At 57.9% G+C, this 55,426-nt stretch carries 59 protein-coding genes and 1 pseudogene (2 of these 60 cut by a window edge); 35 read left to right on the forward strand and 25 right to left on the reverse strand.

What is annotated here, in order from left to right:
• Positions 1 to 608, forward strand: the 3' portion of a protein-coding gene (locus IM294_RS01405) for an MFS transporter (RefSeq protein WP_126818004.1). Its footprint begins 598 nt before the window's first position; 608 of the gene's 1,206 nt are visible here — the last part of the coding sequence; its start codon lies beyond the left edge, outside the window; the stop codon is at positions 606 to 608.
• A gap of 18 nt (positions 609 to 626) precedes the next feature.
• On the opposite strand, the gene IM294_RS01410 is transcribed toward IM294_RS01405, so the two are convergent.
• On the reverse strand, positions 627 to 1,616 hold the full coding sequence (locus IM294_RS01410) for a 2-hydroxyacid dehydrogenase (protein ID WP_028013015.1): 990 nt from the start codon (positions 1,614 to 1,616) through the stop codon (positions 627 to 629).
• Positions 1,617 to 1,826: 210 nt separating this feature from the next.
• Between IM294_RS01410 and IM294_RS01415 the strand changes: the two genes are divergently transcribed.
• Genes IM294_RS01415 through IM294_RS01425 form a run of 3 tightly spaced genes read left to right on the forward strand, consistent with a single transcriptional unit; the run spans position 1,827 to position 4,973 of the window.
• Positions 1,827 to 4,466: a YdbH family protein gene (locus tag IM294_RS01415; protein ID WP_126818005.1), complete on the forward strand. Its 2,640-nt coding sequence runs from the start codon at positions 1,827 to 1,829 to the stop codon at positions 4,464 to 4,466.
• On the forward strand, positions 4,463 to 4,648 hold the full coding sequence (locus tag IM294_RS01420) for a YnbE family lipoprotein (protein ID WP_028013019.1): 186 nt from the start codon (positions 4,463 to 4,465) through the stop codon (positions 4,646 to 4,648). The genes IM294_RS01415 and IM294_RS01420 overlap by 4 nt, the downstream gene beginning before the upstream one ends.
• 7 nt (positions 4,649 to 4,655) lie before the next feature.
• Complete coding sequence (locus tag IM294_RS01425) at positions 4,656 to 4,973, forward strand: YdbL family protein (protein WP_028013020.1); 318 nt, start codon at positions 4,656 to 4,658, stop codon at positions 4,971 to 4,973.
• Here IM294_RS01425 and feaR read toward each other — a convergent pair whose 3' ends face one another.
• Positions 4,974 to 5,882 carry a transcriptional regulator FeaR gene (gene feaR / locus IM294_RS01430; RefSeq protein ID WP_028013021.1) on the reverse strand — a complete coding sequence of 303 codons (909 nt, stop codon included), beginning with the start codon at positions 5,880 to 5,882 and terminating at the stop codon, positions 4,974 to 4,976.
• 241 nt (positions 5,883 to 6,123) lie between these two features.
• Between feaR and IM294_RS01435 the strand changes: the two genes are divergently transcribed.
• Entirely contained in the window at positions 6,124 to 7,623 is a 1,500-nt protein-coding gene (locus IM294_RS01435) for an aldehyde dehydrogenase family protein (protein ID WP_126818006.1), read from the forward strand.
• A gap of 49 nt (positions 7,624 to 7,672) precedes the next feature.
• Here the strand turns inward: IM294_RS01435 and IM294_RS01440 are convergent, their stop codons facing one another.
• Positions 7,673 to 8,287 carry an FMN-dependent NADH-azoreductase gene (locus tag IM294_RS01440; protein ID WP_126818007.1) on the reverse strand — a complete coding sequence of 205 codons (615 nt, stop codon included), beginning with the start codon at positions 8,285 to 8,287 and terminating at the stop codon, positions 7,673 to 7,675.
• Positions 8,284 to 9,048, reverse strand: a complete 765-nt coding sequence (locus IM294_RS01445) for an alpha/beta fold hydrolase (protein WP_063942534.1) — start codon at positions 9,046 to 9,048, stop codon at positions 8,284 to 8,286. Before IM294_RS01445 ends, IM294_RS01440 begins: the two co-directional genes overlap by 4 nt.
• Positions 9,049 to 9,169: 121 nt before the next feature.
• Between IM294_RS01445 and IM294_RS01450 the strand changes: the two genes are divergently transcribed.
• On the forward strand, positions 9,170 to 10,156 hold the full coding sequence (locus IM294_RS01450; protein WP_126818008.1) for a GlxA family transcriptional regulator: 987 nt from the start codon (positions 9,170 to 9,172) through the stop codon (positions 10,154 to 10,156).
• Between the two features lie 9 nt (positions 10,157 to 10,165).
• Here the strand turns inward: IM294_RS01450 and IM294_RS01455 are convergent, their stop codons facing one another.
• From IM294_RS01455 to paaZ, 4 genes are all read right to left on the reverse strand, one after another.
• Positions 10,166 to 11,272 carry a GGDEF domain-containing protein gene (locus IM294_RS01455; protein ID WP_126818009.1) on the reverse strand — a complete coding sequence of 369 codons (1,107 nt, stop codon included), beginning with the start codon at positions 11,270 to 11,272 and terminating at the stop codon, positions 10,166 to 10,168.
• Between the two features lie 73 nt (positions 11,273 to 11,345).
• Positions 11,346 to 13,316, reverse strand: a complete 1,971-nt coding sequence (locus tag IM294_RS01460) for an alkyl/aryl-sulfatase (protein ID WP_028013024.1) — start codon at positions 13,314 to 13,316, stop codon at positions 11,346 to 11,348.
• A 163-nt stretch (positions 13,317 to 13,479) separates the two neighbouring features.
• On the reverse strand, positions 13,480 to 15,756 hold the full coding sequence (gene tynA / locus IM294_RS01465; RefSeq protein WP_126818010.1) for a primary-amine oxidase: 2,277 nt from the start codon (positions 15,754 to 15,756) through the stop codon (positions 13,480 to 13,482).
• 203 nt (positions 15,757 to 15,959) lie between these two features.
• Positions 15,960 to 18,002 carry a phenylacetic acid degradation bifunctional protein PaaZ gene (gene paaZ / locus IM294_RS01470; RefSeq protein ID WP_041910195.1) on the reverse strand — a complete coding sequence of 681 codons (2,043 nt, stop codon included), beginning with the start codon at positions 18,000 to 18,002 and terminating at the stop codon, positions 15,960 to 15,962.
• A 285-nt stretch (positions 18,003 to 18,287) separates the two neighbouring features.
• On the opposite strand from paaZ, the gene paaA reads away from it, so the two are divergent.
• The 13 genes from paaA (at position 18,288) to paaY (ending at position 29,424) form a co-directional block, all read left to right on the forward strand.
• Positions 18,288 to 19,217, forward strand: coding sequence for a 1,2-phenylacetyl-CoA epoxidase subunit PaaA (paaA, locus tag IM294_RS01475; RefSeq protein WP_028013027.1), 930 nt, complete (start codon positions 18,288 to 18,290; stop codon positions 19,215 to 19,217).
• A gap of 12 nt (positions 19,218 to 19,229) precedes the next feature.
• Positions 19,230 to 19,517: a 1,2-phenylacetyl-CoA epoxidase subunit PaaB gene (gene paaB / locus IM294_RS01480; RefSeq protein ID WP_003857353.1), complete on the forward strand. Its 288-nt coding sequence runs from the start codon at positions 19,230 to 19,232 to the stop codon at positions 19,515 to 19,517.
• Positions 19,518 to 19,525: 8 nt separating this feature from the next.
• Positions 19,526 to 20,272: a 1,2-phenylacetyl-CoA epoxidase subunit PaaC gene (paaC, locus tag IM294_RS01485; protein ID WP_126818012.1), complete on the forward strand. Its 747-nt coding sequence runs from the start codon at positions 19,526 to 19,528 to the stop codon at positions 20,270 to 20,272.
• A gap of 11 nt (positions 20,273 to 20,283) precedes the next feature.
• A complete protein-coding gene (paaD, locus tag IM294_RS01490; RefSeq protein ID WP_028013029.1) occupies positions 20,284 to 20,781 on the forward strand; it encodes a 1,2-phenylacetyl-CoA epoxidase subunit PaaD in 498 nt (165 codons plus the stop codon).
• Between the two features lie 7 nt (positions 20,782 to 20,788).
• Positions 20,789 to 21,859: a 1,2-phenylacetyl-CoA epoxidase subunit PaaE gene (gene paaE / locus IM294_RS01495; protein ID WP_126818013.1), complete on the forward strand. Its 1,071-nt coding sequence runs from the start codon at positions 20,789 to 20,791 to the stop codon at positions 21,857 to 21,859.
• Complete coding sequence (paaF, locus tag IM294_RS01500) at positions 21,856 to 22,623, forward strand: 2,3-dehydroadipyl-CoA hydratase PaaF (RefSeq protein WP_047368477.1); 768 nt, start codon at positions 21,856 to 21,858, stop codon at positions 22,621 to 22,623. Before paaE ends, paaF begins: the two co-directional genes overlap by 4 nt.
• Entirely contained in the window at positions 22,623 to 23,411 is a 789-nt protein-coding gene (gene paaG, locus IM294_RS01505; RefSeq protein ID WP_041910183.1) for a 2-(1,2-epoxy-1,2-dihydrophenyl)acetyl-CoA isomerase PaaG, read from the forward strand. The genes paaF and paaG overlap by 1 nt, the downstream gene beginning before the upstream one ends.
• Before the next feature lies 1 nt (position 23,412).
• Positions 23,413 to 24,837: a 3-hydroxyacyl-CoA dehydrogenase PaaH gene (gene paaH / locus IM294_RS01510; RefSeq protein ID WP_047368478.1), complete on the forward strand. Its 1,425-nt coding sequence runs from the start codon at positions 23,413 to 23,415 to the stop codon at positions 24,835 to 24,837.
• On the forward strand, positions 24,827 to 25,249 hold the full coding sequence (gene paaI, locus IM294_RS01515; RefSeq protein ID WP_028013034.1) for a hydroxyphenylacetyl-CoA thioesterase PaaI: 423 nt from the start codon (positions 24,827 to 24,829) through the stop codon (positions 25,247 to 25,249). Before paaH ends, paaI begins: the two co-directional genes overlap by 11 nt.
• On the forward strand, positions 25,249 to 26,454 hold the full coding sequence (gene pcaF / locus IM294_RS01520) for a 3-oxoadipyl-CoA thiolase (protein ID WP_047368479.1): 1,206 nt from the start codon (positions 25,249 to 25,251) through the stop codon (positions 26,452 to 26,454). The genes paaI and pcaF overlap by 1 nt, the downstream gene beginning before the upstream one ends.
• Positions 26,455 to 26,481: 27 nt before the next feature.
• Positions 26,482 to 27,798 carry a phenylacetate--CoA ligase PaaK gene (gene paaK / locus IM294_RS01525; RefSeq protein ID WP_041910177.1) on the forward strand — a complete coding sequence of 439 codons (1,317 nt, stop codon included), beginning with the start codon at positions 26,482 to 26,484 and terminating at the stop codon, positions 27,796 to 27,798.
• An 84-nt stretch (positions 27,799 to 27,882) separates the two neighbouring features.
• Positions 27,883 to 28,818 carry a phenylacetic acid degradation operon negative regulatory protein PaaX gene (paaX, locus tag IM294_RS01530; RefSeq protein ID WP_021241337.1) on the forward strand — a complete coding sequence of 312 codons (936 nt, stop codon included), beginning with the start codon at positions 27,883 to 27,885 and terminating at the stop codon, positions 28,816 to 28,818.
• Positions 28,819 to 28,827: 9 nt separating this feature from the next.
• Positions 28,828 to 29,424, forward strand: a complete 597-nt coding sequence (paaY, locus tag IM294_RS01535; protein WP_028013037.1) for a phenylacetic acid degradation protein PaaY — start codon at positions 28,828 to 28,830, stop codon at positions 29,422 to 29,424.
• Here the strand turns inward: paaY and IM294_RS01540 are convergent.
• A complete protein-coding gene (locus tag IM294_RS01540; RefSeq protein WP_063437324.1) occupies positions 29,333 to 30,604 on the reverse strand; it encodes a serine hydrolase in 1,272 nt (423 codons plus the stop codon). The two genes, paaY and IM294_RS01540, sit on opposite strands and share 92 nt — an antisense overlap.
• 136 nt (positions 30,605 to 30,740) lie before the next feature.
• On the opposite strand from IM294_RS01540, the gene IM294_RS01545 reads away from it, so the two are divergent.
• Positions 30,741 to 31,223, forward strand: coding sequence for a glutathione peroxidase (locus IM294_RS01545; RefSeq protein ID WP_126818014.1), 483 nt, complete (start codon positions 30,741 to 30,743; stop codon positions 31,221 to 31,223).
• A gap of 116 nt (positions 31,224 to 31,339) precedes the next feature.
• Here the strand turns inward: IM294_RS01545 and IM294_RS01550 are convergent, their stop codons facing one another.
• A complete protein-coding gene (locus IM294_RS01550; RefSeq protein WP_126818015.1) occupies positions 31,340 to 32,131 on the reverse strand; it encodes a sulfite exporter TauE/SafE family protein in 792 nt (263 codons plus the stop codon).
• Between the two features lie 109 nt (positions 32,132 to 32,240).
• Here IM294_RS01550 and IM294_RS01555 point away from each other — a divergent pair, with 109 nt between their 5' ends.
• On the forward strand, positions 32,241 to 33,035 hold the full coding sequence (locus IM294_RS01555) for a helix-turn-helix domain-containing protein (protein ID WP_028013041.1): 795 nt from the start codon (positions 32,241 to 32,243) through the stop codon (positions 33,033 to 33,035).
• A gap of 53 nt (positions 33,036 to 33,088) precedes the next feature.
• Here IM294_RS01555 and IM294_RS01560 read toward each other — a convergent pair whose 3' ends face one another.
• Together IM294_RS01560 and IM294_RS01565 are read right to left on the reverse strand one after the other, a co-directional pair.
• Positions 33,089 to 33,709, reverse strand: coding sequence for a LysE family translocator (locus tag IM294_RS01560; protein ID WP_045261416.1), 621 nt, complete (start codon positions 33,707 to 33,709; stop codon positions 33,089 to 33,091).
• A gap of 127 nt (positions 33,710 to 33,836) precedes the next feature.
• On the reverse strand, positions 33,837 to 34,439 hold the full coding sequence (locus tag IM294_RS01565) for an XRE family transcriptional regulator (protein WP_126818016.1): 603 nt from the start codon (positions 34,437 to 34,439) through the stop codon (positions 33,837 to 33,839).
• A 43-nt stretch (positions 34,440 to 34,482) separates the two neighbouring features.
• Between IM294_RS01565 and IM294_RS01570 the strand changes: the two genes are divergently transcribed.
• On the forward strand, positions 34,483 to 35,178 hold the full coding sequence (locus IM294_RS01570) for a B3/4 domain-containing protein (protein WP_126818017.1): 696 nt from the start codon (positions 34,483 to 34,485) through the stop codon (positions 35,176 to 35,178).
• Positions 35,179 to 35,199: 21 nt separating this feature from the next.
• Positions 35,200 to 36,093 carry a dihydrodipicolinate synthase family protein gene (locus IM294_RS01575; protein WP_126818018.1) on the forward strand — a complete coding sequence of 298 codons (894 nt, stop codon included), beginning with the start codon at positions 35,200 to 35,202 and terminating at the stop codon, positions 36,091 to 36,093.
• A gap of 45 nt (positions 36,094 to 36,138) precedes the next feature.
• Here IM294_RS01575 and IM294_RS01580 read toward each other — a convergent pair whose 3' ends face one another.
• Positions 36,139 to 36,576, reverse strand: coding sequence for a VOC family protein (locus IM294_RS01580; RefSeq protein WP_126818019.1), 438 nt, complete (start codon positions 36,574 to 36,576; stop codon positions 36,139 to 36,141).
• 186 nt (positions 36,577 to 36,762) lie between these two features.
• On the opposite strand from IM294_RS01580, the gene IM294_RS01585 reads away from it, so the two are divergent.
• Positions 36,763 to 37,689 (forward strand): LysR substrate-binding domain-containing protein, encoded by a 927-nt coding sequence (locus IM294_RS01585; RefSeq protein ID WP_126818020.1) that lies wholly within the window; start codon positions 36,763 to 36,765, stop codon positions 37,687 to 37,689.
• A 42-nt stretch (positions 37,690 to 37,731) separates the two neighbouring features.
• Here the strand turns inward: IM294_RS01585 and IM294_RS01590 are convergent, their stop codons facing one another.
• A complete protein-coding gene (locus IM294_RS01590) occupies positions 37,732 to 38,202 on the reverse strand; it encodes a hypothetical protein (RefSeq protein ID WP_126818021.1) in 471 nt (156 codons plus the stop codon).
• A 293-nt stretch (positions 38,203 to 38,495) separates the two neighbouring features.
• Here IM294_RS01590 and IM294_RS01595 point away from each other — a divergent pair, with 293 nt between their 5' ends.
• Entirely contained in the window at positions 38,496 to 38,972 is a 477-nt protein-coding gene (locus IM294_RS01595) for a WbuC family cupin fold metalloprotein (RefSeq protein ID WP_126818022.1), read from the forward strand.
• Between the two features lie 51 nt (positions 38,973 to 39,023).
• On the opposite strand, the gene IM294_RS01600 is transcribed toward IM294_RS01595, so the two are convergent.
• From IM294_RS01600 to IM294_RS01625, 7 genes and pseudogenes are all read right to left on the reverse strand, one after another.
• On the reverse strand, positions 39,024 to 39,623 hold the full coding sequence (locus IM294_RS01600) for an NAD(P)H-dependent oxidoreductase (RefSeq protein WP_126818023.1): 600 nt from the start codon (positions 39,621 to 39,623) through the stop codon (positions 39,024 to 39,026).
• A 74-nt stretch (positions 39,624 to 39,697) separates the two neighbouring features.
• Positions 39,698 to 40,291, reverse strand: a complete 594-nt coding sequence (locus IM294_RS01605; RefSeq protein ID WP_028013051.1) for a TetR/AcrR family transcriptional regulator — start codon at positions 40,289 to 40,291, stop codon at positions 39,698 to 39,700.
• A gap of 34 nt (positions 40,292 to 40,325) precedes the next feature.
• Complete coding sequence (locus IM294_RS01610) at positions 40,326 to 43,415, reverse strand: efflux RND transporter permease subunit (protein WP_126818024.1); 3,090 nt, start codon at positions 43,413 to 43,415, stop codon at positions 40,326 to 40,328.
• A complete protein-coding gene (locus IM294_RS01615) occupies positions 43,412 to 44,521 on the reverse strand; it encodes an efflux RND transporter periplasmic adaptor subunit (RefSeq protein ID WP_126818025.1) in 1,110 nt (369 codons plus the stop codon). Before IM294_RS01615 ends, IM294_RS01610 begins: the two co-directional genes overlap by 4 nt.
• Before the next feature lie 74 nt (positions 44,522 to 44,595).
• Positions 44,596 to 45,210 carry a TetR/AcrR family transcriptional regulator gene (locus tag IM294_RS01620; RefSeq protein ID WP_047368492.1) on the reverse strand — a complete coding sequence of 205 codons (615 nt, stop codon included), beginning with the start codon at positions 45,208 to 45,210 and terminating at the stop codon, positions 44,596 to 44,598.
• Positions 45,211 to 45,406: 196 nt separating this feature from the next.
• A pseudogene (locus tag IM294_RS22005) lies at positions 45,407 to 45,720 on the reverse strand (PTS sugar transporter subunit IIB).
• 84 nt (positions 45,721 to 45,804) lie between these two features.
• Positions 45,805 to 46,272 (reverse strand): nuclear transport factor 2 family protein, encoded by a 468-nt coding sequence (locus IM294_RS01625; RefSeq protein ID WP_126818026.1) that lies wholly within the window; start codon positions 46,270 to 46,272, stop codon positions 45,805 to 45,807.
• A gap of 101 nt (positions 46,273 to 46,373) precedes the next feature.
• On the opposite strand from IM294_RS01625, the gene IM294_RS01630 reads away from it, so the two are divergent.
• Both IM294_RS01630 and IM294_RS01635 read left to right on the forward strand, forming a co-directional pair.
• The gene (locus IM294_RS01630; RefSeq protein WP_126818027.1) at positions 46,374 to 46,955 is read left to right on the forward strand and encodes a TetR/AcrR family transcriptional regulator; all 582 of its coding nucleotides are present in this window, start codon (positions 46,374 to 46,376) and stop codon (positions 46,953 to 46,955) included.
• Positions 46,956 to 47,040: 85 nt separating this feature from the next.
• On the forward strand, positions 47,041 to 47,442 hold the full coding sequence (locus tag IM294_RS01635) for a VOC family protein (RefSeq protein ID WP_028013054.1): 402 nt from the start codon (positions 47,041 to 47,043) through the stop codon (positions 47,440 to 47,442).
• Positions 47,443 to 47,509: 67 nt separating this feature from the next.
• On the opposite strand, the gene IM294_RS01640 is transcribed toward IM294_RS01635, so the two are convergent.
• Complete coding sequence (locus IM294_RS01640) at positions 47,510 to 48,286, reverse strand: hypothetical protein (protein ID WP_045261405.1); 777 nt, start codon at positions 48,284 to 48,286, stop codon at positions 47,510 to 47,512.
• A gap of 1 nt (position 48,287) precedes the next feature.
• Positions 48,288 to 48,485, reverse strand: coding sequence for a hypothetical protein (locus IM294_RS01645; RefSeq protein WP_008502331.1), 198 nt, complete (start codon positions 48,483 to 48,485; stop codon positions 48,288 to 48,290).
• Between the two features lie 257 nt (positions 48,486 to 48,742).
• Between IM294_RS01645 and IM294_RS01650 the strand changes: the two genes are divergently transcribed.
• From IM294_RS01650 to IM294_RS01685, 8 genes are read left to right on the forward strand one after another with little or no spacing between them, the layout of a single operon-like run.
• The gene (locus tag IM294_RS01650; RefSeq protein ID WP_041910128.1) at positions 48,743 to 49,177 is read left to right on the forward strand and encodes a nuclear transport factor 2 family protein; all 435 of its coding nucleotides are present in this window, start codon (positions 48,743 to 48,745) and stop codon (positions 49,175 to 49,177) included.
• Positions 49,174 to 49,893, forward strand: a complete 720-nt coding sequence (locus IM294_RS01655) for an SDR family NAD(P)-dependent oxidoreductase (protein ID WP_126818028.1) — start codon at positions 49,174 to 49,176, stop codon at positions 49,891 to 49,893. Before IM294_RS01650 ends, IM294_RS01655 begins: the two co-directional genes overlap by 4 nt.
• Positions 49,890 to 51,149: an NAD(P)/FAD-dependent oxidoreductase gene (locus IM294_RS01660; protein WP_126818029.1), complete on the forward strand. Its 1,260-nt coding sequence runs from the start codon at positions 49,890 to 49,892 to the stop codon at positions 51,147 to 51,149. The genes IM294_RS01655 and IM294_RS01660 overlap by 4 nt, the downstream gene beginning before the upstream one ends.
• A gap of 1 nt (position 51,150) precedes the next feature.
• The gene (locus tag IM294_RS01665) at positions 51,151 to 51,873 is read left to right on the forward strand and encodes a DUF1365 domain-containing protein (RefSeq protein WP_045630379.1); all 723 of its coding nucleotides are present in this window, start codon (positions 51,151 to 51,153) and stop codon (positions 51,871 to 51,873) included.
• A complete protein-coding gene (locus IM294_RS01670) occupies positions 51,870 to 53,090 on the forward strand; it encodes a cyclopropane-fatty-acyl-phospholipid synthase family protein (RefSeq protein ID WP_041910119.1) in 1,221 nt (406 codons plus the stop codon). The genes IM294_RS01665 and IM294_RS01670 overlap by 4 nt, the downstream gene beginning before the upstream one ends.
• Positions 53,087 to 53,572, forward strand: a complete 486-nt coding sequence (locus tag IM294_RS01675; RefSeq protein WP_126818030.1) for a DUF2878 domain-containing protein — start codon at positions 53,087 to 53,089, stop codon at positions 53,570 to 53,572. Before IM294_RS01670 ends, IM294_RS01675 begins: the two co-directional genes overlap by 4 nt.
• Positions 53,569 to 54,093, forward strand: coding sequence for a hypothetical protein (locus IM294_RS01680; RefSeq protein WP_193360293.1), 525 nt, complete (start codon positions 53,569 to 53,571; stop codon positions 54,091 to 54,093). Before IM294_RS01675 ends, IM294_RS01680 begins: the two co-directional genes overlap by 4 nt.
• Positions 54,090 to 54,623, forward strand: coding sequence for a DUF3833 domain-containing protein (locus IM294_RS01685; protein WP_100170340.1), 534 nt, complete (start codon positions 54,090 to 54,092; stop codon positions 54,621 to 54,623). The genes IM294_RS01680 and IM294_RS01685 overlap by 4 nt, the downstream gene beginning before the upstream one ends.
• Here IM294_RS01685 and IM294_RS01690 read toward each other — a convergent pair.
• Positions 54,620 to 55,078: a DMT family transporter gene (locus tag IM294_RS01690; protein WP_028013064.1), complete on the reverse strand. Its 459-nt coding sequence runs from the start codon at positions 55,076 to 55,078 to the stop codon at positions 54,620 to 54,622. The genes IM294_RS01685 and IM294_RS01690 overlap by 4 nt on opposite strands.
• Before the next feature lie 4 nt (positions 55,079 to 55,082).
• Positions 55,083 to 55,426 carry the 3' portion of a DMT family transporter gene (locus IM294_RS01695; RefSeq protein ID WP_028013065.1) on the reverse strand. Its footprint extends 91 nt past the window's final position, so 344 of the gene's 435 nt are visible here — the last part of the coding sequence; its start codon lies beyond the right edge, outside the window; the stop codon is at positions 55,083 to 55,085.

The following is a 55,426-nucleotide window of genomic DNA, read 5'->3' on the forward strand; positions in this document are numbered from 1 at the left end:
TCCCCGGCTTCGCGGTGCTGATTAAAAACCGGGCGCTGTTTGTGACCGGACTGACGCTACTGCTGTTCCACCTGGCGAATGCCGCACTGCTGCCGATGCTGAGCATGAGGGTGGCCGCGGCACCCGCCTCGATCAACCCTGGCCTGTACGCGGCAGGCACCGTCATCATCTCGCAGGCGGTGATGATCCCCGTTGCCATCTGGGTTGCAGGCCGAATAGAACGCTACGGCTACTGGCGCTTGATTATGCTGGCACTGCTGGTTATGCCGGTGCGCGCGGCGCTGGCGGCATCGACCGACGCGCCGTTAATGATGATCCCGGTACAAATTCTCGACGGTCTCGCCGCCGGGATCCTGGGTGTCGTCGTACCGTCGTTTATTGTGGTGCTGCTGCGCGGAAGCGGGCACGTTAATGCCGGGCAGAGTGTGGTGATGCTGATGCAGGGAGTGGGGGCAGCCATGAGCCCTGCGTTAACCGGGGCGATCGCCGGTCATTACTCGTTTGCGACGGCATTCAGTGTCCTGAGCGCGATTGCGCTGGCCGCCGTCCTGCTCTGGTGGCGCGTTGCTCACCGAAGCTGGGAAACAAACGCGCCGGATGAAGCTTAGCCCCACCCGGCGTAGCATTTAAGCCAGTTCGTTAGGGCACGGTTCACCCTTTTCTAACTGCTGAAGATTCCCCAGCGTGGTTTCCGAAATGCTGATCAGCGCTTCGGCAGTCAGAAACGCCTGGTGGCCGGTAAACAGGACGTTATGGCAGGCAGACAGACGGCGGAACACGTCGTCCTGGATCACATCGTTGGACTTGTCTTCAAAGAACAGATCGCGCTCGTTCTCATACACGTCCATCCCCAGCGCGCCAATTTTCTGGGTTTTCAGCGCTTCAATAGCAGCCTGAGAGTCAACCAAACCGCCGCGGCTGGTGTTGATGATCATCACGCCGTCTTTCATCTGGTCAAACGCCGCCTGGTTAAGCAGGTGGTAGTTTTCCGGCGTCAGCGGGCAGTGCAGGGAGATCACGTCGGACTGCGAGAACAGCGTCGGCAGGTCGACGTACTCCACGCCCAGATCCAACGCTGCGGCGCTCGGGTACGGATCGAATGCCAGCAGACGCATGCCGAAGCCTTTCAGAATGCGCAGGGCAGCCACGCCAATTTTACCGGTGCCGATCACGCCCGCGGTTTTGCCGTACATGGTAAAGCCGGTCAGCCCTTCCAGCGAGAAGTTGGCGTCACGCGTACGCTGATAAGCGCGGTGAATACGACGGTTGAGCGACATCATCATGCCAATCGCATGTTCTGCTACCGCTTCCGGGGAGTACGCCGGGACGCGAACCACCTTCAGACCCAGCTCTTTTGCCGCGTCGAGATCCACGTTGTTAAAGCCGGCGCAGCGCAGGGCGATATACTTCACTCCCTGCTTTTTCAACTCTTCCAGCACCGGACGACTGCCGTCATCGTTAACAAAAATGCAGACGCCTTCACAGCCGTGCGCCGTTTTGGCGGTTTTTTCGGACAGCAGAAAGTCGAAAAATTCAAGCTCAAACCCGTAAGCTTCGTTAACATGTTGCAGATACTTTTTGTCGTACTGCTTTGTGCTATATACCGCGAGTTTCATAAGACTTTCTCCAGTGATTTTGCATTCACGTTAGCATGATTAAAATTATCTTACAATTTCTAAAATATTATTGAATTCAATAAGTTCTATCAATTATTCTAGAGCATCTATCCTTAAAAATGGCATTCTCTACAACTGACTGGCTAAACATGCGACAATATTCGGCATTGCCGGCTTAATTTTTTCGAAAAATCAGGACATTAACTGCCCATGAAGGGTAAATACAAAGCCGCCATTGCGGTTTTACTGCTGTTGATTTTGGTGCCGCTGACGCTGCTGATGACGCTCGCCCAGTGGGTGCCGACGCTCGCCGGGATCTGGCTCCCCGTCGGGACGCGCATTGCTTTCGAAGAAAGCCCAAAACTGACTCGCCACGCGCTGGTGATCCCCGATCTTCGCTATCTGGTGGAAGACTGCGAAATTGCCCGCATCGATAACGTGACGCTGTCACATCCGAGCCGCTGGAAACTGGATATCGGCGCGCTGGATCTTAACACCGTCTGCCTGAGCAAAATTCCCCAGTCTGCACCCTCAACGGTCGCCCCCAAAACGCTGGCCCAGTGGCAGGCTGTGTTGCCCAATACCTGGCTCACCATTCACCGTCTGACGCTCTCGCCCTGGCAGCAGTGGCAGGGCGAGCTCAATGCGTCACTGACGCCCTCCAGCCAGGAGATCGCTTACCGAGGCGAACAGGTCAGCATCAAAGGCACGCTTCGCGGCCAGACGCTCTCGGTCAGCCAGTTTGATGTTCAGCTCCCTGACCAGCCGCAGCCGATTAAGCTGGTGGGCGAGTTCACTTTGCCGCTGGTGCCGGACGGCGTGCCGGTGAAAGGCCACGCGGTCGCGACCTTTAACGTGCCACAGTTAACGTCTCTGGTCGATGCCGATCTCGACTGGGAAGACAATCAGGGACAGCTGGTGGTGATGGCGCGGGATAACCCCGATCCGCTTCTCGACCTGCCGTGGCAGATCACGGCGGAACAGCTGAACATCAGCGACGGGCGCTGGAACTGGGATCTTTCGGGTATGCCGCTGAGCGGGCGGGTGTCCCTTCGCGCCGACAACTGGCAGCAGGGGCTGGAGAAAGCTACCCTGACCGGACGACTGAACGTGTTGACGCAAGGCGATGCGGGTAAAGGTAACGCGGTACTGAACATTGGGCCCGGCAGGCTCAGCATGGAAAACAGCAACATGCCGCTGCATCTGAGCGGCGAGGCGAAGCAAAACGATCTCATTCTTTACGCCAAATTGCCCGCCACACTGACCGGCAGCCTGTATGAACCGCAGCTTGCTTTTGAGCCCGGCGCGCTGCTCCGCTCGCGCGGGCGCATTATTGACTCACTCGATATCGATGAAATCCGCTGGCCGCTGGCGGGCGTGAAGCTCACCCAGAAGGGCGTGGACGGGCGTCTGCAGGCTATTCTGCGTGCCCATGAAAACGAGATGGGCGGTTTTGAACTCCACCTGGACGGTCAGGCCAACGACTTTTTACCTGATAACGGCTTGTGGCAGTGGCGCTACTGGGGAAAAGGCGGCTTTACGCCGATGCATGCCCGCTGGGATGTCGCCGGGAAAGGCGAGTGGCGCGACAACCTTATTGAGCTGACGGCGCTCTCCACCGGTTTTGACAAGCTCCAGTACGGCACCATGGAAGTCAGCAAGCCGCGGCTGGTGCTGGATCGGCCTGTACGCTGGCTGCGCGATGCCGAAAAACCCGCATTCAGCGGCGCGCTGTCGCTGAATGCCGGGCAAACCCGGTTCTCCGGCGGCAGCGTATTGCCGCCCTCGGTCCTGACCTTCAGCGTCGACGGTACCAACCCGACTGTTTTTCAGTTTAAGGGCGACCTCCATGCGGACAACATCGGCCCGGTACAGGTGAATGGACGCTGGGATGGCGTGCGCCTTCGCGGGCAGGCCTGGTGGCCGAAACAGTCGCTCACCGTCTTCCAGCCGCTGGTCCCGCCGGACTGGAAAATGACGCTGCGTGAAGGTGAACTCTATGCGCAGGTTGCCTTCTCGGCGGCCCCCGATCAGGGCTTTGAGGCGGGCGGACACGGCGTGCTGAAATCCGGCAGCGCCTGGATGCCGGACAACCAGATCAACGGTGTCGATTTTGTGCTGCCGTTCCGCTTCAGCGAGGGCACCTGGTCACTGGGCACGCGCGGCCCGGTCACGTTGCGGATTGGCGAAGTGGAAAATCTGGTGACCGCGCGCAACATTACCGCGGACCTGCAGGGGAATTACCCCTGGACGGAGGACAACCCGCTGCTGCTCACCAACGTTAAGGTAGAAACGCTCGGCGGGAAGATCACCATGCAGCAGCTGCGGATGCCGCAGCACGATCCGGCCCTGCTGCGCGTGGACAATATCTCCTCAAGCGAGCTGATCAGCGCCGTCAACCCGAAGCAGTTTACCCTGTCGGGCCCGGTGAGCGGGGCGCTGCCGTTCTGGCTGGACAATGAAAAATGGATCATTAAAGATGGCTGGCTGACCAACCCGGGGCCAATGACGCTGCGCATCGACAAAGATACGGCAGACGCCATCGTGAAGGATAATATGGTCGCGGGCGCAGCGATTAACTGGCTCCGCTACATGGAAATTTCGCAGTCGTGGACGAGAATCAATTTAGATAACCTGGGTGAATTAACCATGCAGGCGACCATCAAGGGGACCAGCCGCATGGACGGCAAAAGCAGCTCCGTCAATCTGAACTACACCCATGGCGAGAATGTCTTTACCCTGTGGCGCAGCCTGCGTTTTGGCGACAACCTGCAAACCTGGTTTGAGCAACACGCGGCGATTCCCGGTCTCCGCAGTTCGACTGGCAAGGAAAGTGAGGAACAACAATGAAAAAGATGGCTGGTGCGCTCACCGTTGCCGCGCTACTGACCGGCTGTACGCCGCGCATTGAAGTCGCTGCGCCAAAGGAGCCGATTACCATCAATATGAATGTCAAAATCGAACACGAGATCCACATCAAGGTCGATAAAGACGTTGAAGCCCTGCTGAAATCGCGCAGCGATCTGTTCTGAGGATGCCATGAAACGATTAGCGTTGATTTTACTGGCCCTGAGTATAAACGTGCAGGCGGCTGCGCTGACCTTAAACGATGCCCGCGCGCAGGGGCGCGTGGGGGAAACCCTGAGCGGCTATCTTGCTCCGATCCAACAGGATGCCGAAACGCTGGAGCTGGTGAATCGCATTAACGCAGCGCGCACGGAGAGCTATCAGAAGCTGGCCGACAGCAATAATTTGCCGGTTGATGAAGTGGCGAAAATGGCGGGGCAAAAGCTGGTGGCCCGCGCGCAGCCGGGCGAGTACGTGAAGGGCATTAACGGTAAGTGGCTCAAAAAATAGCTAGCGGTAGCGCTTGCGGTATTCACCCGGCGAGACGCCAAAACGCTGCTTAAAGGCCGTTGAAAAGTGGCTATGGTCGGTGAATCCCCAGCTGTAGCCAATGCCCGCCAACTTTTCATCGTCGCCGGTTGACTGCAATTCCTGCGCGCAGAGATCCAGACGACGGTTTTTAATGTACTGCGCCACCACCAGCCCCTTCTCGGCAAACATGCGGTAGAGGCTGCGCACGGACATTCCGCTCTCGGCGGCAATCCATTCCGGACGCAGCGATTCAGACTGAATATGGTTGTCAATCAGCGCCACAACGTGCTGGAACTGGCGCTCCTTGCGCGGCTGAATCACGTCGCGCTGCTGGAACGCGGGGCGCAGCAGGCAGACCATCGCCTCAAGCGCCGCTTCACTCTCCCGGTCACTCAGGTCGGGGTTGTTCATACTCTCCATCAGCAGGCGATGGCTCAGCTGTACCGTGGGTAAGGTGCGGGAAAGGGCGAGCGCGCAGCTTATTTCCTGAAAGCGGCACTGCTGCTCGATAATCTGACGGGGAACCAGCAGCGAAATCTGGCGGGACTTTTCCTGCCAGTTGATCGAGCAGGGACGAGAGGCGTCAATCAGCGTGATATCCCCGGTTCTGAGCACCGCGCGACGCTCATCCTGCTCAATTTGCGCGCTGCCTTCAAGCTGGAAGACGGTGTAGAACCAGGCATCATTACTCTGTGCGATCTCCCGTCGGGAGCGGAACAGGTTAACGCCGCCGGCGGTGACGGTACTGAGCTTCAGGCTGCGCGCGTAGCTGGTTTCCAGCTCGCCGAAGAATTTGCCTTCGGTGGGCTGGGCGTTGAAACGCCCGCAAACCTGGTTAATCTGCGCCAGCCACTGCTGATACTGTTCCTGCTCGCTTGCACACGCCATCGTTTCTCTCGCTGCACCGTCAACGTTTTCGCATTGTTGCATTTGTGTTGCATTTTGTCAGAGCTATGAGGCTGACTATAGGAAAGAACACTCACCGGTAACAGCGATATAAGCGGCGATTATCGCGATTTGCGGCACCTGTCACAGGTGGCAAAGCGAATGTCACAGAGACAAAAGCGAGAATGCAAAACCCCACATAGACTGGATGAACACCCTGCGAAGAATAACGAAGGAGTATCCTATGTCTGAATCACCGGTGGCTATTCTGCCTGCCGTGCAGCAGTTTTTAGACCGACACCACGGCCTGTGGATTGAAGGGCGTCAGGCCGCGTCGGACAGCGAAAAACAGCTGAACGTCTACAACCCGGCCACGGGCGAGGTGATTGCCTCGACCGCCGATGCCAGCGTCGATGACGTTGACCGGGCCGTTATGTCCGGCTGGCGCGCCTTTGTCGCCCGCAGCTGGGCCGGAAAATTACCGGCGGAGCGCGAGCGGATCCTGCTCCATTTCGCCGATCTGGTCGAACAGCACGGCGAGGAGCTGGCCCAGCTTGAAACGCTGGAGCAGGGCAAATCAATTAACATCTCCCGTGCTTTTGAGGTGGGCTGCACCCTCAACTGGATGCGCTATACCGCCGGGCTGACCACCAAAATTGCGGGCAAAACCCTCGATCTTTCCATCCCGCTGCCGCAGGGTGCGCGCTACCAGGCGTGGACGCGTAAAGAGCCGGTTGGCGTGGTGGCCGGGATTGTGCCCTGGAACTTCCCGCTGATGATCGGGATGTGGAAAGTGATGCCAGCGCTGGCCGCGGGCTGCTCAATTGTCATTAAGCCGTCTGAAACCACGCCGCTGACCATGCTGCGCGTGGCGGAGCTGGCCAGCGAAGCGGGCATCCCGGACGGGGTGTTCAACGTAGTAACCGGCAGCGGCGCGGTGTGTGGCGCAGCGCTGACCTCGCACCCGCATATTGCAAAGGTGAGCTTTACCGGCTCAACGGCAACGGGTAAGCAAATTGCCCGCGCGGCGGCGGACACGCTAACCGGGGTGACCCTGGAGCTGGGCGGGAAAAACCCGGCCATCGTGCTGAAGGATGCGGACCCCGCATGGGTGATAGAAGGATTAATGACCGGCAGCTTCCTGAACCAGGGGCAGGTGTGCGCGGCGAGCTCGCGCATCTACATTGAAGCCCCGCTGTTTGACACGCTGGTGAGCGGGTTCGAACAGGCGGTGAAATCCCTGAGCGTCGGGCCGGGCATGTCGCCGGAGGCGTTTATCAACCCGCTGGTGTCGCGCGCCCACTGCGATAAGGTGCAGACATTCCTCGACGAGGCGACGTCGCGCAATGCGGAGCTGATCGTCGGTAATCGCGGCCCGGAGGGCAAAGGCTATTACGTGTCGCCTACGCTGGTGGTGAACCCGGATGCCGCGCTGCGGTTAACCCGAGAAGAGGTGTTTGGTCCGGTGGTCAACCTGGTGCGGGTATCCGACGGAGAAGAGGCGCTCCAGCTGGCAAACGACACCGAATATGGCCTGACGGCCAGCGTCTGGACGCAGAATATCAGCAAGGCGCTGGAGTACACCGATCGGCTGCAGGCGGGCACCGTATGGGTGAACAGCCATACGCTGATTGACGCCAACCTGCCGTTCGGCGGGATGAAGCAGTCTGGTACAGGACGTGATTTTGGCCCGGACTGGCTGGACGGCTGGTGCGAAACCAAGTCGGTTTGCGTGCGGTACTAAAAAAAGCCGGGTGGCGGCCACGCTTACCCGGCATGCTTTCACCCGATGACTAATTCAGCGAGGCGGCGATGACGGACGGAATTGCGTCAAACGCCTGCGCAACGCCTTTAGCGCGGATCTCCTCACCGCGCGTCGCCCCTTCAGCACGCACGAATTCCACTCTGTCGATGCCCAGAAAGCCAAAAAACTTCTGCAGGTATCGCTCCTGAAAATCCATGTCTGCGATTGGCGTACCGTGATAGATCCCGCCGCGAGTAGAAACGACGATAATCCTCTTGCCGGTCGCATGTCCCACCGGGCCCGTTGGGGTATAGCTGAATGTTTTTCCCGGCTGGGCCAGCCGATCTAACCAGGCTTTAAGCTGCGTTGAAACGGAGAAGTTATACATAGGCGCGCCTATTACGATAATGTCGCTGTCGAGAAATTCGTTCACCAGCTCCCCGGACAGCTGGCGTTCGCGGACGTCTTGCGCCGTCGCGTCCGTGGCTATCCGCAGCGTTCGGAAGCCGGCGGCAACGGCGCCGGTGAGATGGGCAACGGGCGCCTTAACGACGTCGCGATAGACCACCTTGTCTGACGCGAGCTGGCGAACCACCTCTGCCGTCAGCTGACGTGAAAGTGAGAACTCGCCGTTAATGCTTGAATCTATATGCAGGATCTTCATTTTTTGGTTTCCTTTACGTTGAGCTGGGTTGCTTGTTCGATAAGCTGGCTGACGGCGTCCGGGTGGGAAATCATCGACATATGGCTACTCTTTATCCGCATGACGGTGGCGTTCATGGCACCGGCAAGCTGCTGCTGGACGCCGGGAGAGAGGGCGCGATCGTCTTCGGTCAGCAAATACCATGAGGGTTTTTCACGCCAGGCGGCGTGCTCAATCTTCTCGCTAAAGGCGCTCGCCGCGATAGGCTGCTGGGTCGCCGTAAGTACTTTTACGCGTCTGAGAGGCAGGTCATTGGCCATAACGCGCTGATAAGCCACGGGATCGTCCAGCCAGATGAATCCCTGCTTATCCGGGCGCATGTCCGCCATCGGCGCGTTAAGACGGGTCAGAAGAGAGGCGACCGATTCTCCGCTATCGGGGGCAAGGGCGGAAAGGAAAACCAGCTTCTTCACCTTCGGGTTATTGCCCGCTTGGGCGATCGCCGCGCCGGCCCAAGAGTGCCCGACAAGGACGACATCCCCTTGTTGGCGATCGATGACGCGCTCCGTGGCGGCGACGTCATCTGCCAGCGAAGTCAGGGGGTTCTGCACTGCCGTGACGTGGTAGCCCCGGGACTGCAAGCGGCCGATTACCGCCTGCCAGACGGAACCATCGGTAAAGGCTCCGTGCACGAGGATGATGTTATTAATCCGCGCCTGCACTGGCTGCGATGCGGCCAGGCACAGCAAAGTAAGAAGAACGGGCAAGCGTGTCGGTTTCATAGGCGTGACGTAATTTCCTGAGGGACGGTGAGGCACAGTGTAACGAGAGGTGTAATGACGCTTGTAGTGTCCGAAATGACGGTTATCATACGAAATCAGACATTCTGCTCAGACCTGAATCATGAAAATTGGCATTTTAGCGTTACCCGGCAGCATGAAATCCGCCGTGGCTGGGCTCTGCGATATGTTCTGGCTGGCCAACGAGGTGATTGCCCAGCAGCCGGACGGCGAGGGCATTTCTGCTTTTGAAGCGGCCATCATCACCGCGGAGGGGACGCCGGTTCCGGACGCACAGGGCCGGCTGATTGACGCCGACGGGAGTTTTACAACCGGCGGAACCTTCGATCTCGTGATTGTCAGCGGGATGAAGCTTGACGAGCAAAAGCGCCCGGTCTCGCCAGCGGCGGTCCACGAGGCTGGCGAATGGCTGCGGGGCCAGCATAGTCAGGGGGCGTTGCTGGCGGGAGCCTGTGCCGGTGGGCTGGTTCTCGCCGAAGCGGGGGTGCTAAATGGCCGGACATGCACGACGACCTGGTGGCTTTACCACACTTTCCGCCAGCGTTATCCACTCAGCAAACCGGTCTGGGGGAAGGCGCTGGTGCAGGACGCGCGGATTATCACTTCCGGAGGCCCGCTCTCGTGGGTTGACGTGGCGCTGCACATCATTCGTCTGCACGCGGGGCAGAAGCTGGCGCGCCTGACGGCCGATATGGCCGTGGCTGACAGCCAGCCGTTGTCTCAGCAGGTTTACGCGCCGGCTGGTTTTTTAAACTCAGTACACCCGATGATTATGAAAGCGGAGCACATCGTCCGGTATGAAAATCCGGCGATTACCGTGGAGCAGCTTGCGCGGGCGCTGAATATGACCACCCGTACCCTGCATCGAAAAATGGCGGAAGAGATGAATGAAAGCCCTAAAAACTTTTTGACGCGCATGCGTATTGAAAAGGCGATGCGGCTCCTGGAGCAGCCGGGAAACGTGATAGGGCAGATTGCCGAGGCTTGCGGTTACGCTGACGATACGGCATTCAGACGCGCATTCTCTGGCGTGACAGGAATGTCGCCCGGGCAATACCGTAAGTGGATCGCCGAGCGGCATAAGGAATAGCCGTCGTTCTCAGCGGCATACCCGATCCCGCCCGGCCTCTTTCGCCCGGTACAGCGCCGCGTCGGCGCGGGCAATGATCTCGGTGCCGGCTAATCCCTCCGCCATGCTCGCAATGCCCATGCTCACGGTGACGTGGTCACTGACGGTTGAGGAGCCGTGCGGTATGGACTCCGCGCGCAGGCCGTCCTTAATACGCAGGGCGACCTTTTCCGCGATGGCTTCAGGGCAATTAAACAGAATCACCAGAAACTCTTCGCCACCGTAGCGTGACACCACATCCTCAGGTGTGCGCACCGACTGCTTCAGCACCCGCGCCACCCGCGTCAGACATTCGTCACCCGCCTGGTGACCGTAGGTGTCGTTGTAGCGTTTGAAATAGTCAATATCCAGCATAATCAGCGAGAACGGTTTCTTCTGCTCAACCGCGTTCTCCAGCACCACCTCCATCTTCCGGCGGTTGGCGGTTGTGGTTAACGGATCCTGATGCGCCAGCGCATCCAGTCGTGAGATCAGCAGCTGGTTTTGCTGGTTACGTCGCCAGGCCTCGTCAAACCAGCTTAAGAGGATGAATCGCCCGCAGATCAGGATCAGCGAAAAGACGCTCCAGATGATAACGAAGTGAAGATTAAGGCCATCATTCAGTGCCCAGCTTGCAATCGGCAGGGTTATCCAGAGCGGGAGCACGAAGGCGAGCAACCCCACAGGGTAAAAGTAGAGGGCCGTTAACCCAGCGAGTAATAAAATAACGCACAGCGGCCAGACGTGGGGCAGCAGTAAATCAGTGATGAACCAGAAGCACGCTATCGACCAGATAGCGCTACAGATACACAGCACTACGCTGATACCGGCGATGCGCCGCCAGCCCATAAGGATCAGTGCAGCCGAGAGGATAATAATGCCGAGCATCGAAGCGTCGACCATTTTCATCATATGCGGCAAGTGGGGATAAAGGGGATCGCTGGCGTTAAGCAGAACATGGCGCAGCAGAATCATCACGGCGAAGCTGATGTTGACGAAAGCCAGCCAGGGCAGGTTCATCGCCAGCCCGTGCATAACCATGGCGTGGCGCGTCGGCCAGGTTGCTCGCTCAAGTGTCGGTTTTTTTCTTTTTTCCATTGACGCTGTTTACCCCGTCCAGGGAATAAGTTAAGCAGAAAAGGGCGGACAGGCCGCCCTTACGTATGCATCGTTACGGCGTCACAATGTTAAACCAGAAATCAAATTTATCCATATAACCGAGCATGGTGTCGAGTTTTGCACCGTCGCCAGCGATTTTTACATCACCGTTGTCTTGCGCCTGTTTGAGCGTCATCTCTTTGAGGATAATTTTGTTCAGCGTATCGCGGCTAAGGGTGATGGTAGCATCAGCATCTTTTGCCTCGGCGTTCGCCGTATGGTTCAGCACGCCATTTTCCAGTTCCAGCTTATATTTCCCGCCATCATTACCCAGATCAATATTAAACACCGATTTGGCATCGCCCGCTTTTTGTCCGTTGATGTGTACGGCAAGATAATCGAAGAACATCTCCGGGGTCATTGCCCGTACGGTATCCGGGCTGGCGGTATTCGGGGTTGGCCCTTTCACCACGCCATTACGCAACTCTTGCGCTCCGGTCAGATAGAAGTTACGCCACGGGCCGGATTCTGCCTGATAGCCAAGCTGCTCAAGCGCATCCGCTTCCAGGTTGCGTGCAGCCTGGTTGTTCGGATCGGCAAAGACCACTTTGCTCACCACCTGCGCTACCCAGCGGTAATTTCCCTGATCGAAGTCGGTTTTCGCTTTGCTCAATATGGCATCCGCGCCACCCATATACTCCACGAATTTCTTCGCGGCTTCTTCCGGCGGCAGTTCGTCAAGCGTCGCCGGGTTGCCGTCGAACCAGCCCAGGTAAAGCACGTATGTGGCTTTCACGTCGTGGCTCACCGAGCCGTAATAGCCGCGGTTAGCCCAGGTATGCGCCAGCGAATCCGGGAGCTTGAAGTTAGCAGCGATTTCGTCCCGCGTTAGCCCTTCATTCGCCATACGCAGGGTCTGGTCGTTAATGTAACGATAGAGGTCACGCTGACTTTTCAGCAAGTTGACCACGTTTTCGTTGCCCCAGGTCGGCCAGTGGTGCTGTGCCATGATGATTTCGGCTTTATCACCCCAGCGTACAATCGCCTGGTTGATGTATTTCGACCATGGTAGCGGCTCGCGGATTTTGGCCCCGCGCAGCGAGTAGGTGTTATGCAGGGTGTGGGTCACATCCTCAGCGGATTCAATCAGTTTTTTCTCTTCGATATACCAGAGCATTTCTGACGGTGCTTCGGATCCCGGCGCGAGCATAAAGTCATAGGTCAGGCCGTCTATGACCTCTTTCTGGCCGTCTTTTTCAATGATGTTTGTCGGGGCAATCAGCGTCACTGTCCCGGCGGAGGTGGTGGTCCCGAGACCGGCACCCACCTGGCCTTTAGCATCGGGTTTCAGCAGGTTGCCATACATATAGCTGGCGCGGCGGCTCATCACGTTACCCGCCATGATGTTCTCGGCAACGGCCGCTTCCATAAAACCGGCCGGGGCGTAGATTTTTACCTTGCCGGACTTCACGTCAGCTTCTTCCACCACGCCGCGCACACCGCCATAGTGATCAACGTGGCTGTGGGTATAAATTATGGCGACGACAGGTTTTTTGCCGCGATTTTTAAAATAGAGCTCCATCCCGACTTTCGCCGTTTCTGCCGAAACCAGCGGGTCAACCACGGTAACACCTTCTTTCCCTTCGATGATGGTCATATTCGACAGGTCGAGATTTCGAATCTGATAAACGCCGTCGGTTACTTCAAACAGGCCGCTAATATTAATCAGCTGAGATTGACGCCATAAACTGGGGTTAACAGTCTCAGGAGCTTTATCTCCCTCTTTAATAAACGAATATTGTTGTGGATTCCAGATAACATTTCCTTGCTCCCCTTTGATAATGTCCTGAGGAAGAGGCGCAATAAAGCCTTTATGGGCATTCGTAAAATCGGTGTTATCGGAGAAGGGAAGCTGATTAAACAGGGCGTTATTGACTTGCTGTGTCGCTGCAGTGGCGTCCTTCGGGGCTTCTGCGGCAGCGGAACTGACGGAAATAACAAGTCCAGCAAGAGCAAGACTCCTGACGATCAAATTGAATTTCATCCTAAAACCTCTCAATGATGTATTACGTCGCTTGTGGAAAATTCGCGTCCTGGCTGAAAGTGATTCGAAATGAAATAAAAAAATGAAGTAGAAATAACTATAATCGGGGAGAGGTATTCAGCAAGTAAATGGATAAAGCCGGGCATTGTGCCCGGTACGTTATTTATTTCTGTTCGTCTTTTTTCTTCCCGAGCGTTGGCGTCTCGTCAAAGAAGTTCCACGGTTTAAGCAGGGTATGCACCCATTCCGTCGGCATGATCGGCCACTCTTCCGCGCGCGCCACGTGGGTGGTGCCGGTGGTCATCCACACCACGTCGTCCTGGTCGTTGAGCGACTCGTTATCCTTGCTGTACTGGCCCAGACCTGTATCGTGGATGGAGCGGTTAGGGAATTTCCCTTCCGGATACAGCTCGTCCGGGTGGTAACGCGTCACCCACAGCTGTTTATCCATAAAGCTCAGGCGATGGTAAATCCACTCGTCCGGCGCAAATTTCGCGCCGGTCGCCACTGGATGGGTACCGCCCGCGTAAGGGATAATCTGGTACGAGACCGGGTTGCCCATGCGGTTCTCCTTGCTGGTGTTGCTCAGCAGGCGGATGGTGCCCGGGTCAAACTTCTGCGCCGCCTGCTGTTCGGTATCAATGTCATACTGGTTCACCTGCATGGTGCTGGTGCGCGGGCCGCCGGCGGTATTCGGCTTCACTTCCGGGTCCATCGCCACCAGCTTGTTGTTGATGCCGTCCACGTCCATATCAAGACGGAAGTTATAGATGTGCTGGTGCGTGGTGCCCACGATATTATGATCGATCAGCGTGCCGTACTTTGTGTCGTCTTTGGCGGTGGCATCATGCATGGTTTTTGCCTGCACGCCTTTCACCGCCTCGATACCCGTTGCACCGGCGTCAATGCCGATGGTGCCGTTTTCGTGGAACACCCAGTCGAAGATGTAATCGTAGTTGCCCACGGTACTCACCCAGCGCACCACCAGCTCGCGGCGTTCGGCGCTGACGTTCGGCTTGCCCATCTCCTGATGTTTATATTCTGGCCCCGCGTAGCGTTCGAAAATGGCGATCGCGCGCGGGATCTCCATCGGCGTGCCGGTGTAGTCCGGGATGGTTTCGTTGAGCATCACGGCGTTGGACGGCACGTCTTTACCGCGCACCAGCGGCGAGGTCAGGGTGCCCATGCCGTAGTCGCCGGAGTCGAGATAGGCCTTGAAGTACCAGCCCACGTCCGGATCGCCGTACGGGACAATCATGCCGCCGAGCGATCCCTGATACATCACCTGACGCTTTTTCCCGTTGTCGTTGTAAGTGACGGTCGAAATCATCGGGCCGACGCGGGAATCCAGGCTCAGGTGGAAATCCCAGTTCTGCCAGTGCACCATGTCGCCGGTAATGGTGTAGTTCTTGCCTTCCGGCTCAATGATGTTGAGCGGTTTTTTCGGCGTCTCGACACGGTCGCGGCCGTCATAGGGGCGCGGAGTCATCGGAACCGGCACAACGGCACCTTCTTCAATCTTCTGGATTTTTTTCTGCTCAAGATCGACCACGGCCACGAGGTTCTCGATCGGGTGCGCCCAGTAGTTGCCGTCGCCGACGTCCAGATAGCTCACCACCTTAAGCAGGCGGTCTTCCTGCTTCAGGCCGTCTTTACCGTCGAAGTAGCCGACGGTAAGCGGCGTGGTGATCACTTTTTTCGGGTCGGTGATGCCGTGTTTTTTAAGCACCTCGGCAAACTCCGGGCTCTCGTTAATGATCTGCTGAACCGCGGTGAAATCATCCAGCAGCACCATGCCGTGCGCGTCCTTCACCGGCTCCCAGCGCAGGATTTTTTTATCCTTCAGGTCCACTACGCTTTCGATAACCTGCTTGCCGTCGAGCATGACGATCTTCGCCTGGCGAGGGGAGTCCACTGCCGTACCGTTGAGCACAAAGTCCCACACTTTGGCTTTCTCTGATTCCGCAAGGGCGATCTGGGTAAAGCGGGTATTGGGTTTAAAATCCGCAGAGGCTTTCACAATCCCGACAGCCTGCTTAATTTCGTCCGCCGTGAGCGCGTTTAGCGGGTGAGGGCGTTTTTCAACCTGGAAGGTCTGGTCAAGACCAGACTGGAAAACATCGTTGATGAAGGTCTCCGAGATAAAGGCTTTTTTGTCCTTCATCACTACCGGCACTTCAAGCTTGAGGGGGTGACCGTTGACGATGGCCGTCTTTGCGCCCGGTTTGACCTTCACGAAGGCGCCGTCTTTCGCAATGGTGAACATCTGTGCGTAATCATCCCACTGAACGTCCGCGCCAAAATCCTGCAGTGTTTTGTCCATCGGGACCATATGCGCCTCGCTGCCGTGGGCGAAAGCAGGGGATTGCCAGGCGCAACAGAGCGCAACGGCCATGGCCAGTGCCGTTCTACGGGCAGAAAAAGAAGAATTGCTTCCCATCGTAGACCTCATCTTGTTGTGTTTTTAGGGTTTATTGTGTTGTGACAGCCTTATCCTGACAGGCGCCTGAGAAAAGCGTTTGCCTGCATCTGCCAGGTTATTTGTTGGTCTTGCCAGGTTAAAAAAGGCGCTGAGATAAATCACAGGTCGTGCAGAGCAATCTCCTCTCCCCGTTGGGGAGAGGGGCAGGATGAGGGCGAACGTTAGCTGAAATCACCCCGCTGGCGCGCCACCAGCGTCAGAATGGAGTAGAGCGCCACGGCCTGCTGGTGCTGGTTGAAAATCTCTACCGCCCATTCCACCACGCCGGTCGGTTTTTCCTCGGCGGTACGCTGTTTCTTCAGCGTTTTGCGCTTGCAGGTCAGACGCACCTGGATGGTGTCGCCCGGCTTGACCGGCTCGATAAAGCGCAGGTTTTCCATGCCGTAGTTGGCAATCACCGGCCCGACGCCTGCATCAACGAACAGTCCCGCCGCGGCGGAGATCAGGAAGTAGCCGTGAACCACGCGCTCGCCAAAGATCGACTCTGCCGCCCCGATCTTGTCCATATGGGCGTAGAAGTGGTCACCGCTCAGGCAGGCAAAATTGACGATGTCCGCCTCCGTCAGCGTGCGGCGCGGCGTCAGCAGGCTGTCGCCCGGCTGCAGTTCCTCAAAGTATTTACGGAACGGATGGACGCGATCTTCCTGCACCGCTGCGCCACGCACCCACTGCTTGCCGATGGCGGCCAGCATCGTCGGGCTGCCTTGAATCGCGGTGCGCTGCAGGTAGTGCTTCACCGCGCGCAGGCCGCCCAGCTCTTCGCCGCCGCCCGCGCGGCCAGGGCCGCCGTGCATTAGCTGAGGAAGCGGGGAGCCGTGGCCGGTAGACTCTTTTGATGATTCTTCATTAAGAATCTGAATACGCCCGTGGGCGCGTGCCGCGCCGGCAATAAACTGGCGGGCAATGTTCAGGTCTGCGGTGACAAGCGTCCCCGCCAGGCTGCCGCCGCCCGCGCGGGCAAGCTGCATGGCGTGCTCTGCACTGCGATACGGCATCAGCGTGGCGACCGGGCCGAAGGCTTCGGTATCGTGCACCGCCGGGGTTTCATCCGGCTGCGGGCAGAACAGCAGGGTCGGCGGGAAGAACGCCCCCGCGGCCTGCAAATCCGCTTTGCCGCCCAGACGGATCTGGCAGCCTGCGGCGACCAGCCGATCCACTTTTTCCTGCACGTCTGCGCGCTGTTCAGCGTTGACCAGTGCTCCCATCTTCACCCCTTCCTGCGCCGGGTCGCCCATCACCACCTTTTCCAGACGGGCAATCAGCGCCTGGCTGACGGCATCAACCTGGCTTTGCGGGACGATAATCCGGCGAATGGCGGTACATTTCTGCCCGGCCTTGGCGGTCATTTCGCGGACCACCTCCCGAATGAACAGGGCAAACTCCGGTTGCTCCGGCGTGACGTCTTCACCCAACACGCAGCAGTTCAGGGAGTCGGCTTCCATGGTGAACGGAATCGAATTCGCCACAATATTCGGGTGCACGCGCAGGCTTTGCCCGGTGCTGGCGGAGCCGGTAAAGGTCACCACGTCCTGGCTGTCGAGCTGGTCGAGCAGATCGCCCGCGCCGCCGCAAATCAGGCTGATGGCGCCGTCCGGCACCAGCCCGCTGTCCACGATGGATTTGACCATCGCCTGCGTCACCTGCGCGGTAGCGGTGGCGGGCTTGATGATGGCGGGCATCCCGGCAAGCCAGGTCGGCGCGAGTTTTTCCAGCATTCCCCAGCAGGGGAAGTTGAAGGCGTTGATGTGTACCGCCACGCCGGATTTCGAGGTCAGAACGTGGCGCGCCGCAAAGCCGCCTTCTTTCGACAGGGGGATTAGCTCATCTTCCGGCCACAGCGTGTCGTCCGGCAGCTCGCGGCTGCCCAGGCTGGCGTAAGTGAAGAGGGTGCCGATGCCGCCTTCAATATCGACCCAGCTGTCCGCCTTCGTCGCGCCCGTCTGGGCGGACAGGGCATAAAACGCCTCTTTTTCGCCGAGCAGGTGTTTCGCCACCGCTTTCAGCATGGCGGCACGTTCAATAAAGGTCATGGCGCGCAATGCCTCGCCCCCATGCTCAATGGCATAGCGACGGGCGGCCGCCATGTCCAGCCCTTCGCTGGTCACTTCCCAGAGTGCTTCGCCGCTGATGGCGTGATGAATCGCGCGTTCGCGGCCCCGGCCAGACTGCCAGGTACCGGACAAGAAGCTGGCTAACTGCTGCATCGCTTATCTCCAAATGTTTCGTGATTTCACCATTAATAGTTTGATCGCGAATCATAAAAATCAAGCTGTGTTTTTAATGAATTGTTAACGTTGTGATCTGGCTGGACGAATCGCCTCGCGTATAGGCGCTTTGTAAAAGGCCTGGCGTAAAAGCCTTGCGAGCAGCATCACAAAACCGGGAAACAATTCTTGGGGTTATATTTAACCTTTGTGTAACTTTTAAAAAACAAAGTGATTCAACATTTCGCTTTAATTTGCAAACTAACGAATCATAAAGGTGATGACGTGACGCAAGAACAACGGTTTGAGCAGCGCATAGCGCAGGAGACGGCGATTGAGCCTCAGGACTGGATGCCGGAAGCCTACCGTAAAACGCTGATCCGCCAGATTGGTCAGCACGCGCACTCCGAAATTGTCGGCATGCTCCCGGAAGGGAACTGGATAGCCCGCGCGCCGACGCTGCGCCGAAAAGCGATCCTGCTGGCGAAAGTGCAGGACGAAGCTGGACACGGGCTTTACCTCTACAGCGCGGCGGAAACGCTGGGCTGCGCGCGGGAAGACATCTACCAGAAGATGCTCGACGGCAAGATGAAATATTCCTCCATCTTCAACTATCCGACCCTGAGCTGGGCCGATATCGGCGTGATCGGCTGGCTGGTGGACGGCGCGGCCATCGTCAACCAGGTGGCGCTGTGCCGAACCTCCTACGGCCCGTATGCACGGGCGATGGTGAAAATCTGTAAAGAAGAGAGCTTCCACCAGCGTCAGGGTTTTGAAGCCTGCATGGCGCTGGCGCAGGGCAGTGAGGCCCAGCGTCAGATGCTGCAGGACGCCATCAACCGCTTCTGGTGGCCGGCGCTGATGATGTTCGGGCCGAACGACGACAACTCGCCTAACAGCGCCCGCAGCCTGGCCTGGAAAATCAAACGCTTTGGCAACGACGAGCTGCGCCAGCGCTTTGTCGACAACACGGTGCCGCAGGTGGAGATGCTCGGCATGACGGTGCCGGATCCGGACCTGCGTTTCGATGAAGAGAGCGGTCACTACCGCTTCGGCGAGATCGACTGGCAGGAGTTTGACGAGGTCATTAACGGGCGCGGCATCTGTAACCACGAACGTCTGGCCGCGAAACGCAAAGCCTGGGACGACGGGGCGTGGGTGCGGGAAGCCGCGCTGGCGCACGCCGAAAAACAACGTACCCGTCAGGCCGCATAAGAGGAAATAACCATGAGCAATGTCTACTGGCCGCTGTACGAAGTGTTCGTACGCAGCAAACAAGGGTTATCGCACCGTCACGTGGGCAGCCTGCATGCCGCCGACGATCGCATGGCGCTGGAAAATGCCCGTGATGCCTACACCCGCCGCAGCGAAGGGTGTTCTATCTGGGTGGTGAAGGCGAGTGAAATTGTGGCCTCCCAGCCAGAAGAGAGCGGCGAGTTCTTCGACCCGGCGGAAAGCAAGGTTTACCGCCATCCGACGTTCTACACCATCCCTGACGGCATCGAGCATATGTGAGGCAAAGAATGAACTCAGTGACTGCCTATGCCCTGCGTCTGGGCGACAACGGTCTGGTGCTCTCCCAGCGTCTCGGCGCCTGGTGCGGCCACGCGCCGGAGCTGGAAATCGACCTCGCGCTCGCCAATATCGGCCTCGACCTGCTGGGGCAGGCGCGCAATTTCCTGACCTATGCCGCGGAATTAGAAGGCCAGGGCGATGAAGACACGCTGGCGTTTGGCCGCGACGAGCGCCAGTTCCGCAACGTCCTGCTGGTGGAGCAGCCGAACGGCAGCTTCGCCGACACGATTGCCCGCCAGTACCTGATGGATGCCTGGAACGTCGCGCTGTACGAACGCCTGACCCAAAGCCGCGACGGCCAGCTTGCCGCCATTGCCGCCAAAGCGATTAAAGAGGCGCGCTACCACCTGCGCTTTAGCCGCGGCTGGCTGGTACGGCTGGGCGACGGGACCGAAACGTCCGCGCAAAAAATGCAGCAGGCCATCGACAGCCTGTGGCGTTTTACGGCGGAGCTGTTTGACGCCGATGAGGTCGAGCTTGAGCTGATTGACGCCGGCGTGGCGGTTGATCCGCGCCTCCTGCGTCAGCCGTGGGAAAGCGAAGTGTTTGCTGGTCTGAAAGAAGCCTGTCTGCTGATTCCCGCAGAGGTGGCGTACCGCACCGGGGGCAAGAAGGGGCTTCATACCGAACATCTGGGTCCGATGCTGGCGGAAATGCAGTATCTCCAGCGCGCGTATCCCGGTCAGCAGTGGTAAAGGAGAACGCTATGCAACGCCTCGTCGACATCGCGCCTGCGCAAATTCCGCAGATCTGGTCGCTGTTAAGCCAGATCCCCGATCCGGAAGTGCCGGTGTTAACCATTACCGATTTAGGCATGGTGCGCAGCGTGAAGGCGCAGGGGGAAGGCTGGGTGATTGGCTTCACGCCAACCTACTCGGGCTGCCCGGCAACGGAACACCTGCTGGGGGCGATCCGCGAGGCGATGACCGCGCACGGCTTCACCCCCGTGCACATCGTGCTCCAGCTTGAACCCGCCTGGACCACCGACTGGATGACCGCCGACGCGCGCGAGCGCCTGCGGGCGTATGGCATCAGCCCACCCGTGGGGCATAGCTGCCACGCGCACGCCCCTGCAGAGGTGAGCTGCCCGCGCTGCGCCAGCACCGACACCTCCCTTATCAGTGAATTTGGCTCGACGGCCTGCAAAGCGCTCTACCGCTGCAATACCTGCCGCGAACCCTTCGACTATTTCAAATGTATTTGAGGCTGCCATGACAACGTTTCATTCATTAACAGTGGCAAAAGTGGAACCCGAAACCCGCGACGCGGTAACCATCACCTTCGCGGTGCCGCAGGCGTTGCAGGAGGCCTACCGCTTCCGCCCCGGCCAGCACCTGACCCTGAAAACGACGCTGGGCGAAGACGAGCTGCGCCGCTGCTACTCCATCTGCCGCAGCACCGCGTCGGGTGAGATCAGCGTGGCGGTCAAAGCCATCGACGGTGGGCGCTTTTCCCGCTATGCCCGGGATGAGATCAAAGCGGGTATGGCGCTGGAGGTGATGGTTCCTCAAGGGCAGTTTGGCTACCAGCCGCAGCCTGAACGTGAAGGCCACTACCTGGCAATTGCCGCAGGCTCCGGGATCACCCCGATGCTGGCGATTATCTCCGCCACGCTTTCGATCGAATCCAACAGCCATTTCACCCTGATCTACGGCAACCGCAGCAGCCAGAGCATGATGTTCCGCCAGGCGCTGGCGGACCTGAAGGACAAATACCCGCAGCGGCTGCAGCTGGTCTCCATCTTCAGCCAGGAGCGGCTGGACAGCGACCTGCTCTTTGGCCGCATCGACGGGGAAAAGCTGCAGGCGATGGCGAAAACCCTGATCAACTTCCGCCAGTATGACGAGGCCTTTATCTGCGGCCCGTCGGCGATGATGGACGACGCCGAAGCGACGCTGAAAGCGCTGGGGATGCCGGAAAAATCCATTCACCTTGAGCGCTTTAACACCTCCGGAATCACCGTTAAGCGCGCGGTGCACGTGCAGGCGGAAGGTCAAAAAGTGACCGTGCGCCAGGACGGGCGCGATCGTGAAATCACCCTGACGGCGGACGACGAAAGCATTCTTGATGCCGCCCTGCGGCAGGGAGCGGATCTGCCGTATGCCTGCAAGGGCGGCGTGTGCGCCACCTGCAAATGCAAAGTGCTGCGCGGCAAGGTGGACATGGCAACCAACTACAGCCTGGAGCCGGACGAGCTGGCCGCCGGGTACGTACTGAGCTGTCAGTCGCTGCCGTTAACCGCCGACGTGATTGTCGACTTTGACGCGAAGGGGATGGCATGAGCGAGCTGATTGTTACCCGTCATGGCCGCGTGCTGCAGCTGACGCTGAACCGTCCGGCGGCGCGCAACGCCCTTAACAACGCGCTGCTGGCGCAGCTTGCGGAACAGCTTGAGGCTGCCGCCGTGGATGCCGATATCGCCGTCTGCGTAATTTACGGTAGCGAGCGCTGCTTTGCCGCCGGGGCCGATCTCAACGAAATGGCGGAGAAGGACCTGCCCGCCACCCTGAACGATATCCGCCCGCAGCTATGGGCGCGCATTAACGCGTTTAACAAACCGCTGATTGCCGCCGTGAACGGCTTCGCGCTGGGCGCAGGCTGCGAGCTGGCGCTGCTGTGCGACGTGATCATTGCTGGCGATAACGCCCGTTTCGGCCTGCCGGAAATCACGCTGGGCATCATGCCCGGCGCGGGTGGCACCCAGCGACTGATCCGCAGCGTCGGTAAATCCCTGGCCAGCAAAATGGTGCTAACCGGCGAGAGCATTACCGCAGAGCAGGCGCTGGGCGCCGGGCTGGTGAGCGATCTCTTCCCGGCGTCTCTGACACTGGAGTACGCCCTGAAGCAGGCGGCGCTGATGGCGCGGCACTCTCCGCTGGCGCTGCAGGCGGCGAAGCAGGCGCTGCGCCAGTCCCAGGAGGTGCCGCTGCAGGCCGGGCTCGCGCAGGAGCGCCAGCTGTTTACGCTGCTTGCCGCCACCGAAGACCGCCGGGAAGGTATCGACGCCTTCTTACAAAAACGCACCCCCGACTTTAAAGGACGCTAATTGTGGAATTTATTCTCAGTCACGTAGAACAGGGCGTAATGACCATTACGCTGAACCGTCCGGAGCGTCTGAACAGCTTTAACGACGTGATGCACCAGCAGCTTGCCGAGTGCCTGAAGCAGGCCGAACGCGATGACGCCATCCGCTGCCTGCTGATCACCGGGGCAGGACGCGGGTTCTGCGCCGGTCAGGATCTGAACGACCGTAACGTCGACCCCAACGGCCCGGCGCCGGATCTGGGGATGTCTGTCGAAACCTTCTACAACCCGCTGGTGCGCCGCCTGGCAAAGCTGCCGAAGCCGGTCATCTGCGCGGTTAACGGGGTGGCGGCTGGCGCGGGAGCTACGCTGGCGCTCGGCTGTGACATGGTGATTGCCGCCCGGTCGGCCAACTTCGTGATGGCCTTCAGCAAGCTCGGTCTGGTGCCGGACTGCGGCGGCACCTGGCTGCTGCCGCGCGTGGCCGGACGCGCCCGCGCCATGGGGCTGGCGCTTCTCGGGGACAAACTCAGCGCCGAGCAGGCGCAGGCGTGGGGGATGATCTGGCAGGTGGTGGACGACGACCAGCTCTCCGCCACGGCGCAGCAGATGGCGCTGCACTTTGCCTCGCAGCCGACCTTCGGCCTGGGCCTGATCAAGCAGGCGATCAATGCTGCGGAAACCAACACCCTCGACGCGCAGCTTGACCTGGAGCGCGACTATCAGCGTCTGGCCGGTCGCAGCGACGACTACCGCGAGGGCGTCAGCGCTTTCCTCGCGAAGCGCGCGCCTAACTTTACGGGGAAATAAGATGCTCAACATACGGACTGTCGCCGTGATTGGCAGCGGCACGATGGGCGCGGGGATTGCAGAAGTGGCGGCCAGCCACGGGCATCAGGTGCTGCTCTACGATATTTCCAGCGATGCGATATCCCGCGCTATCGACGGGATCCGCCAGCGTCTGGCCTCCCGGGTGACGCGCGGAAAACTCTCCGCCGATGCCGGGAGCCAGATCCTCGCCCGGCTGCTTCCCGTCACGGATATCGACGCGCTCTCCGCGGCCGAACTGGTGATTGAAGCGGCCTCGGAACGGCTGGAGGTGAAAAAGGCGCTGTTTTCGCAGCTGGCGGAAATCTGCCCCCCGCAGACGGTGCTGACCAGCAATACCTCTTCGATCTCCGTCACGGCGATTGCTGCGGACATCCACCATCCTGAGCGCGTCGCCGGGCTGCACTTCTTCAACCCGGCGCCGGTCATGAAGCTGGTGGAGGTGGTGAGCGGGCTGGCAACCTCCCCGGAAGTGGCCGACGCGCTGTGCGAGCTGGCGCTGAACTGGGGCAAGCAGCCCGTGCGCTGCCAGTCGACGCCGGGGTTCATCGTCAACCGCGTCGCGCGTCCGTTCTATTCCGAGGCCTGGCGCGCGCTGGAAGAGCAGGTGGCTGCGCCGGAGGTGATTGACGCCGCCCTGCGCGAAGGCGGCGGCTTCCCGATGGGGCCGCTGGAGCTGACCGACATGATTGGTCAGGACGTTAACTTCGCGGTGACCTGCTCGGTATTTAACGCCTTCTGGCAGGAGCGTCGTTTTCTGCCCTCGCTGGTGCAGCAGGAGCTGGTGCTGGCTGGCAGGCTGGGCAAAAAAAGCGGGAAGGGCGTTTATGACTGGCAGGGCGACAGGCCCGGGGTGCGCTGGGCTGATACCGTGAACGACAGCTACAGCCCGATGCGCGTGGAAAAAAGACGTGACGGTGTCACGGAAATTGATGATGTGTACCTGATTGAAACGCAGGGCGAAACCGCGCAGGCCCTGGCGCTGCGGCTTAACGGCCCGGTGGTGGTGGTGGACCGCATCGAGCGCGACGTCGCGGTCATCGCCGCAGCCGCCAGCAACCCGCATACGGCGACGCAAAAGGCCATCCGCTACCTGCAGCAGCAGGGGCTTCGGGTGGTGCAGATTGCCGATTATCCCGGCCTGCTGGTCTGGCGCACGGTGGCGATGATTGCCAACGAAGCGCTGGATGCTTTGCAAAAAGGGGTCGCCAGCGAGAAGGACATCGATACCGCCATGCGCCTGGGCGTCAACTACCCGAGCGGGCCGATCGCCTGGGGCGAGCGCCTGGGCTGGCAGCGCCTGCTGACGCTGCTGGAGAACCTGCAGCGTCATTATGGCGAAGAACGCTATCGCCCCTGTTCCCTGCTGCGCCAGCGCGCGCTTCTGGAGAGTAGCTATGAGTCATAACGCCTGGCACAACGCCCGCGCCATGTACGAACGGGACGCCTGCGCGCAGGCGATGGGGATGGACATTGTCGATATGGACGACGGCTACGCGGTGGTGTCCATGACCATCACCCCGCAGATGCTCAACGGCCACCAAACCTGCCACGGCGGACAGCTGTTTTCGCTGGCAGACACCGCCTTTGCCTACGCCTGCAACAGTCAGGGGCTGGCGGCGGTGGCCTCCGGCTGTTCGATTGATTTTCTGCGTCCGGGCTTTGCCGGGGACACGCTCACCGCCACCGCGCGGGTGAAACATCAGGGCAGGCTGACCGGCGTGTACGACATTGAAATTCAGAACCAGCAACAGAAAACCGTCGCCCTTTTTCGCGGAAAATCTCACCGCATCGGCGGCAATGTGACAGGAGAGGCCTGATGCGTGACGCATTTATTTGTGATGGCGTTCGAACCCCGGTGGGGCGCTACGGCGGGGCGCTTTCCGCCGTTCGGACTGACGATCTCGGCGCCGTGCCGCTGCGCGCGCTGCTGGCCCGCTATCCGCAGCTCGATCTGGAGCGGATTGACGACGTGATCTTCGGCTGCGCGAACCAGGCGGGTGAAGATAATCGCAACGTGGCGCGTATGTCGTCGCTGCTGGCCGGGCTGCCGCAGACGGTGTCCGGAACCACCATTAACCGCCTGTGCGGGTCGGGACTGGACGCGATTGGTTTTGCCGCACGCGCCATTAAGGCGGGCGACGGCGACCTGCTGATTGCGGGCGGCGTGGAGTCCATGTCCCGCGCGCCGTTTGTGATGGGCAAAGCCACCGCCGCGTTCCAGCGACAGGCGGAGATCTTTGATACCACCATCGGCTGGCGATTTGTGAATCCGCTCATGCATCAGCAATTCGGAACTGACAGCATGCCGGAAACGGCAGAGAATGTAGCTGAATTGTTAAATATCAGCCGTGCCGATCAGGACGCGTTCGCGCTGCGCAGCCAGCAGCGTACCGCGCAGGCGCAGCAGAACGGCATTCTGGCGCAGGAGATTGTGTCGGTGCAGGTGCCGGGGAAAAAAGGGGCGGTCAACGAGTTCAGCGAGGATGAACATCCCCGCGCGGACACCACGCTTGAGCAGCTTGCCGGGCTAAAAACGCCGTTCCGCAGGAACGGGGTGGTCACGGCGGGAAATGCCTCCGGGGTCAACGACGGCGCAGCGGCGCTGATCGTTGCCAGCGAGCAGATGGCGCTGGCGCAGGGGCTGGTCCCGCGCACGCGGATCGTGGCGATGGCGACGGCAGGCGTGGAGCCACGTCTGATGGGCCTCGGCCCGGTACCGGCCACGCGCAAGGTGCTGGAGCGCGCCGGACTCAGCATTAACGAGATGGATGTGATCGAGCTTAACGAAGCTTTCGCCGCGCAGGCGCTGGGCGTGCTGCGTCAGTTGGGATTGCCGGATGATGCCGCGCACGTCAACCCGAACGGTGGCGCGATAGCGATTGGTCACCCGCTGGGGATGAGCGGCGCCAGACTGGCGCTGGCCGCGAGTAATGAACTGCACCGACGCGGCGGGCGCTACGCGCTGTGTACGATGTGCATCGGTGTGGGTCAGGGCATTGCCATGATCCTTGAGCGTGTTTGAGCATAAAAACAATGTGAGTACCCTACAATGACAAATACAACAAAGCTTGATCCGATTGAAACGGCCTCCCTTGACGAACTGCAGGCGCTGCAGACCGCGCGTCTGAAATGGACGCTGCACCACGCCTATAACAACGTGCCGATGTACAAACGCAAGTTTGACGCTGCGGGCGTTCACCCTGACGATTTCAACGAGCTGGCGGATATCCGCAAATTCCCGTGCACCACCAAGCAGGACCTGCGGGATAACTATCCGTTTGATACCTTTGCCGTGCCGATGGAGCAGGTGGTGCGTATTCACGCGTCATCCGGCACCACCGGCAAACCGACCGTTGTCGGCTACACGCAGGGTGACATCGACAACTGGGCCAACCTGGTGGCGCGCTCCCTGCGCGCGGCGGGCGGCAGCGCGAAGGACAAAATTCACGTGGCCTATGGCTATGGCCTGTTTACCGGCGGGCTGGGCGCGCACTACGGTGCCGAGCGTTTGGGGGCGACGGTGATCCCGATGTCCGGCGGCCAGACAGAGAAACAGGCGCAGCTGATCCGTGATTTCCAGCCGGACATGATTATGGTGACGCCATCCTACTGTCTCAACCTGATTGAGGAGCTGGAGCGCCAGATGGGCGGCGACGCCAGCACCTGCTCACTGCGCGTTGGCGTTTTCGGCGCGGAGCCGTGGACGCAGGCCATGCGTCGCGAAATCGAAAAACGCTTAGGCATTACGGCGCTGGATATTTATGGCCTCTCCGAGGTGATGGGGCCGGGCGTGGCGATGGAGTGTATCGAAACCGCCGACGGCCCAACCATCTGGGAAGATCATTTCTACCCGGAGATCGTCAACCCGAACGACGGCACGCCGCTGGATGATGGCCAGCAGGGCGAACTGCTGTTCACCACGTTGACCAAAGAGGCGCTGCCGGTGATCCGCTACCGCACCCGCGACCTGACGCGTCTGCTGCCGGCAACCGCGCGCAGTATGCGCCGTATGGACCGGATCGGCGGCCGCAGCGACGATATGCTGATCATCCGCGGCGTCAACGTTTTCCCGTCGCAGCTGGAAGAGGAGATCGTGAAGTTCGAACACCTTTCTCCGCACTATCAACTGGAGGTGAATCGTCGTGGGCATCTTGATTCACTTTCCGTGAAGGTGGAGCTGAAAGAGAGCAGCTTAACGCTGACGCACGAGCAGCGTTGCCAGGTGTGCCACCAGCTGCGCCACCGCATAAAGTCGATGGTCGGGATTTCCACCGACGTGATGATTGTGAACTGCGGCAGCATCCCGCGCTCGGAGGGAAAAGCCTGCCGGGTGTTTGATCTGCGTAAAGTTGCGGCCAACGGTTAAAACACCTGGCCCTCTCCCCTTTGGGGAGAGGGCCAGGGTGAGGGGCTTATGCTATGATTCATCCAGGACAAAAATAACAACAGAATGAATCACATGAATAAACTCGACGCCTTTATCCAGCACGCGGTCAGCTCGGTTCCCGTCAGCGGAACGTCGCTTATCTCCTCGTTATACGGTGACGCGCTTTCCCACCGCGGCGGCGAGATTTGGCTCGGCAGCCTGGCCGCCTTACTGGAAGGCATGGGATTTGGCGAGCGCTTCGTGCGCACCGCGCTGTTTCGCCTCAACAAAGAGGGCTGGCTGGACGTCTCCCGCATCGGGCGGCGAAGCTTTTACCGCCTGAGCGATAAGGGGCTGCGGCTGACGCGTCGCGCGGAGAATAAGATCTATCGCGCAGAGCTGCCCGCCTGGGACGGCAAATGGCTGCTGCTGCTTTCCGAAGGGCTGGATAAAACTACGCTCGCGGATGTGAAAAAACAGCTCATCTGGCAAGGATTTGGCACGCTTGCACCGAGCCTGATGGCCTCGCCGTCGCAGCATCTGGCGGACGTGCAGTCCCTGCTTCACGATGCCGGCGTGGCGGAAAACGTGATCTTCTTCGAAGCCCACTCGCCGCTGGCGCTCTCCCGCGCCGCGCTGCGTTCGCGGGTGGAAGAGTGCTGGCAGTTAACCGAGCAAAACGCGATGTACGAGTCGTTTATCAACTCGTTCCGCCCGCTGCTGCCGCTGCTGAAGGAGGCCGCGCCGGAGGAGCTGACGCCGGAGCGCTGCTTCCAGATCCAGCTGCTGCTGATTCACTTTTATCGCCGCGTGGTGCTGAAAGACCCACTGTTGCCGGAGGAGCTACTGCCCGCGCACTGGGCGGGGCAAAGCGCCCGACAGCTCTGCATTAATATCTATCAGCGTGTCGCGCCGGGGGCGCTGGCGTTTGTCAGCGAGAAGGGCGAAACCTCCGTGGGCGAACTGCCCGTGCCCGGCACGCTCTACTATCAACGCTTTGGTGGTCTTACAAGCGCATAAGGAGTGAAGATGCCCGTTTATCAAATTGACGGTCTGACGCCGGTGGTACCTGACGAGAGCTATGTTCACCCAACGGCGGTGCTGATTGGCGACGTAATTCTGGGTAAAGGCGTATATGTTGGCCCTAATGCCAGCCTGCGCGGTGATTTTGGCCGTATCGTGGTGAAAGATGGCGCGAACATTCAGGATAATTGCGTGATGCACGGTTTCCCGGAGCAGGACACGGTGGTGGAGGAGGAGGGGCATATCGGCCACAGCGCCATCCTGCACGGCTGCATCATCCGCCGCAACGCGCTGGTGGGTATGAACGCGGTGGTGATGGACGGGGCAGTGATTGGTGAAAACAGCATCGTCGGCGCGGCGGCGTTCGTGAAGGCGAAAGCGGAGATGCCTGCCAACCACTTGATTATCGGCAGCCCGGCCAAAGCGATTCGCGAGCTGAGCGAGCAGGAGATGGCGTGGAAGCGGCAGGGCACGCGGGAGTATCAAGTGCTGGTGGAGCGCTGCAAGCTAACTATGCACCAGGTTGAGCCGCTGCGCGAGGCTGAGCCTGACCGGAAACGGCTGGCGTTTGACGAGAACTTAAGGCCGAAGTCGGCGATGTAGGGGTAAGGCCGTCTTTTTTCGCCATATCCATCAGTAGCGCGATGCCAATATAGTTGCTCCAGTTAAAGATATTCTGCAGCACCACCACCGCATTGCCTTTCTCTTTGTCATAGCCGATGAAGCTGGAGTAGCCGCCGATATAGCCGACCTGATAGGTGATTTTTTCCAGACCGATAAAGTCGGTGGTCCAGGCAATGCCCTGCACCCCGTCGGGGCGTTGAATATCGGTATTTCTGACTTCGTCAAAGACGCTGTCCAGCAAGGGATTGTGGGTCGTAGAGACGTGATAGCGGGCATAGGCCGCCAGATCTTCGGCGTTACTGTACAGGCTTGCCGCCGCCACCATGTTGTTGGAAAAATGCCAGTCTGGCGTCAGCTGCCCGCGCGGGATGAATTTTGGCTGATCGCCCGCGTGGCCAAGCGCCCGCTGGGGGTATCCTTTGAGCTTCTGGGGCGTAAAGCTGCTGTTAGCCATATGCAGCGGACGGAAAATATAGCGTGACGCTAAACTTTGTATATCTTCGCCGGTTTTGTGCTTCAGGATATAGCCAATCAGGGCGTAGCCGGTATTCGAGTATTGCGGCGTTTTATCTCTCGGCGCGCGCCAGTTCGCCAGATAACGCAGCACGTTATCGCTGTCCAGTTCACCGTAGAAATTATCACCCGTGCCTAAGTAGCGGATGAATTTTCCGAGCATCGGAACGTCCATATTCTGGCGCGGAAGGCCGGAGGTGTGGGTTACCAGCTCCAGCAGGGTGATTTTTTGTGCATCCTTACTTAGCGGCGTTCCCGGCGGTAGCAATGTCGCCAGGCTGTCGTTCCAGTTCAGTTGCCCCTCACTCACCAGACAGGCCACCACTTCCGCCGTGATCCCTTTGCTGAGCGAGCCGAGCGCAAACAGGGTATCGGGCCTGACCGGGTAGCGGTTGACCGCATCGGTAACGCCCCAAGTGTAAAACTGAGGTGAGCCGTGATTATGGATTACCGCGACCGTCATTCCTGGAACAGACTTTTGCGCCATGTAGTGACGCACCACGCTGTCAACGTCGCCATCCAGCGATTCATGGGTGAGGAGTTCCTGGGTACCTTCCGGGGAGGACATTTGCGAGAGCGTGCCACAACCGCTGAGGAATGGGATAGCAAGCAGAAGCCAGCGAATTTTTTTTGTGATGTTCTGCATACCTGATAGCGAGTGTGGTGGTCATTGGCGCGGCGGGAATGTATCACACTTAGCCTGTTTGAATGTAAACTTTCTGTACGGAGGCCGCCGCGTGGGTGGTCATAGCAGCTTTTCGGCCTGCTTTGAGGATTTCAGCATGACACGCTTTCATCAGCTTACCGCCACCCGCCTGGATGGCAGTCTTATCTCAATGGCCGACTATGCGGGGAAGGTGGTTTTGGTCGTCAATACCGCCAGCCAGTGCGGCTTTACGCCTCAGTATGCGGGTCTCGAAGCGCTATACAAGAAATACGCCGAACAAGGGTTAGTGGTGCTGGGCTTCCCCTGCAACCAGTTCGGTAAACAGGAACCCGGCGACGCCGATGAAATCTCAAAGACCTGTTACATTAACTACGGCGTCAGTTTTCCCATGTTCGGGAAAGTTGAGGTCAATGGCGCCGCAGCACATCCGATTTTTCGTTATCTGAAAAGCGAATTGCCTGGCATGCTGGGTGGGCGGATCAAGTGGAACTTTACTAAGTTTCTGATCGGACGCGACGGTAAGCCGCTCAAGCGTTTTGCACCGATGACGACGCCAGAGAAAATGGAGGGGGCAATTGTTGCGGCACTGGGAAGGTGAGTGTTTTGTCGCCAGAGCCATCCATTTGCCGGGTATAGCCGAAATTCATAATGTCCGCTCTGTGCCAGGAGCGGACGTTGGTACAGGTAGCCCAGTAGTCGCCGCGATGGATGGGGTTACTGGAGCAGCATCGCCAGTAGCACCAGGCACAGCAGTATTACATAGATTCGTGCGTGCCATATGTCAGGTAAAGCAGGTATAACCCGACGGCTAAAAACTATTCCAGCCCAGCCCGTCAGTACCAACAGGCCTAAAATTTTCAGGCTGATAAAACCGAGAAATCCGCTCACCGGAATATTTTGCCAACCAATGACTGCATACGTCACGGCACCACACAGCGCGACAGGCAGAGAAAGCGGGTTAGAAGCGCTAATACATTCACCCATCGCATAGCCGTGTCGCCGTAATAATGGCACTGTCATCACGCTGCCACCCACGCCCAGCAATGCGGCTATCATGCCGATGATCAATCCGCCGCCCGTTACCACAGAAAGTGACAAGCGACGCGGGGAACTGCAGCTAAAAAAACCTTTTCGCAACAAACAATCGCCAATGGTTACCAGCATATAAAGAATGAACAGTGCGCGAACAATATTCTCGCTGAAGACTCCCGCCAGACAGGAACCCACGACAGCCCCGATGGCGATAAACCATAATAATGGGAACAATGTCTGCGCTGAAAGTTTGCCGGCGCGCCAGTTTCGATAGCTGACCCAGCCCGCGTTAAATATCATCACCGCCGTTGAGGTAGCAACCGCGATATGCATGGCGTTTCCTGCCAGCTCAGACTGCCGCAGCATCAGTTGATAAACAAATGGCACCACGACAAAACCGCCCCCAAAACCAAAGAGCACCGTGGTGATACCGGTAGTAAAGCCTGCCAGTGCAATAATTGCGATATCGTTCAAGAGATTATCCCCGACCAGAAAATGAGCGAGCAGCTTATACCGGTAGCATCCTGCTTCCCATTTGCGCAGCGCTCAATTACCTTTGTAAATCGTTCAGACGGAGACCGGTGTGCGCAACGTAAAAATTGAAGATGTCGATAAGCTCGATCGTGAAGTGGTGGCGTTAGGCAATGACTATGCGCAGGGATTTATACTGCCACAACACCAACATCGCCGCGCGCAGCTGCTGTATGGTGCAACGGGTCTCATGTACGTCTCAACCTGTAACGGAGAGTGGGTTGTTCCCCCACAACATGCAGTATGGATCCCACCCGAAACCCCTCACGCTGTCCGGTTTGTAGGTGTGACCACGCGTAGCTTATATATTGAACCAACATGCGTGACGGGATCGATTAAGTATCGACACTGTAAGGTGATCAGCGTATCGCCATTGTTACGTCAGTTGTTGCTTGATGCCGTGGATTTGCCGCTGATGTATGACAGCGCACGCGATCGTGCGCTGGTAAATCTGCTGTTACTGGAACTGGCGGAAATGCCGGTTCGCGAATTCGATATTCCGCTGCCACAACATCCGGCTCTGTTGGCTCTTTGTCAGGCGTTTTTACTCAACCCCTCAATCCACGATCCTGCTGAGCGCTGGGCCAGTACGCTGTTTATGAGCGCCAGTACCTTTCGTCGACTTTTCTTACGGCAAACCGGCATGTCATTTTCTGCATGGCGACAGCGAGCCTGTGTCGTCAGTGCACTGACGTTGCTGATAACAGGTAAACCGGTGAATGAAGTGGCACTCACTCTCGGATACGACAATGCATCATCTTTCGCCACGATGTTCCGCCGTGTCACGGGACAGCCGCCTTCGTATTATCGGCTTGATTTCAAAAGCTTCACAGGGCACCGTTCATAACATCAGTTATGTGACCACAGCGGACGTTCTGAGCTGTGTTAGCGTTAATCAGGTTATCTTGTGCTGAGTGCAAGTTTAGCCGCAAAGCACAAAAACAATCCTCCTGTAGCTCTGTCCATTCCCCTGACAACACTGCTTTTCTTCAGTATGGCTGATGCAAAGTGCGTGGATAAAATGAGCGTGACTGACCACATTGTCCCTATTGCGACATGAATGCTGACAAGTATAAAAGTCCATACAAAAGGGGAATGCCCGGCAGGTATGAATTGAGGTAAAAAAGAGACATAGAAAATACCCATTTTAGGATTGAGTACATTTCCCAGCATTCCTTTTATAAACCAGTTCCCCGCTGAAGGATTAACGCCATCGCCGTGATTGAAAGATGAACGTGGCCGCCTCAGCAGTTGTAAACCCAGCCAGCAAAGGTAAGTCGCACCACAAATTTTCAGCATGGTATAAGCGAGCTCTGACACCGCCAGCAGCGCTCCCAGTCCCAGCGCAACAAGTGCGCCCCAGATAAAACAGCCAGTATCAATTCCAAGAGCTGCCTGAAAAGCCTTCTTTCCACCTTCAGCACATGCCGTTCTTAGAATGAGTGCCGTATCCAGGCCCGGAGTGAGGGTGAGCAGTAGTGCAGCGAGAGAGAAGGCAAGGAGAGAATCAGTAACAGACATTTTCTTTATCCGAAAGAGTGGATGTTACCCCCTTACTTTGCGCCAATCAATTAGACAAAGGCAGTTATGTGAATAAATTGTAAATTGCTTTAATGAGACAAGCCCTGCTGGCATACCGGACTACAACTCAGGACGCTTTCTCATGCACTGTCATGATGAATACCAATGGGTTCTTCTCCCGGTTTTCATAGAAATGAGGAACGTCCGTTCTGGCAGTTGCCGAACAGCCAGTATTTACCCGATACACGTGATCCTGTACGCCGAGTGTGAGCGTGCCCGACTGAACATAAAACAGTTCAAGCGTTCCTTCCGCGTGGCCGGGTGACGCAAACTTTTCCCCGGGCTGCATTTCCCACATCCAGAGCTCGGTCATATCAGGGCCACCCGACCCTGCGAGCAATCTCGCTCTCCCGCCTGTTTCACCTTGCCACAATTCTGGGATCTCATCTTCAGCAATGAGATGCACGGTCGGTTTGGCACTGACATCCACAAAATCAGCCACCGAAACCCCCATCGCGGCAGCCAGGCGACATAACAGGGCAATGCTGGGATTCGCCCGGCATCCCTCTATCTCAACCAACGCTCCCTTACTTACACCCGCCTGACGCGAGAGTTCATCAAGGGAGATTTTCTTTTGCTTACGATACAGTTTAATTCGCTGCGATACGGCTTCATTCACGGAGCTGGCGATCGAATTTGCATCGGTCATTAAATTGACTTTTTTGGTCATTGGTCATTATCATGGAATAAATTGGTCATTACAGGATTATCACGTGTTAACAGTATCTCCGTCAATTTCTCCTGAAATTTATCGTATTGCTCCCGGTTTTCGGGCGCTCAGTATCCGCGTAAAAGCTGCGCCAGTGCTTAATCCCGGCACTGGAGAAACAGCGCTGCGAGAAGCCTGTGAGGCGGTTCTGGCCGGTGAGCCTGCCTGGGCGGAATCTCATCTGGCGGCATGGGCCGACGTTTTTCAAAAATTTGGGGCTAAACCTAAACGCACCCCTTGCTCAGCGGATGCGTTACGCAAGCGCGTCTTACGTGACGGAACGATGCCAGCGCTCGATCCTGTCGTTGATCTTTATAATGCCGTCAGTCTCCGCTATGCCGTTCCGGTTGGTGGAGAGGATCTCTCTGCCTATCAGGGGGCGCCGCGTCTGACTGTGGCAAAAGGAACAGAACCTTTTGATACGGTCAAAGAGGGAGAGACCACCGTTGAGTATCCTTCACAAGGTGAGGTTATCTGGTGTGATGATATCGGCGTGACCTGCCGTCGCTGGAACTGGCGACAGGGGATCAGAACCCGCTTAGGCGTGGAAGCGCAGCAAATGTGGTTCATTCTGGAGAGTCTCCCGCAGATGCCGCTGGAGACGCTTCACGAAGCCGGAAAAATGCTGACCGACGGCCTGGAAAAAATGATGCCCGGTCTGTGGTTTGACGTTGCTCTCATCGAAGAACCACAGCAGTAATATCCTTCAGGAGAAACATGTATGTTTACTGGCTTGTCGGCATTTCCATTAACCCCAGTCACCGCCAGCGGCGTGGATGAAAAGGGTTTCAGCCATATTCTTTCCCGTCTTACAGACGCTCGGGTTGATTCTATGGGCATCCTGGGGTCAACCGGAAGCTACGCCTATCTGACCCGGGAGCAGCGCAAGCGCGTAGCAACGCTGGCCAAACAGCATGCAGGGAACATCCCCGTGATGGTGTGTGTGGGAGCGGTCAGTACCGATGCCATTCTGCATCTGGCAGATGATGCACAGGCCGCTGGTGCGAATGCGCTGTTAATCCCGGCGGTCAGCTACCAGCCACTCCGTGACGAAGAAGTCTTCTCACTCTTTGAGACCGTTACCCGGCACGTGTCTGTACCGGTGTGTATCTATGATAATCCGGGCACGACGCATTTTACCTTTACGGATGAACTCCACGGTCGTCTCTCATCACTTGAGGGTGTTCGCTCGGTCAAGATCCCTGGCGTCCCGAATAGCCCCGCTGCAGCGACTGAGCGGGTGAAGGCGTTACGTCAACATCTGCACCCTGGCGTAACAATCGGTATCAGTGGCGACGCTTATGCGGGACTGGGATTAAACGCCGGTTGTGAAGTGTGGTATTCCGTGTGTGGCGGTCTGTTCCCTGAGATGGCGAAACAAATCACTGAAGCCGCGGCGGCAAACGATCGTCAACGCGTTGCAGCCCTGACAACCCGCCTTGAGCCATTGTGGTCGCTGTTCCGTAAACATGGCGGAAGTATTCGCGTTATTGCCGCTGCGGCTGGCGTGCTTGGGCTTACCGACATGGATTGCCTGCCTCGCCCTCTGCAACCGTTGTCAGCTGGCGACATCGCGGATATTGCCCATGTGATAAGCACGCTGGAGCTGAAGTGATCTCCGCAGGACTGGGTGTCTACCGGTCCTTACCGCAAAATTTTATTATTGAAGTGACTCTTCTTCGCCTGATAGCTTATCTGCATCAGGAGAATAATGCTGGCAAACGCACGCCAGTTTATGCCCGTCAGGATCGCGCAGATAGGCAACATAAAAGTCGGGGCCGTAGGCGGTTCGTGTACCGGGCACGCCTTCATTTTTCCCACCCGCACGGAGGCCCGCTGCATGGAAGCGTCTGACAATGTCCGCGTTATCTGCTCTGAAAGCGAACATTGTCCCGTTTCCCGCCATCGCGGGTTGCTGGTCAAAAGGAGGACAAATGCAGAAGCAAAATTCGTCATCCGGATGATTTTCGTTTCCCCACATTGCCCAGCTATCAGTCCAGGCGGGCAGACGTGTATAGCCCAGCACGTTAAAAATAGCGTCATAAAAGTTCACGGCGCGCTGAAAGTCATTTGTCCCAATCGTGATATAAGCCAGCACTTTAAATATCCTCTTTTCCGTCAGTCTGAACAGAGATTATCTCAAAGTAGCTATATTCATCACCATCCAGGCCAGGATCATCGGCATACCTCAGCTGGAAGCCCCGGCGATAAAAAATGTTGGCTGACGTCATCGTGTGCCGATAATACAAAAACTGTATGATTACACCTTCCAAAAAGGGAATGTATGTCTTTACCGCCACTGTATGCGCTGCGCGCATTCGAAGTTGCCGCACGGCTGAACTCGTTCAGCAAAGCGGCTGAAGTCCTGAACATCACGCCGGGGGCGGTCAGCAGGCATGTCCGCACGCTTGAGATGTGGTTCGACTGCGAGCTGTTTAAACGGCAGGGACCTAGAGTGGAAGTCAGCGACGCCGGGCGTATTCTGGCCGGGCAGCTTAGCGAAAGTTTCTCGAATATTGAGTGGGCCTGTCGCGCATTCAAAAGTGAAAACCATCTTCTGCGCCTCAAAGCCCCCAGCACCCTGACGATGCGATGGCTTCTCAATGTGCTTAAATCCTTTCGGGAGAATCATGCGAAGCCGAAAATCGAAATCGCCAGCGTCTGGATGGACTTCGACACGGTTGACTTCAGCAGCGAGCCCTACGATTGTGCGATCCTCCTCGGTAACGGCTATTTCGGCGAGTCAACGGAGAGCAGGCTACTGTTCAGCGAATGGCTTATTCCGGTTTGTACGCCGTCTTTGCTCGAGTCTGCCCGGCATCAGCTTCCTGAGTGCGATCTTATTCATCCGTCACCGGACCGACGGGACTGGAAGCGCTGGCTGAAAAGGACGGGCTTATTCCCCGGCCTCGACATGAGCGGCGGGATCGTGTTCGACACCCTGGAGCAGGGAAGCCTTGCGGCCATGCACGGACACGGCGTGGCGATGGCCGATCTCCGGCTCACGCTCGACGCGCTGAAAAGCGGCTTGCTCGCGCTGCCCTTCCGGGAGGCGATAGCAACAGGGGACGGGTACTATCTTGTCTGGCCGAAAAATTCGCTCAGAGGACAGAGTATTGAACGGTTGCTGGCCTGGCTTAACCTCAATTCGCCGGTCGTTCCTTCGCTGGATATCGTCTGTCTTGAGTATAATGAAAAGCGGCTGTCTTAAATTAAACAGGATATTCCTTACGGACTATCCTGTTTAATAAGTTTACGCGTAGGGTATATTCGCCATCTTCTTATATCTTTCCGGCAGTGCGCTATTCAGGTTAAGTAATTTATCCAGAATATAAAGCGCTGGCGTCCCCTTTGCGCGCTCTTCGTCGATCAGCGAAGAACGTAGCACATTGGCAGCCGAGGTCACTTTACGAAAATACTCTTCTGATTCCGGTGTCTGTACTTCACCGGACTCGGCGTAACGCACCCGTGGCCAGTCCGCGAAGTCAGGCTGGGGGAAGAGTCCGACGTCTTTTGTAATATGTGCTGAGAGTAGCTCCTCGGCATTGCCAGGAGCGTTCTGGGCAAATGAGAGCAGGTGCAGTCGATGTATAAATGGCGAAAGCGCTTCTGAACGATGACTTTCTGAGGAAAGTAAGGTGATTAGCGCAGGTATTTTTTCATCAGCGGTGCTTTTTTCTGGTGAGAGGGTTTTCAATAAATGGAATAAAACATCGAGTGTCATAGGTGCTCCATATCCGCACATTATTATTTATTGTTTTTACGTCGCTATCTGTTTTTGACAGCGGTATACCAGGGGTAAATGGATGGTATTTCAGTGCGGTTATGTTTGAAAAACGATAAATAGTTGGCATTAATGTGAGTTTTACTCAATGTGGCGCTCTGGGCTCCAACATTGCAGATCCTCTCACGGCAGCGTTTTGTTTCACAAATGCCTTAGCTTATCGGCTTTTCAGGATGGTATAACGTCGTGCAGCAATCGGCTTGCCGTTAATCGCCACATTCTCAAAGGCTTATATGAAACAAATTACTTTTAGTGACATGCAGCAGCAAAGCGAGCAGGCCGCACATTCTCCTCGCTTACGCGCACACCGTAATTTACACCCTGACCTGAGCGATCCGGTGCAGCGCCTGGCCATTGCAATGGAACCCGGTACCTATGTCCGCCCCCATCGCCATCCGCACACGTTTGAACTGCTGACGGCGCTGAGCGGTCGCTTTCTGGTGCTGAATTTTGACGACAGCGGAAACGTGACCCGGCGCGTGGTGTTAGGCGAAGAGTGTAAAGTCCTGGAGATGGATGCCGGAACCTGGCATGCCGTGCTGTCGCTGGATAAAGGCGGCGTCATTTTTGAGGTAAAACACGGGGCGTATCAGCCCGTGCCTGAGCACGATACCGCCCCGTGGTCGCCTGCTGAGAACGCGCCAGGTACTGTAGAGTTGATGAAATGGTACGCCCAGGCGCAGGTGGGTGATAGGCGTTTTACCCTGTAATTTTCCTGTAGTGTTCCCGGCGCGCAGAAAAGCGCGCCAGCACCGTATGGTTTACTGGATGTCGCCGAGTCTTTGCAGGAATTCCTCAACCTGCTCAGGCGTAGCCGTGTCTGCCTGGTAAAGGATTTCGAGCTTAACGTTCTTCAACCCGCAGAAGCCAAATACCCCTTCGATTATCTGCGTCTGAATCGCCGTCGAATAGCCGTGTTTGTCGAAGCCGGTAAGATCGCTACCGCCGGTGGCAATCAGGCGGACGGGAACATCACGTAAGTTGCCCACAATCCGGCCGTCGTCGGCCACCTTATACGCCCAGTTCAGGGTTAACACGCGATCGAACCAGCCTTTCAACAGCGCGGGAACCGACCACCAGTACACCGGGAAGACGAATACCAGCATATCCGCGCGCTCGACGCGCTTTTGCTCGCGCAGAATATCGTCGGGAAGGGCGCTCGGATCGCCGTGATACAAATCGTGATCGGCGCGGGTCATCGCCGGATTAAACCCTTCAGCATGCAGATCGGCGATCTCAACCTGCGTACCTTCCTCGCGTAATTTCCCGGCAATACGAGCTGCCAGCGTATGGGACAACGAATTGTCGATCGGGTGTGCCGTCACGATCAGCGCATTTTTAATGGCATGGGTTGCAGACATAGCGACCTCCAGATGGGGGAGAAGTGATGCCTATATTACTATTGGTAACTTAGGTGTCAATCCGCCCCCGGCGATCATTTTGTGCTATTCGCGTAGGTCTCAAGCACCCCGGTCATGGCGCCGCAGAGCATATCTTCTGCCACATTCCGGGCGAGCACGCCGTTGCCCGCCGAGGTGCTGAGGGCCTCCGCCGCGCCAATGATGGCCGTCAGTACCGCTTCTCCCTGAACACCTTTTAAGACGATAAAAGGAGAAAGCGCGGTGCGCAGGCAGTCGGCGCATTCGGCCACGCATGCTTCCCGAAACGTCTGCAGCGCCCGGGAACCGGACAGCGCCGCGGCGATTGGCCCGGTTTCAGGCCCGGCGGCAATGGCACAGTCGATATAGGCCGCGCTGAAAAAGCGGATCGTCTTCTCCAGCGTTTTGCTGTCTACCGCCAGCGTCTCGCGGAATTTCGCCAGCTGCCGATCGCTATAGTCCTGATACAGTGCCATCAGCAGCCCCTCACGATCGCCAAAGTGGTCGTAGGGGATAGGCTTGGTCACGTTGGCCCGTTCTGCCAGATAGCCAAGGGTCAACGCCTCCGTGCCTTGCTGACGCACGATCCCTCGCGCAACCTCCAGCAGCTGCACGCGGCGGTCCTCTTTTCTTAAGCGCTTAACAACCATGCTTGCCTCAGGTCAGTTATCTACTGATGGTAGTTTACACGTTTTCCGTGGCATGCTGCACACGTTGTTCAACCGGGCGGATCCGGAACCAGATCGCATACATCGCGGGCAGGAAGACGAGCGTAATGATCGTCCCGCCCAGCGTGCCGCCGATCAGCGTCCAGGCCAGCGTGCCCCAGAATACCGAATGCGTCAGGGGAATGAACGCCAGCACGGCCGCCATGGCGGTGAGTAAGACCGGCCGCGCTCGCTGGACCGTCGCCTCGACCACCGCCTGGAACGGATCGAGGCCGTCCCTCTGGTTATGATCGATTTGACCGATCAGGATCAGCGTATTGCGCATCAGAATGCCAGAAAGGGCGATCAGGCCGACCAGCGCGTTGATGCCAAACGGCTGATTAAATATCAGCAGGGTCGGCACAACGCCAATCAGCCCCAGCGGCGCGGTTAAGAACACCATGACCATCGCGGAGAGTGAGCGCACCTGCAAAATGATGATCAGCAGCGTCAGGGCAATCATGATTGGGAACAGCGGTAGCATGGCCTGCGTGGCTTTGCCCGACTCCTCAATCGACCCCGCCATGTCAATGCGGTAGCCGGCCGGCAGCGTATCAACGATCGGCTGGAGCTGCTTCATGATGGCGACCGACACGTCCGGCGGCTGAAGAGTGTCGGCGATATCGCCCCGTACGGTAATCGTGGGGGTGCGATCGCGACGGCGAAGGACCGGGTCTTCCATGCCGACCTCTATCTTGCCAATTTGAGACAGTGGCACGCGCTGTCCCGCATTGCCGACCAGGGTAAATCCTTCGATTTTTGCCGGGTCAAGGCGGATATCACCCGCCGCGCGGGCAACGACCTCTACCGATCGAATATCTTCCCGCACGGAGGTGACAGGCACGCCTGAGAGCAGGAACTGAAGCTGCCCGGCAACGGCGCTGGAAGTTAAGCCGGTCGCCTGCAGGCGGTTCTGATCGAGAGTGAAATGGAGCACCGGAACGCGCGAGCCCCAGTCGGTGTTAACGGTTCGCATCATCGGGCTTGCCTGAAGCACGGCTTTCACCCGTTCGGCGATGTCCTGCACCTGTTTGACATCCGGCCCTGACACGCGCCAGGCAACCGGGAAAGGCGAGTAGGGGCCAAACACCAGCTGCGTCACCCGCACGCGGGCTTCGGGGGCAAGGCCGCTGGCGACGGCCTCCCTGAGCCTGAACTTGAGCGCCTCGCGTGACGTCTCGCTGTCCGTCAGGATCACGATTTTCGCAAAAGAGGGATCGGGCAGCTCGGGGGCCATTGCCAGATAGAAACGGGGCGAGCCCTGACCAATATAGGCCGTGACGATTTTGGCTTCTGGCTGCTTGCCCAGCCACGCTTCTATTTTTGCAGTAGCGGCGCTGGTTTGCGCAATCGAGGTACCATAAGGCATCTGTACTTCAACGAGCACTTCCGGGCGATCGGAGGTCGGGAAGAACTGTTTTTTTACCAGCCCCATGCCGAGCACGGCCAGAATGAAAATGGCGACCACGGACCCGGCCACAGGCCATTTTCTGGCGATAACGTGGCCAAGCAGCTGGCGAAAACGGTTATAGCGAGGCGTGTTATAGATGGCGGCATGGCCGCCTTCCACTTTAGGGATCGCCGGCAGGATCTTCACCCCCAGATACGGCGTGAACACCACCGCAACAAACCATGAGGCAATCAGGGCGAGGCCGACAATCCAGAACATATTGCTGGTGTATTCCCCGGCGGTCGACTGGGCAAACCCATTCGGCATAAAGCCAATCGCCGTCACCAGGGTACCGGCCAGCATCGGCGCGGCGGTGTGGCTCCAGGCGTAGGCTGAGGCTTTGATTCTGTCGTAACCTTCCTCCATCTTCACCACCATCATTTCGATGGCGATAATGGCATCGTCAACCAGCAGGCCGAGGGCGAGGATCAGGGAGCCCAGCGTGACGCGGTCAAAGTTTATTCCCGCGGCCTCCATCACCACGAAGACGACCGCCAGCGTCAGCGGGACCGCCGCCGCGACCACCACGCCCACGCGCCAGCCCATGCTGATAAAACAGACCACCATAACCACGAGCAGGGCGACGAAGAATTTGATCATAAACTCATCGACCGACGAGCGGATATTCACGGACTGGTCGGTGACCTTGGTTAGGGTCATGCCAAGCGGCAGGCTATCATTGATTTTCGCCGTCTCCGCATCCAGCGCTTTACCCAGCGCCAGGCCGTTCCAGCCCTCACGCATGACAACACCCAGCAGCAGGGCGGGTTCATGCTGATTGCGTATCAGCATCGTCGGGGGATCTTCATAGCCTCGTTCAACCGTTGCCACATCCGACAGCGTGAGCGTTTTGCCCTGAGCGACTAAAGGCGTATCGCGGATTTTCTGCAGTTCATCGAACGCGCCGTCCAGGCGGATAAAAATCTGCGCGCCCCGGGTCTCAATGGCGCCCGCCGCGGCCAGGGCATTCTGGTCGTTGAGGGCATTGAAAATATCCTGCGGTGAGAGGCCCATCGTCGCCAGACGGTCATGGGAGAAGGCGATATAAATCCGCTCGGCCTGTTCACCGATGATATTCACTTTTTTGACCCCTGGAACGTGCAGAAGCTGCTGGCGCAGGCCTTCGGCATCGCGTACCAGCTGCCGCTGCGGTTCGCCTTTTGCTTTCAGAGCAAAGAGGGCAAAGGTGACATCCGAGAATTCGTCATTGATCATCGGGCCGATGACGCCCGCCGGGAGACGCTGGGATTCATCCCCAAGCTTTTTACGCGCCTGATAGAACTCCTCCTGCACCTCAGAAGGCGGGGTTTTGTCCTGCAGTGACAGGGTGATAAACGCCATGCCGGGGCGGGTATAGGTTTCCGTACGGTCATACCATTTGAGTTCCTGCAGGCGCTTTTCCAGCGGTTCGGCCACCTGATCCTGGATCTCCTGCGCGGTTGCGCCCGGCCAGACGGCAATTGCCGTCATCTGCTTCACGGTGAAGGGCGGATCTTCCGCGCGTCCCAGTCCAAAAAAAGCGTAAATACCGGCAATCGTCACCAGAACGATCAGAAACAGCGTGACGGAACGCTCGCGGACGGCCAGCGCGGACAGGTTGAAGCGACTTTGGCTCATGGCGCGTTCTCCGCCGGAGCGGCATGGCGTTGTTCTGCCAGCCTGACAACTTCACCTTCGTGCAGAAGATGGGCGCCTAACGCAACAATTTTCTCCCCGGGCTTCACGCCGCCCGTGACCTGGACCGCATCTTCGCCCACGCTCAGCACCTTAACCGGCGTCCATGTGACCTTTGCCGGCTGGGCGGAAATACGCCAGACGCCGGGCCCTTTACCCGCATCATAGAGTGAGGCCAGCGGGACCTGCATGGCCTGACCTTCCGCTTTCGGGTCTTCAAGGCTGAGCGTGACGGTCGCCCCCAGCGGCGCGTTCGCCAGCTGGCCAGCCAGCACGTAGCGTGCTTCATACGTCCGGGTTGTGGCATCCGCGGAGTCAGACAGCAGGCGCAACGTGGCAGTGACCGGGTGTTGTTCACGGCCATAAAGCGTGGCTCGTGCTTCGCTACCGACGGCAGGGCGCAGCGTCTCCGGAAGCTGCACGAGCGCTTCGCGCTGTCCCGCTCTGGCAAGGCGGATCGCCACCTGCCCGGCGCTGACCACCTGACCGGGTTCGGCAAGCGTCTCCATCACCACGCCGTCTGAATCCGCCAGCAGGACGGCATAGCCCGTGGCGTTTTGCGCCACGTTGGCCTGCGCCCGGGCGGCGCTGAGATCCGCCCTGGCCGTATCGGCCGCCGCTTTAATCTGATCGTACTCCGCGGCGGACACCGCGCCGGATGCCAGCAGACCGCGATAACGCGCCTCATCGCTGGTGGCTTTTCTCGCCCGCGCCTGGGCAGCATCCACCGCGCGCTGCTGCGCCTGAGCCTGTAATTTCAGGTCAACCGGATCCAGGCGCAGTAAGGGCTGGCCCTGTTTGACAGTCTGCCCGGTATCCACCAGACGTTCGAGGATTTTACCCTGAACCCTGAAGCCCAGGTCGCTTTGCGTTCTTGCCACCACCACGCCCGTAAAGGTGCGAGCGGCTGGATTCGCCATCTCGACGGAGGCGGATCTGACAAGCGGTGGCCTGGTGCGCGGATCGTCACTCGCGGAAATATCGCCGCATGCCGCGAGGGCAAACGGCAGAAGACATATGGCAAGGCGGGCTGAAGTGAGCCTGAGCATGGGAAACCCTTTTGAAGTAGCAGGACAGTTTCCGCATTCTGTGATTAGTGACCAATAAAGTCAATGGTCACTAATCAGGGGGCCAGGCTTCTTAAAATCAGTGAGGAGAGGAGTACCGCTGCCGTTGGGGCAGTTTCAAGGTTGTACTGCAGCTGAACGGGGTTAATGTAAGGGCACATCACCATGTAAACGGCGCAGGTGACCTCATCCAGCGGCGTCTTCCTTTCGAACTCTCCAGCCTGTCTGCCTTCGATAATGATGCTCTCAATCAGCTTCAGGAGGCTTTCGGTATACCTTTCCGTCGAAGGCCACTTCTCCCGTGACGCGACGGCGGCGATGTCGTAGAGCTTGCGATCGTGGAAAAACAGCTCGCTTCCGGCCTCGGTAAGTGCTTTGAAGAGACGGCGGATTTTTTCGCTGGCTGACGGCGCATCCGCAATGGCGGAAAGCACGGCCGTCATGATCAGCTCCAGGCGGTTAGCGCAGATCACCTCGCCGATAGCTTGCTTGGAATCAAAGAACTTATAAATGTAGGATTTTGAAAAACCGATAGATTTCGCCAGCTCGGCGACGGTGGTTTTTTCATAGCCGTAGTGACCGAAGTGCTCAAAGGCCGCTTCGACGATTTGCTCTCTGACAGAATGGTCAAGTGGACCACGTATTGATGGGGCGTTCATAGTTTTAGTCATTATGTAAGCTTAGCGTGACGAGCTACGATTGACAACGAGTGACCATTTCGTATTTTGGTTACATCCGTTTTCGTCGTGAGCCGTTCAGACGGGACGATCAACCAGGTGGGGTAAGTGTATCACTGTTTTTCGCGCGTTATGGCATCTATCTGTCTGCGGGGACGAGGAGGCCGCAATAGCGATGCGGCCTTGTCTGTCAGGCAGCCAGTTCAGGCATTTGCTCCTTTACGAAATTCAACACCTTCTTCGCGTCCAGAGACGCGTAGGGAAGACTCTCAATGATAGCGATTGAACGTGTATTGCCCACCGTTGCGTGTATCTCGTCGAGTTTGTACTGAATGTGCGGCGCGATAAGAAAACCGTCGAAAGCGGGGCGACGCTGGCGAAGTTATCCAGCCCAACGGCGCTAATCATCAGTGGATAGCCTTCTTGTTCTGCCAGGGACTGCATTTTTTTGGCAAGAGCGTTTGCGGTATTACCGAACAAACAACATATCAGAAGCTTTTTCATATTTTGTTCCTCCTGAAAACCGCTCATAGGGTAGTCCTGAGGTGGTCACCGAAATGCGCGCTATCTCTGATTTTGGTGACAAAACTATAACCCCAGATCGCTCAATGAGGGATGATCGTCCGGGCGTCTACCCAACGGCCAGTGGAACAGTCGCTCGGATTCTTTTATCGGCATATCGTTAACGCAGGCAAAACGGCGCTTCATCAGTCCGTCCGGTTCAAACTCCCAGTTTTCATTGCCGTACGAGCGGAACCAGTTGCCGGAATCATCATGCCATTCATAGGCATAGCGCACCGCGATCCGGTTGCTCGTAAATGCCCAGAGCTCTTTAATCAGACGATAGTCGAGCTCTTTTTTCCATTTCCGCGCCAGAAACGCCTGGGCTTCTTCACGGCCATTGGCGAATTCCGCACGGTTGCGCCATTGGGTATCCAGCGAATAGGCCAGCGCGACTTTCGCCGGATCCCGACTGTTCCAGCCATCTTCGGCCAGTCTGACTTTTTCGATGGCGCTTTCGCGAGTGAAGGGCGGTAATGGAGGACGAGTGTTCATAGCGATAACCTCTGTGTGATGATGTAGACAGGTCTGTCTACTTGCGCTAATCTATGCCTGAAAAATAACGCTGTCAACATCCGTTTTGAGGCTACCGAAAAGTGAAAACCGAGCACGCAGGCAACGAAGCAAAAATCAGCGTCAGGGATAAAATATTACTGACGGCGCACGATCTGTTTTATTCTAATGGCTTTAGGGCGACGGGGGTGGATACGCTGATTAAAGAGGCGAAGGTGACCAAGGTGACGTTTTATCGCTATTTTCCGAGTAAAAGTTTACTGATTCTCGCCTACCTGCACTATCGACATGAAATATGGATTAACTGGTTTGAGACCACGCTGCGTCGACATCTTGATGAAGGCGAAATACCTTCTGATGCGATATCTGCAACCCTTTATGAATGGTTTATTTCGCCCGAGTTCCACGGCTGCGCGTTTATTAATGCCAGCGCAGAAGCCAAATCCGAAGATATAGAAAGCGAAATAAAAGCGATATGCCGCGGTCATAAAATCGAAACTAAGAATATGATTGCGTTGCTGACGAAGATCGCTGATGAGCGCGTCGTCAATGAAATCATGCTGCTTATTGACGGCGCCATTATTCATGCACAGATGGGCATGGATTCAGAGACGGTAATAAATGTGCTAAAAAGGGGATTAGAGGCGTTGACCGGTCAGAAATAAGTCCTGAATCTGCCGCAAGTATTACGGTAGCTGGAATATCGACTCACCGAATCGGTAAGCTATTTATCCAAAGGAAACGAAAAATATGAGAACGCAGAAACGATGCCTGGGATGCGTGGCTATCGTGGTTGATGACTACGATCGCGCCATTGAATACTACACCGACAGGCTGGGTTTTACCCTCGTAGAGGATACGCCCCAACCGGGGAAACGCTGGGTCGTCGTCTCACCCAACCCGGAAAGCGACTGCAATATCCTGCTGGCTCGTGCCTCCAACGAAAGGCAGGAAGGTTTTATCGGTAATCAAAGCGGTGGAAGAGTTTTCCTGTTCCTTCAGACGGATGACTTTTGGCGCGATTACCATGCCATGAAAGCAAAAGGCGTTCATTTCTGCGAAGAACCGCGTGAGGAAGAGTACGGTACGGTGGTGGTGTTTGAAGATATTTACGGCAACCGCTGGGATCTTTATCAGAATGCGCAACCGTGAATATCACCATAAATGATGTGTCATTCGCCTTTCGTCGTGCACGCTTCCCAGCAGAGCGTACTCAACATTATGGGGACGTCTGGCTCTCGTCCCGCTGTGCAAGCGACAGCGCGCTGGCGCTGGCAGGATCGAACAGCGATATGCTCTCAATCTGATTAAGCAAAATCACCTTGCGGAATGACATGGCGCTGCGGGGTTCAGAGTCGAGCGTAATGTCATGCTCCGCATACCACCTGCTGTAATTATTCTCGATACGCAGATTCATCGTCTTCGCATCCCGGTACCCGCTCAACATTGGGATCAGCACGATATTGGCCGTTTTTTCATATTCCAGCGTCGCGGTGTGGATCATGCCGACGTAAATCCGCCGCGACCGGAGTGTGACCTGCGCCAGCTCGCCTTGCTCCATACACTGATAGAGCAGTTGTTCAATCCCGCTCGCCTGCGCAAGCCGTTTGTAGAGCTTTTTCCGGCTCTCGCCGTCCAGCCTGGCGCTGCCTGCCCAGTTAGAGCGGTAGAGGCAAAACAGGATAGCAAACGCCAGCATCACGACCACCGGAGCCTGAATGCCTAAAAAACTCCAGTTCATAAAGTCGATTTGCCAGTCGGTGTATTTCGGTGAGGCAAAGTGAAAAGCGTTGTTGGCGGCGGAAAGGGCGAACAGCAGCAGCCAGAGCAATCCCGTGGCGATTACGCCCTGCAGAACGAAAATACAGCCGTAAAGCGCGACGAGAAAATAGACGTCCCAGCCAAAGGAACGCTTGATTTTAAAGCGGGTCGACAGGTCGCGGCTGGTGTACCAGTACCCGCAGACCATGAGCACCATAAATATCGCCGTTCCCATATCAGGCCCTCTTCAGCGCGTTAACGTGACGCAGAAAGTCCTGCCGCACCTCGTTGCTCTTGTAGTTCACCGAGGCGTTCCCGTCCTGGTCGATAATGATGCGATCGCCATCTTCCACGGCTTCAATAATTTCCTGCTGACTCATCACCTGCAGTAAGGATTCCGGGCTTGAGAATAGGGAGAGAAAGAAACGTTTCATGTCAGGCATCCTTATGAATAAAAAGGATAAGCCTGGAAGATGACGGCTGAATTTGCCTTAAGGATAACCTGAAAGTGAAAGCCGGGTGGCGGCTACACCTTAGCCGGTCTACAAAACCGTCAAGTGATTGTGTTTTCAAATTATTGATATTTATGGGTAATAAAAAATAAACTTGCACAAACTTGGACAAATAACGTTAATTGTGTAAGTTTTAATTATGCGATTACGCCACGTTGTTTACAGCCAGGATGTGACCCATGAGCACTTTGCCCTCTGTCGTGAGTCGGTTTATTGAGTACTACGCCGCACTGGATAGCCAGCCGCCGACCGCGCTGGTCGGGCTTTACCATTCGAATGCCACCCTTATCGATCCGTTCGGCGAGCACAACGGTATTTTCGCGCTTCAGCGCTATTTCACCCATCTGCTGGCAAACGTCGAGAAGTGCCGTTTTGTCATCGATCCGCCGCTCTGCAGCGGGAACCGGTTTGTTGTCACCTGGGTAATGCACTGGTCGCATCCGCGCATTGCCGGAGGCGAGCCGCTTGAACTGCCCGGATGTTCGGTGGTGGACACCGAAAACAATCTCATCACGCGTCAGCGGGACTTTTACGATGCGGGAGAGATGATCTACGAACACCTCCCTCTGCTGGGCTGGGCGGTACGCGGCGTGAAGCGGAGGGTCAAATCATGAAGACGGTGCTGATTACCGGCGCAAGCTCGGGCATCGGCGCGGGGCTGGCGAAGTCCTTTGCCGCTGACGGCTACCACGTGATTGCCTGCGGGCGCGATCCGGCGAGGCTTGAAGCGCTACATCAGACCTGCCCCAATCTCACCGTTCGCCCGTTCGATATGACAGACAGGGACGCCTGTCGCCAGGCGCTGGGCGGCGTTTACGCCGATCTGGTTATTCTCTGCGCCGGTACCTGCGAATATCTCGACGGCGGCGTGGTGGATGCGGCGCTGGTGGAGCGGGTCATGACCACCAATTTTCTCGGGCCAGTGAACTGCCTGGCCGCGCTGCAGCCGCAGCTGGTTGCCGGTAACCGCGTGGTGCTGGTGAGCTCGATGGCCCACTGGCTTCCCTTCCCGCGGGCAGAGGCCTACGGCGCGTCCAAAGCGGCGCTGAGCTGGTTTGCCGACAGTCTGCGCCTGGACTGGGAGCCAAAGGGGATTGCCGTGACGGTCGTCTCTCCGGGATTTGTCGATACCCCGCTGACGCGCAAAAACGATTTTGCCATGCCGGGCAGGGTGAGCGTTGACGAAGCGGTCAAGGCGATCCGTACCGGGCTGGCAAAGGGCAAAATGCATATCGCGTTTCCGGCCGGGTTTGGCCTTATTTTGCGGCTGCTCTCCGGGCTGCCCGCGTTTTTGCAGCGCACGCTGCTGCGCAGGATGGTGCGCTCATGAACATTGCAATTATCGGCAGCGGCATCGCCGGGCTGACCTGCGCCTGGCGGCTGGCAGGGCATCATCAGGTAACCCTGTTTGAAGCGGGCACCACGCCCGGCGGCCATACCGCGACGGTTGACGTCTCAACGCCCCAGGGCACATACGCGATCGATACCGGGTTTATTGTCTACAACGACCGCACCTACCCGCGCTTTATGGGCCTGCTCAGCGAGCTCGGCATCAGCGGGCAAAAAACACAGATGAGCTTTTCAGTACACAACCCCGAGACGGGGCTTGAGTACAACGGCCACACCCTGACATCGCTGTTTGCCCAGCGCCGAAACCTGGTAAATCCGGCATTCTGGCGTCTGCTGGGCGAAATCGTTCGCTTTAACCGCCTGGCGAAACAGGCGCTTGAAGGGAAGGTCGATCCGAACGCCACGCTGCAGACGTTTCTGGACCAGCACGGCTTCACGCCGTTTTTTGCGCGCCACTACATTCTGCCGATGGGGGCCGCGATCTGGTCGTCGTCACTGCAGGAGATGAAGCGTTTCCCGCTGCCGCTCTTCCTGCGCTTCTTTCACCATCACGGCCTGCTGGATATTACCCAGCGTCCGCAGTGGTACGTGGTGCCGGGCGGCTCGCGGGAGTATATCCGCGCCATGCTGGAAAAACTGGGCGACCGCCTGACGCTGCACCTGAACGCGCCTGTTCTGCGGGTGAGCCGCCACGCGCACGGGGTCACGCTTCAGCTTGAAAACGGCAGCCACACCTTCGACCAGGTGATATTTGCCTGCCACTCCGCCCAGGCGCTGGCCATGCTTGAGGATCCTACGCCCGCGGAGCGCGAAGTGCTGGGCGATATCGGCTGGCAGCGCAACGAGGTTGTTTTGCACAGCGATCCGCGCTGGCTGCCGGTGCGGCAGCGCGCCTGGGCCAGCTGGAACTACCGCCTGAGCGCGCAGGAGCAGGCCAGCGCCTGCGTCACCTACAACATGAACATTCTGCAGGGTCTGCCTGCGGGCAGCCCACTGTTCTGCGTCACCCTGAACCCGGACGCGCCGGTGGATGAACGCTTCGTCCTGCAACGCTTTGTCTATGAGCATCCGCTGTTTAACCCGCAAAGCTGGCGTGCGCAGGCGCGCCGTGGGGAGATCAACGGTCATCACCGGAGCTGGTTCTGCGGCGCTTACTGGTACAACGGTTTTCATGAAGACGGCGTGCGCAGCGCGCTGGACGTGGTCAATGAAATAGCCGCCGGGGAGGGGAACTGACATGAACAGCTGCCTCTATCACGGCGTATTGCGCCACCGCCGCCTTCAGCCGAAAACGCATGAATTCAGCTACGGCGTTTTTATGGCCTGGCTGGATCTTGATGAACTGCCGCTGCTGGCGTCCGTCGGCGTGCGGCGCAACCGCTTTGCCGCCGCCGCGTTCCATGACGCGGACTATCCCCTCGGCACGCCGCTTAAAGAGAACGTGCTGAACAGGCTGGAGAGCCTGACCGGGGAACGTCCCGCAGGGCGGGTCATGCTTCTGACGCAGCTGCGCTACTTCGGGTTTCATTTCAATCCGGTCAATTTTTACTACTGCTATGACCAGGAAAACACGCTTCGCTGGGTGTTGGCGGAGGTGCGCAACACGCCGTGGAACGAGCGCCATTATTACGCGGTCGACGGGCAAAATGCCCGGCCCACGGAAAAAGCGTTTCACGTTTCCCCCTTCAACCCGATGGACATGGTCTACCACTGGCGCTTCAACAACCCGGACAACACGCTGCATATGCACATTGAAAATCATCAGGAAGCGAAGGTCTTTGACGCCACGCTGGCCCTGCGCCGGGAGCCTCTGACCCGTCCGGCGCTGCGCGCGCTGCTGCTGCGCATCCCGCTGATGACTCTGAAAACCGTTTTCGCGATTTACTGGCAAGCGCTGAGGTTGTGGCTCAAGCGCGTGCCGCTTTATAACCATCCCGTCAGCAGGAGTGAACGCTCATGACCGATCCCGTCTTTGCGCTAGAACCCGATATCCCGCGCAACGTCCGCATCGCACGATGGCTGCTGTTTCGTCTGTTAAGCGGCATTCGCGGCGGCTCACTCACCCTGCGTGAAGGGGCGCAGACCTTCCATTTTGGCGAGACATCCTCCGCGCTGCACGCCGACGTGCAGATCCTCACGCCCGGCGTCTACTGGCGCGTCTTAACGGGCGGTAGCCTTGCCGCCGCAGAAGCCTGGATGGACGGCGAATGGGAGACCGCGCAGCTTACGCCGCTTCTGCAAATCCTGGCCCTCAACGGCGAGGTGCTTGGTCGTCTGGAGAACGGGTTCCGGCTGCTTGGCCGACCGCTGGAGCGGCTGCGCCACTGGACGCGGCGCAACTCTCGTGCCCAGGCCCGCGAAAATATTGCCGCCCATTACGATCTGGGCAACGCTTTCTATGCCCATTTTCTGGATAAGGAACTGCTTTACTCCAGCGCGCTGTTTACCGCGGACGAGCAGGATCTGACGGCGGCTCAGCAGGCCAAAATGGCGCGCCTGTGCGAGCAACTGGCGCTAAACCCGGGTGATCACCTGCTGGAAATTGGCACCGGCTGGGGGGCGATGGCGGAATACGCCGCCCGTCACTACGGCTGTCGGGTGACCACTACCACGCTGTCGCAGGAGCAATATATCTGGGCGACCGAGCGCATTGCCCGCGCCGGGCTGCAGGATCGGGTTGAGGTACTGCTCTGCGACTATCGCGACCTCACCGGGCAGTACGACAAGCTGGTCTCGATAGAGATGATTGAAGCCGTCGGGCAACGCTATCTGCCTACGTTCTTCCGTACCTGTCAGGCGCGGCTGCGCCCCGGTGGACGGATGGCGATTCAGGCCATCACCATTCAGGACCAGCGCTACCGCGACTACAGCAAAAGCGTCGATTTTATCCAGCGCTACATTTTCCCCGGCGGCTTCCTGCCGAGCATTACGGCGATGAACGAGCTGATGACGCGCCACACCGATTTCGTGGTGCGCAATCTCTTCGACATGGGACCGGACTACGCCCGCACGCTGGCCCACTGGCGGCAGCGCTTTGTCCACGCCTGGCAGGAGATTGAAAAGCTTGGCTTTGATGAACGGTTCCGCCGCATGTGGCTGTACTACTTCGGCTACTGCGAAGCCGGGTTTAACGCCCGCACCATCAGCGTGGTGCAGCTGACCGCCGAGCGCGTATGAGACGCTACCTTCAGGTCTTTCTGCTGGCCGTCGCGTTCGATCTCTACTGGGCGCTGGTAGTGCTTTTTCGCGAACAGGGCCTGATTATCTGGCTCGGGCTGGCGATCCTGGCGTGCCTGCTCTTGCCGACAGCATACCGTCTTTACGCCATTGGGCTGGCCGCGGCGGGCAGCCTGCTGGATGCGCTCTGGGCGCTGACGGGGCTGATTGCCTTCACGGGCGACTCCCTGATGCCGCTTTGGATGGTGGCATTGTGGCTGATGTTCGCCGTGGTCTGGACGCAGCTTGCGCGTACCACCACGTTACCCGGCTGGCTGCTGACCCTGCTGGCGGCCGTGGGAGGCCCGCTGGCCTACCTGATTGGCGAGCGGTTGGGCGCCATCACGTTTCTGGAGCCGACCTTTATCGTCGTCAGCTGGATGGCGCCGGGCTGGCTGGTGCTGATGCTGTTTTTCCACCTGCTAATGGGGAGACAAAAATGAGGACTGCGGTTCTGCTGTTTTGGCTCATGCTGGTTGTTACTGGTGCTCAGGCAGCCGACTGGCTGGCCTGGCGCAAGGTGGGCGACGCCACGCTGACCTGGGGGCCGTTCACGGTCTATACCTCTCAGCTCCGCACGCCGGATGGCCGTTACAGCCGGGACGATCAGGATCAGGCGCTGATTATTACCTACGCGCGCGACATAGATCGCGATGAACTGGTTGAGGCGACCCGCGACCAGTGGCAGGCGCAGGGGATCCTGACGCAGGAACCGCAAAGTGAAGCCTGGCTAAGGATGCTCCAGTCCCTGTGGCCGGATGTCCGACCGGGTTCACAGCTGGCTTTTGTTCTCAACGATAAGCAGGGGCAGTTCTGGTACCGCGCGTCGTCGGCGCAAAAATCTTTTATTCCGCTCGGTCCGCGCCAGTCAGAAGCGTTCAGCACCCGCTTTCTGGCCATCTGGCTCGATCCCCGCACGCAATATCCTGAGCTGCGTCAGCAGCTAATCGGAGGCAAAAAATGAAACGAATCCTGACGCTGGCGCTGGCATTCACGATGCTGCTGGCCGGCTGCAGTACGGAGGTGTCCGAGTATCGCCAGCAGCAGCCGCGGCTAGATATCTTCCACTACTTCCAGGGCAAAACCGAAGCGTGGGGCATGGTGCAGGATCGCAGCGGCAAGCAGATCCGCCGCTTTCACGTTGAGATTGCCGGGGACGTGATCGGCGATACGCTGACGCTGAACGAGCGCTTCGTTTACGACGACGGCGAGAAGCAGCAGCGGGTATGGCACATTCGCCGCGTGGGGAACGACCGCTACGAGGGAACGGCAGGTGATATTGAAGGGATTGCCACCGGGCAGGCCGCAGGCAACGCCTTTAACTGGCATTACAGCATGAACGTGAAGGCCAACGGCAAAACGTGGCTGCTAAACTTTGATGACTGGATGTACCTGCAGGATGAGACGCATCTGTTCAATAAAACCGAGATGAAGAAATTTGGCGTCACCGTCGCCACGGTGACGCTGTTCTTTACCCGGAATACGGAAGCTTAGTCGCGAACATCGCCGGTTTTGCTGCTGGAGTAAATGAAGTACAGGGCAATCCCCAGGCACACCACCGCGCCCAGACGGCTCGGTGAAAACGGAATAGCGGGATTGTTCAACCAGCCAAAGTTATCTATCAGCATGCTCATGGCGAGCTGGCCGAATATCACCGCCACCGTGGCGACGGCGGTGCCGATGCGCTGCACGGCGAGCACCATGATCACAATGTAGGGCACGCCGAACATCGCCCCGAGGAGCTGCCATTTCGGCACGTCCAGCAGCGTGACCGTCTGCTTAGGCTCAAAGAAGAAAATGAGCAGGGCGGTCACCAGCGCGCCGACGGAAAACGTCAGAAACGCGCTCTTGAAAACGCCCACGCTGCTGCCGAGCTGTCCGTTAATTGCGGCCTGTATGCTCAGCGTCGCGCCGCCGCAGATGGCCAGAATTATCATCATCAGTGTCATGTGCTTACCCCTTTGCGACCAGTACCAGTGCGGCAATAATAAAAACCAGCGCCACGATGCGTCTTGCGTTTATCTTCCTGTGCGGCGTACCCAGCAGGCCAAAGTGGTCAATGATCAGGCTTTTAAAAACCTGACCTGCCAGAATGCCGATCATCGTCAGAGCGATGCCGATAGCGGGGGTGGCGATAGTCAGAATGACAACGTAAACAGGACCCAGCACGCCGCCAAGCAGCTGCCAGCCGGGCTGTGCGAAAAACGACGGACCGTTGCGCGGGCTGAAAAACAGCATCAGCAGAAAGGTCAGCGCGGCGCCGACCCCGAAAATGCTGAACGTGGCCCATAAATCGC

Origin of the sequence: Enterobacter cloacae complex sp. P43RS, assembly GCF_014930585.1 — a bacterium.
Taxonomy (GTDB): Bacteria; Pseudomonadota; Gammaproteobacteria; order Enterobacterales; family Enterobacteriaceae; genus Enterobacter; species Enterobacter bugandensis.

Coding starts and splice junctions, on each gene's coding strand:
- IM294_RS01605 (WP_028013051.1), bottom strand. CDS start 40,291: ATGGTTGTTAAGCGCTTAAGAAAAGAGGACCGCCGCGTGCAGCTGCTG.
- IM294_RS01680 (WP_193360293.1), top strand. CDS start 53,569: ATGAGGACTGCGGTTCTGCTGTTTTGGCTCATGCTGGTTGTTACTGGT.
- IM294_RS01650 (WP_041910128.1), top strand. CDS start 48,743: ATGAGCACTTTGCCCTCTGTCGTGAGTCGGTTTATTGAGTACTACGCC.
- IM294_RS01425 (WP_028013020.1), top strand. CDS start 4,656: ATGAAACGATTAGCGTTGATTTTACTGGCCCTGAGTATAAACGTGCAG.
- IM294_RS01645 (WP_008502331.1), bottom strand. CDS start 48,485: ATGAAACGTTTCTTTCTCTCCCTATTCTCAAGCCCGGAATCCTTACTG.
- IM294_RS01610 (WP_126818024.1), bottom strand. CDS start 43,415: ATGAGCCAAAGTCGCTTCAACCTGTCCGCGCTGGCCGTCCGCGAGCGT.
- IM294_RS01660 (WP_126818029.1), top strand. CDS start 49,890: ATGAACATTGCAATTATCGGCAGCGGCATCGCCGGGCTGACCTGCGCC.
- IM294_RS01445 (WP_063942534.1), bottom strand. CDS start 9,048: ATGAAACCGACACGCTTGCCCGTTCTTCTTACTTTGCTGTGCCTGGCC.
- IM294_RS01585 (WP_126818020.1), top strand. CDS start 36,763: ATGTCTTTACCGCCACTGTATGCGCTGCGCGCATTCGAAGTTGCCGCA.
- paaI (WP_028013034.1), top strand. CDS start 24,827: ATGAGTCATAACGCCTGGCACAACGCCCGCGCCATGTACGAACGGGAC.
- IM294_RS01665 (WP_045630379.1), top strand. CDS start 51,151: ATGAACAGCTGCCTCTATCACGGCGTATTGCGCCACCGCCGCCTTCAG.
- IM294_RS01615 (WP_126818025.1), bottom strand. CDS start 44,521: ATGCTCAGGCTCACTTCAGCCCGCCTTGCCATATGTCTTCTGCCGTTT.
- IM294_RS01685 (WP_100170340.1), top strand. CDS start 54,090: ATGAAACGAATCCTGACGCTGGCGCTGGCATTCACGATGCTGCTGGCC.
- IM294_RS01450 (WP_126818008.1), top strand. CDS start 9,170: ATGAAAATTGGCATTTTAGCGTTACCCGGCAGCATGAAATCCGCCGTG.
- IM294_RS01675 (WP_126818030.1), top strand. CDS start 53,087: ATGAGACGCTACCTTCAGGTCTTTCTGCTGGCCGTCGCGTTCGATCTC.
- IM294_RS01545 (WP_126818014.1), top strand. CDS start 30,741: ATGACACGCTTTCATCAGCTTACCGCCACCCGCCTGGATGGCAGTCTT.
- paaE (WP_126818013.1), top strand. CDS start 20,789: ATGACAACGTTTCATTCATTAACAGTGGCAAAAGTGGAACCCGAAACC.
- paaD (WP_028013029.1), top strand. CDS start 20,284: ATGCAACGCCTCGTCGACATCGCGCCTGCGCAAATTCCGCAGATCTGG.
- IM294_RS01690 (WP_028013064.1), bottom strand. CDS start 55,078: ATGACACTGATGATGATAATTCTGGCCATCTGCGGCGGCGCGACGCTG.
- IM294_RS01670 (WP_041910119.1), top strand. CDS start 51,870: ATGACCGATCCCGTCTTTGCGCTAGAACCCGATATCCCGCGCAACGTC.
- IM294_RS01565 (WP_126818016.1), bottom strand. CDS start 34,439: ATGACCAAAAAAGTCAATTTAATGACCGATGCAAATTCGATCGCCAGC.
- feaR (WP_028013021.1), bottom strand. CDS start 5,882: ATGGCGTGTGCAAGCGAGCAGGAACAGTATCAGCAGTGGCTGGCGCAG.
- IM294_RS01415 (WP_126818005.1), top strand. CDS start 1,827: ATGAAGGGTAAATACAAAGCCGCCATTGCGGTTTTACTGCTGTTGATT.
- paaK (WP_041910177.1), top strand. CDS start 26,482: ATGACAAATACAACAAAGCTTGATCCGATTGAAACGGCCTCCCTTGAC.
- paaZ (WP_041910195.1), bottom strand. CDS start 18,002: ATGCAGCAGTTAGCCAGCTTCTTGTCCGGTACCTGGCAGTCTGGCCGG.
- paaX (WP_021241337.1), top strand. CDS start 27,883: ATGAATCACATGAATAAACTCGACGCCTTTATCCAGCACGCGGTCAGC.
- paaC (WP_126818012.1), top strand. CDS start 19,526: ATGAACTCAGTGACTGCCTATGCCCTGCGTCTGGGCGACAACGGTCTG.
- IM294_RS01635 (WP_028013054.1), top strand. CDS start 47,041: ATGAGAACGCAGAAACGATGCCTGGGATGCGTGGCTATCGTGGTTGAT.
- IM294_RS01600 (WP_126818023.1), bottom strand. CDS start 39,623: ATGTCTGCAACCCATGCCATTAAAAATGCGCTGATCGTGACGGCACAC.
- IM294_RS01420 (WP_028013019.1), top strand. CDS start 4,463: ATGAAAAAGATGGCTGGTGCGCTCACCGTTGCCGCGCTACTGACCGGC.
- IM294_RS01595 (WP_126818022.1), top strand. CDS start 38,496: ATGAAACAAATTACTTTTAGTGACATGCAGCAGCAAAGCGAGCAGGCC.
- IM294_RS01455 (WP_126818009.1), bottom strand. CDS start 11,272: ATGGAAAAAAGAAAAAAACCGACACTTGAGCGAGCAACCTGGCCGACG.
- IM294_RS01460 (WP_028013024.1), bottom strand. CDS start 13,316: ATGAAATTCAATTTGATCGTCAGGAGTCTTGCTCTTGCTGGACTTGTT.
- pcaF (WP_047368479.1), top strand. CDS start 25,249: ATGCGTGACGCATTTATTTGTGATGGCGTTCGAACCCCGGTGGGGCGC.
- IM294_RS01625 (WP_126818026.1), bottom strand. CDS start 46,272: ATGAACACTCGTCCTCCATTACCGCCCTTCACTCGCGAAAGCGCCATC.
- IM294_RS01435 (WP_126818006.1), top strand. CDS start 6,124: ATGTCTGAATCACCGGTGGCTATTCTGCCTGCCGTGCAGCAGTTTTTA.
- IM294_RS01640 (WP_045261405.1), bottom strand. CDS start 48,286: ATGGGAACGGCGATATTTATGGTGCTCATGGTCTGCGGGTACTGGTAC.
- tynA (WP_126818010.1), bottom strand. CDS start 15,756: ATGGGAAGCAATTCTTCTTTTTCTGCCCGTAGAACGGCACTGGCCATG.
- IM294_RS01560 (WP_045261416.1), bottom strand. CDS start 33,709: ATGTCTGTTACTGATTCTCTCCTTGCCTTCTCTCTCGCTGCACTACTG.
- IM294_RS01410 (WP_028013015.1), bottom strand. CDS start 1,616: ATGAAACTCGCGGTATATAGCACAAAGCAGTACGACAAAAAGTATCTG.
- IM294_RS01575 (WP_126818018.1), top strand. CDS start 35,200: ATGTTTACTGGCTTGTCGGCATTTCCATTAACCCCAGTCACCGCCAGC.
- paaH (WP_047368478.1), top strand. CDS start 23,413: ATGCTCAACATACGGACTGTCGCCGTGATTGGCAGCGGCACGATGGGC.
- IM294_RS01620 (WP_047368492.1), bottom strand. CDS start 45,210: ATGACTAAAACTATGAACGCCCCATCAATACGTGGTCCACTTGACCAT.
- paaF (WP_047368477.1), top strand. CDS start 21,856: ATGAGCGAGCTGATTGTTACCCGTCATGGCCGCGTGCTGCAGCTGACG.
- IM294_RS01440 (WP_126818007.1), bottom strand. CDS start 8,287: ATGAAGATCCTGCATATAGATTCAAGCATTAACGGCGAGTTCTCACTT.
- IM294_RS01540 (WP_063437324.1), bottom strand. CDS start 30,604: ATGCAGAACATCACAAAAAAAATTCGCTGGCTTCTGCTTGCTATCCCA.
- paaB (WP_003857353.1), top strand. CDS start 19,230: ATGAGCAATGTCTACTGGCCGCTGTACGAAGTGTTCGTACGCAGCAAA.
- IM294_RS01590 (WP_126818021.1), bottom strand. CDS start 38,202: ATGACACTCGATGTTTTATTCCATTTATTGAAAACCCTCTCACCAGAA.
- IM294_RS01655 (WP_126818028.1), top strand. CDS start 49,174: ATGAAGACGGTGCTGATTACCGGCGCAAGCTCGGGCATCGGCGCGGGG.
- paaY (WP_028013037.1), top strand. CDS start 28,828: ATGCCCGTTTATCAAATTGACGGTCTGACGCCGGTGGTACCTGACGAG.